Below are 57,671 nucleotides of genomic sequence, written 5' to 3'. Positions count from 1 at the left end.
GCTCGATTTTTCCGTTCCTGAAGCGGCCTTCACGGTGCTTCTCGGTCCCAATGGCTGCGGAAAATCGACCCTGTTGCGTGCCTTGGCTGGTCTTATCCGGCCACAGCACGGCAGCGTGCTGATGAACGGCCGTTCGATTTCGACGTTTGGGCGAAGGGAACTGGCGCAACGTGTCGGGCTTCTTTCCCAAAATCAGTCGGCACCAGAGGGCATGTCGGTGAAGGATCTGGTCAGGCAGGGCCGTTATCCGCATCGTAGCCATTTTGGCCGCTGGACGAAGGAGGACGACGAAGCCTGCGAAGAGGCGCTCGCGGTGACCGACACGGCACATCTGGCGGGCGAGACATTTGATACTCTCTCGGGCGGCCAGCGACAGCGCGCCTGGATTGCGATGACGCTGGCGCAACGAACCAGCGTTCTCTTGCTCGACGAACCCACCACGTTTCTCGACCTATCCCATCAGATCGATACGCTGCGTCTGGCGCAAAAGCTTGTTCGGGAACGCGGCGTGACCGTCGTTGCGGTCCTTCACGACCTCAACCAGGCGGCCCGCTACGCTGACAATCTCGTCCTTTTGAAACAGGGTGCAATCGTCGCCGGAGGTGCACCCGCCGATGTCCTGACACCAGAGACGGTCAAGCGCGTCTTCGATGTCGATGTGACGATCATGATCGAACCGCAGAGCAAGGCTCCGATCTGCGTTCCCGTGGATGACGTTACCCGGTAGAACGAAAAACCCGCCAAGCTGGACGGCCTGGCGGGTTTGAAGAAGCCTGAAGGGCTTGTCAGATTGTTCAGAAGGTAGCGTTTACGCGTATGCCGAATGATCGACCTTCGCCGACCGTGGCCGTTTGTCCATTGGTCGCAATCGAGGTCAGATACTCTTCATCCAGAAGGTTTTGCGCAAAGGCAGTGATCTTGAAGTTGTCTTTCTCGTAGCCAATGTTTGCGTTCAAGACAGTAAACGAATCGAGTGACCGCAGATTGTTGACGTCGCCTTTGCTGTAGTAGCCATCGGTGAAGGACACATCGCCGCCTGCGAAGAGACCGCTCTCATGCTTGTAAATGCCTCCGAAAGAGGCGGTGAGAGACGGTGCTTCGGGAAACTCGTTGCCTGCGAAGTCGCCCTTATCGAATTTTGTCTTCATCAGACCCAAGCCACCAAACAGCTCCAGACCATTATCGAAACTGTAGCGAATGTCGAGTTCCGCACCGTAGGAATGCGATTCCGCAGCATTGAGGCTGATTGTTTGGCCAGGGAAGCGAGGGTCGAATTCAAGCGGAACCTGTTGGTTCTTATAATCGTAGTAGAAGATGTTGCCATTAACCTGCAGCCTGTCTTCAAGCCACTTGGAACGGTAGGCAAGTTCATAGGCCCAGAGAGTTTCAGGGTCGACTTTGTTGACTGTCGTGGTGCCAATCACAAGCTCAGAGAAGCCCGGTCTGTAGCCTTTAGTGGCGGTCGCGGCCAGATTTTGATTCTCGTCCAATTCGAAGGCCAGGCCGATCTTCGGCAGGAACTCGGTGTTTGAAACCGAATTGTTTTCGGTAAGAGGGACGTACCCGAACGTGGAAATATCGAGAAGGCTCCCCGTGTAATTTGCCGAGACTTTGTCATGAACCAATCGTCCACCCGACAGCAACGTCCAGCGATCGACGAACTCGTAGCGGGTGTCCGCATAGAGCGCGACTGTCTCGCTTTCGTTCTTTGCCTGTAGCAGCTGAAATGGCAGGATGAACGGAATGGACGGGTCTGCAACCGCCTGAATGTTCGAATCGAGATCGAAGGTGGATCGGCCCGCAAAAACACCGAAGACACCCGAAAACTGCGAATCTTCCGATCCGTAGGTCAAGCGGATATCCTGGGAGAAATCACCGCCCTCACGCGTGTCGTCGCGGATGAATTGAAACGCCGTAAGCGTCGAAGTCCGAGGAGAGTTGATATCCACATCCGTGTCTACGAAGGAGGTAATCGACTGTATTTTCCAGTCTTCGTTAAATTCATAACTCAAGTCGGCGATGTAACGGTTGACGTATGTATCCCGCCGTTCTGCAGTCGTCGCATCGAAACGTCTAGCGAAGAAGTCGGGACCACTCACAGCCCCCCATGCTGGTTTGTCATGTGTGCGGCTGACTGTGAAAAGGCCCTTAAATCCGGCCCATTCGGCTGGTTCCCATAGCAGCTTGCCGCGAATTTCCTCGAATTCGTTTTCGCCTACATCTGAAATAGACGGATCGACATAGTCGATACCGTTTTCTCCACGGAAGACTTGTCCCGCGATACGAAATGCCAATTCGTCCTTGACGATCGGTGCCGAAACGGCAAAGGCGCCCGATCTGTACTTGTCAGTTCCAGTCACGCCTTCAAAACTTGCTTCCGGAGTATAGGTCGGATCTTTCGTCTTGATGACGACCGAGCCCGCGAGGGCATTGCGCCCCTGTGTGGTGGATTGCGGGCCACGCAGAACCTCGACTTGCTCGACATCCCAGACGCCTCGCGTTCCACGCCGCGTTGCCTCCACACCCTGTTCCGCACCGTCCACGACCACGGAAATGACCGGGTTCGAGCGGCTCGGAGCGGTTACACCCTCGGAGCTTAGACCGCGAATTACAATGTCAGAATTACCTTCGCCGCTCAAAAATGAGCGGATGTTGGGCGGGCTGTTCAGCGCATCATTGAGTGTCGGCCGGACGAGATCATGAAGCTCTCCGCCCGTAAAAACTTCGACACTTGTGAAGGTAGTAAACTGATCGCGTCCAAATTTTTCCCCGGTAACGACGATCGTTGGAAGTGTCGTTGTATCCTCTTCATTCGTCGCAGCATCCTGAGCCATCGCAATCGGCGTCCCCGGCCCGATAGAAACTGCCCCTGCCACTATGGCAATGGCCGTCGAGCCACGAAGTGACCGCAAATTATTAAAAAATGTCATTATCCCCTCACACCAGTAACCCTAGTGAAGGGTAACTAATCGATGAAAGATGAGTATTTCAATCACCTTATTGCAACTTGATCTTACAACATCCCGGCGTTGCAAATCTGCATCATATTACACGCCCCTGAAGAGCAGACTATTATCCCCGGGACCAGTAGGAGGCCATATGCATCTGCGTCTTGCGGAGACCTCGAGCAATGCGGAACAATGTCGACCATTCGAACTAAGCGCGTTTCACGCGAGAATGTGCAAGTGTCGAATTTCTGCAGTGGCTCACTGCTCTTCGAAAGACACATCTGTTGCGAGCGCGAGGCATAAACCAGCCATCCGGATACATGCTCTCTTGAGCGCATGGCAGAAGCTGCACCTCGGCAGACCTATCAGTTCGACCTTATCCTGAAGCAATCCTGCCCATCTGTGACGTCGGTTCTATGGCGTTTGCAAGATCGATTTTCCGATGGCGGCGACCAATCTCGCTCTGGATTTCGGGGCCTCTTGTGAGGACCAAATTATCTCAATGTGGAGACCCGATCGCCAGCGATTGATTAGAAGAGGTAATGTAATCACAAAAAAGTATTAACTTTTATTCGCGGATGACGGTGTCTAATGTTCGGGAAAGAGGATGCAGATGGTGGGCTTTCATCTCAAATTTCGGGCAACCATGCACCGAAGCATTCGGGTTCGATTTAGCTGACACGGCTAGATATACAATTGAAGGTTGGACATGACAATAACGCTACCAGACGACCCAGCCCGCGAAGATGTTCTGGCTTCGCGTCCCACGCTGTGGCTAAACACCGAGTACCGAAACGGGTCGATCAATGACGCTCACCTTCCTGTTCGGCCACAGCTCGTGGACGAGGCAAAGGCGAACTGGGAACGTCTTGCACCCTTGCTTCAGACCTGTTTTCCAGAGCTTGTGGCCAGCGGAGGCGCCATTCGTTCGGATCTCATTGAGTTGACGGCACTTCGCGAGGCACTTGGTTACGGCAGCGAGGCGTTCGGCAGGGTGCTGGTCAAAGCCGACAACGCCCTTCCCGTGGCGGGCTCGATAAAAGCGCGCGGCGGGGTGTATGAGGTGTTCTTGTTTGCGGAATCTCTTGCAATCCGTGAGGGAATCCTTGGAAAGAACGACGATATCCGCAAGCTTTCCGAAAAAGACGCGAAAGAACTCTTTTCCAAATACACCATCGCCGTTGGGAGTACCGGCAACCTCGGTCTTAGCGTTGGCGTTGCTGCACGCGCGCTTGGCTTCAGAGCTACCGTTCATATGTCGTCAGACGCAAAGTCGTGGAAAGTTGAACGGCTTACCAAGCTTGGCGTCGATGTCGTCCAGCATCAGGCCGACTACACGGTCGCTGTGGAGAACGCCCGGCTGGAGGCAGAACAGGATTCCTCGATTTATTTCGTGGACGATGAGCAATCTCAACAACTGTTTTTCGGTTACAGCGCTGCGGCATCGGAACTTGCCGAGCAACTCCAAGCTCTTGGGATCGTGGTGGATGCGCAACATCCGCTTTTCCTTTATTTGCCTTGCGGAATCGGCGGCGCGCCGGGCGGTGTGACATATGGCGCCAAAAAAGTATTTGGCGATAACGTACACTGCTTTTTCGTAGAACCCGTCGAGTCTCCCTGTGCCATGGTTCACATGATGAGCGGTTCGGAAGAACTCGTATCTGTCTATGACGTGGGATTGACGAACCGCACGGAAGCCGACGGAATGGCGGTTGCCAGAATGTCAGCCTTTGTCGCAAGGGTCATGCGCAACATGCTCGCGGGCGTATTCACGGTCAAAGACGCCGATCTTTTTCGCTGGTTACGCCTTTCCCACGAAACGCAGAACATTCGACTGGAGCCATCGGCGGCGGCGGCCTTTGCCGGACCTGATTTCATCGTCAATCATCGCTCCGGCCAAAGGTTTTGCCAACAGCAGGGCATAAGCGATATGCGAAAGGCGACCCATGTGGTCTGGACAACCGGCGGCCTGTTCGTGCCGCAGGACCAGTACGAATCCTTCCTTGAGAGGGCTGTGGCGGCCTGAAAGCTGTCTATTCAATCCGCCATTCAGGGCTTTGATTTCGCCATCATGTGATCGATGAAAATCTGTATCGCCTGGCTTCGTTTCTCTGATTTGCGGAACGCCAGGAAGATCTTGCGCCTTATCTCCGGCACGACCTTGCATACCCATACGTCTTCAAGGTCGTGGCTGGCGCGAAGGCCCGGCAGCATCGAGATGCCGTAGTTCTCGCGGATCATGGCAATGGTGACTTCAAAGCCCTTGCAGCGCGCAACAATGTTGGGCTTGAAGCCAACGGACCGGCACGCCTCCACCAGCATGCTGTTGTAGGTTTCCGAGGCCGTGTCGATTGCCCACCGTTCGTCACGGAGTGACTTCAGTTTTACGGTCGGCTGCTCGGCAAGCTTGTGGTCTTTGGATACCATCACGTTGAAGACATCTTCGGTCAGGTAGATGGTTTCTATGTTCGGGTCCAGCGCGCCTGTTGGCATGTTGAGGTCATCGATGATGGCTATGTCCGTATGCCAACTGCGAAGTGCCGCAACGCTTTCCTCAGGCTCCATTTCCTCGAACTGGATGGTCAGATGAGGGTGGATTTCCGAAAGCTGACGCACGACCTTCGGAATGAGTGCGGCCGCAACGGATGGAAATGCGGCTACGCGTAACTCGCCCGAGATCACGCTTTTCAGCTCGGAGATATCGACCTTGGCGGATTCGATTTCCGTCAGTATTTTTTCCGCACGCTCCACAAGCTTCTGGCCCGCCAGTGTCATGACAACCCCGCGTCCGCGCCGCTCTATCAGCTTTATGCCAACCTCTTCTTCCAGCAATGCAATTTGCTGGGACACCGCAGAAGGAGATACGTAAAGCGCTTCTGCCACAGCCGCCATTGTTTTTCGGATCGATAACTCTCTGAGCGCACGCAGTCGGCCAACGTCCATGATTTTTCTCCTTGTGACGGAAAATGATTAGCACAGCTTACGCTATAAGAAAATATTATTAACTTTTTCTGGATCGTTCTCCACTTTAGTTTCCCATCTCAAGGAAAACGGAACTTTTTGAGAGGGACCATGGACAACGTGGCAAAGGCTTTTTTCGCAACCAGTGTCGAGGAGCGTGATCCTCTCGTTGCAGGCGCGCTTGCAAATGAGCGAGACCGCCAGCAGAACCAGATCGAGCTTATCGCATCGGAAAACATTGTCAGCCGCGCGGTGCTCGACGCACTCGGCCATGAGATGACGAACAAGACGCTGGAAGGCTACCCCGGCAACCGCTTCCATGGCGGTGGCGAATTTGTCGATGTGGTGGAACAGGCTGCGATCGACCGCGCCAAGCAATTGTTCAACTGCGCTTATGCCAACGTCCAGCCTCACTCCGGCACCCAGGCCAATCTGGCCGTGTTCTTCCTCCTGATGAAGCCGGGCGAGAAGGTTCTTGCGCTCGATCTGGCTGCCGGTGGCCACCTGTCGCACGGCATGAAGGCCAACCTGTCCGGCCGCTGGTTCGAGGCCCACAACTACAATGTCAATCCGCAGAACGAAGTCATCGATTATGACGAGATGGAACGGATTGCCGAAGAAGTTCGTCCAAAGCTGCTGATTACGGGCGGCTCGGCCTATCCGCGCGAACTCGACTTCGAGCGCATGGCGAAGATCGCAAAGAAGGTCGGCGCCTACTTCATGGTCGATATGGCGCATATCGCCGGTCTCGTGGCGGGTGGTGCTCACCCATCGCCCTTCCCACATGCCGATATCGTGACCTGCACCACGACGAAGACGCTGCGCGGACCACGTGGTGGTCTTATTCTGACCAACAACGAAGAGTGGTTCAAGAAACTCCAGGCAGCCGTATTCCCAGGCGTTCAGGGCTCCCTGCACAGCAACGTTCTGGCCGCAAAGGCCGTCTGCCTCGGCGAAGCACTTCGCGACGATTTCAAGGTCTATGCCCATCAGGTCAAGGCGAATGCGCGGGTACTTGCCGACACGCTCATCGAGCGCGGCATCCGCATCGTATCAGGCGGAACGGATACGCATATCGTGCTGCTCGATCTTTCCAGCAAGGGCTTGAACGGCAAGCAGGTCGAGGTGGTTCTGGCGCGGGCCAACATCACATCGAACAAGAACCCGATCCCCGGCGACAGCCCACGTCCGGCTGAGTGGGTAGGCATGCGCCTGGGAACATCAGCCGCCACGACGCGTGGTCTTAAGGAAGACGAGTTCAAGGCATTGGGCAACGTCATCGCTGATTTGATCGATGCTGAAGCTGCAGGCAAGGCAGACGACGTGGTTGAAGGTGCCAAGGCAGTTGTTGCCGACCTGACCCGCCGTTTCCCCGTCTACGGCCACTGATACAAGATCTCATCGCCCGAACGCTTGATGTATGCCGCGCGGGCAGCCTGCACGCGCGGCATCTTCATACCTGCCTGATGCATCCACTCTTCGCTCTCAGGCCGCTCTTCGCTTTCAGGCCAATCTTCGCTCTCAGGAAAGACAACGACATGGGAATGGACAGACTTCAACAAGCAAACGTCATCGACGGCAAGGCTTTTGCAGCCGGTATGCTTGAGCACCTCAAGAGCGATGTCGCTGGCCTGCTGACCGAAACCGGCAAAATCCCTGGCCTGGCCGTCGTGCTCGTGGGCGATGATCCGGCAAGCGCGGTTTATGTGGGCTCCAAGCACCGCCAGACGGTCGCTGCCGGGATGAATTCCTTCGAACACCGGCTACCGGCCGAGACTTCACAGTCGGAGTTGATGTCCCTGATCGAACGGCTCAACACCGACCCGCAGGTTCACGGCATTCTCGTGCAGTTACCCTTGCCGAAGCATCTTGATCCGAACGCGGTCATCCAGGCCATCAATCCGGACAAGGATGTCGATGGCTTCCACATCGCCAATGCCGGCCGCCTTGCCACCGGTCAGCCCGCGCTCGTTCCCTGTACGCCGCTTGGCTGCATGATGCTGCTGAAGGACCGGCTCGGTGACAATCTGGCGGGATTGAACGCGGTCGTTATTGGCAAATCCAACATCGTCGGCAAGCCGATGGCACAGATGCTGCTCAACGCCAATTGCACGGTCACGATCGTGCATTCCAAGACCCGCAATACTCAGGAACTGTGCAGAGCCGCCGATATCCTCGTCGTTGCCGTAGGCCGTCCCGGCCTTGTGCGCGGCGACTGGATCAAGCCCGGCGCCGTGGTCATCGACGTCGGCATCAACCGGATCGTTGAGGGCGGTAAATCGCGGATCGTTGGCGATGTCGCCTATGATGAAGCGGGCCATGCCGGAGCCATCACTCCTGTTCCGGGCGGCGTGGGACCTATGACGATTGCCTGCCTGCTTTCCAACACACTCACAGCATTTCGCCGCCAGCATGGGCTGGCAGCCTAACTACAAACGGGAACCGAACCATGACCAGCAGTCAGTTTCGCTACGCCCTGCGCGTCGCCTGCCCTTCTATCCGCGGCGTTACCGCAGCCATCGCATCCTATCTGGCAGACAATGGATGCAATATCTCCGATAGCGCACAATTCGACGACGCCGATACCGGACGCTATTTTATGCGGATCAGCTTCAAGTCTGAAGAAGGCCGGACACTCGACCAACTGCGTGAAGGTTTCGGCGCCATTGCTGCGAAATACGAAGCCAACGCCGAATTCTCCGATGAAATGGAGAAGAAGAAGGTCATCCTCATGGTGTCGCGCTTCGGCCACTGCCTGAATGACCTTCTCTACCGTTGGCGGATCGGCGCGCTGCCGATCGATATCGTCGGCGTGATCTCCAACCACATGGATTATCAGCGCGTCGTCGTAAACCACGACATTCCCTTCCACTGCATCAAGGTGACCAAGGAAAACAAACCGGTTGCCGAAGCCGAGCAGATGCGCATCGTTGAAGAAAGCGGCGCGGAACTCATCGTTCTCGCCCGTTACATGCAAGTGCTGTCGGATGATATGTGCAGGAAGATGTCCGGCCGGATCATCAACATCCATCACTCCTTCCTGCCGAGCTTCAAGGGTGCGAACCCCTACAAGCAGGCCTTTGAGCGCGGCGTGAAACTCATCGGTGCGACCTCCCATTATGTAACGGCGGATCTGGACGAGGGCCCGATCATCGAGCAGGATATTGTCCGCGTGACGCACGCACAAAGCGCCGAAGATTATGTCAGCCTTGGCCGTGACGTGGAAAGTCAGGTTCTCGCCCGCGCCATCCACGCGCACATTCATGGCCGCGTCTTCATCAACGGCAACAAGACGGTGGTCTTCCCGCCATCGCCGGGTTCCTACGCGTCAGAACGCATGGGCTGAGTCTGAGCCTGGATAAACCAACCAAGGTGCGGCCGTCGAAACTTTTCGATGGGAAAAGGCGGCGGGCACGTGATGACCGCTGCCTTGCCCAGCGGCGAGGTTTCCAGGGCGAGCTTTTATCGGAGATAACAAATGCTGCAAGAAGTGCACACAGACAAAGCGCCAGCCGCCGTCGGCCCATTCTCGCAAGCGATCCGCACGGGCAATCTGCTTTTCGTATCCGGCGCCCTGCCGATCGACCCGGCAACCGGGGAATTCAACAGTGAGGACCCGGTTCCGCAGGCACAACAATGCTTGCGAAACATTGCAGCCATCGCTGAAGCCGGCGGGACCAGCCTTTCGAACACAGTTAAGACGACGGTTCTACTGACGGACCTCGGCGCCTTTGCCGATATCAATGCGGCTTATGCGACATTTTTCGAGAAGCCCTATCCGGCCCGCGCCTGCTATCAGGTCGCAGCCCTGCCCAAGGGCGCAAAGGTTGAAATCGAGGCCGTTATCGCTATCCCATGAGAGCGTGCACAGGCTGAAACCGAATTGGCGGCCTTCGGGTCGCCAATTTTTTTCATGGCGATACGACAAATTCCTGCCACGTCACATTGGCCTTCGGCTGAACCATTTGTGACCCCTTGAACGCAAAACACCCGGCACTTTTCAGTTGCCGGGTGTTTTACATGCGTAGACCAGAATTTATCAGGCGACGTAGCCGAAAGCGACAGCAGGCTGGGCAGCTGTTTCTACCCAGATGCTCTTGGTCTGCGTGTATGCCAGAAGCGCATCTTTACCGCTCGATCTGCCATAGCCGCTCTTCCCGAAGCCGCCAAATGGCGACATCACGCTGATCGTCTTGTAGCCGTTGATCCAGAAGGTTCCTGCACGCACCTGCGAAGCAACACGGTGTGCACGGCCGACATTCTGTGTCCAGACAGCGCCTGCAAGACCATAGGGGTTGTCGTTGGCGAGAGCGACGGCTTCCTCCTCAGTGTCGAAAGGCGTTACACCGACGACAGGGCCGAAGACTTCTTCCTTGGAAAGGGTTGCCTGCGGCGAGACATTGTCCAGAATTGTCGGCGCGTAGTAGAATCCGCCGGTCTCCTGAAGTTCAGTCGGCTTGCCGCCACCGGCGACGAGTGTCGCCCCCTCGCCGATGCCCTTCTGCACAAGCTCGTCGATTTTCGACCACTGGCGCAAGTTGTTGATTGGGCCGATCTGCGTCGTATCGAGAAGCGGGTTGCCGACCGGTATGCGCTTTGCGGCCTGCGCATATCTTTCAACAAATTTCTGATGCACGGAGCGGTGGACGAGAAGCCTTGATCCTGCCACGCAGCTTTGCCCGGCACCGCCGAAGATGGCGGCCTGTGCGCCCAGAATGGCCCGGTCGATGTCGGCATCTTCAAAAACGATATTGGCGGACTTGCCACCAAGTTCGAGAATGCACGGCACAACGCTCTTGGCGGCGGCAGATGCAATGAGGGAACCCGCATAGGCAGAGCCGACAAAGACAACCAGTCCCGTCTTGGAGTGCGTGACAGCCGCCTGTCCGGCGGTAACGCCCTGGCCCGCGATGACATTGACGAGCCCGCGCGGCGCACCGGCCTTTTCGCACAGAATGCCGAGCAGGATGGTGCTGAGCGGAGTGAGTTCAGATGGCTTGATGACGACGCCATTGCCTGCGCAAATCGCCGGTGCGATCTGCCAGCCGCCGGTAAACAGCGGGGCATTCCACGGCGTGATCTGGACAACGACACCAATAGGCTCATTGCGGGTATAGTTGAGGTGAGACGTGGGCACAGGAATGACCTCGCCATGGATCTTGTCGCACCAGCCCGCATAATATTCGAACATCTCGGCAACCTTGACCACCTCACCGCGAATATCGCGAATGGGGCGTCCTGCGGACCGGCTTTCGATCTCGGCGATCTGATCGGCATGAGCGCGGATTTCACGACCGATCTCAAACATGACGCGTCCGCGTGCGGAGGCCGTCAGCTTCATCCATTCCTTCTGCGCCTTAGCTGCGGCATCCATCGCTGCATCGATAACGCTCTGGTCGGCGTCCTTGAAGGTCGCAAAAACCTTGCCGCTGGACGGATCGGTCAGCGACAACTCATCGCCGCCGCCGTTGACCATCTGACCGTCAACAAAGCTGCCGATCTCAGTCGTACCCGCTACACTCTTCAAAATCTCGCCAATGCGGGCGCCCTGATCCTGCGCGGTGCTCATATCTGTCATCGTCATCTCCCTTTACTTCCCTGCGCTTTTGAAAGCGCCCATGCGGGTAAAGTCGTCTGTGTCGTTGAGTTCGGTGGAACCTGCCCAAAGCTTTGCCACCGCATCTGCCAGCGGAAGCTCTGCACCCGTGCGGGCGGCCAACTCGCTTGCCAGCCGCACGTCCTTGCGCATCAACCCCATTGAAAAGCCGCTATCAAAACGGTCGGACATGATCCAGGTCGGGAAATGGACCTCGCTGATCATGGAGCGGCCGGAAGCCGCATTCAGCACACGCAATGCAGCTTCCGGATCGATGCCGGCCGCAGCGGCCAGTTTCAGTCCTTCACTGGTCGTAACCATGTGCGCCGCAGCAAGAAGGTTGTTGACCAGCTTTGCAACATTGCCTGCGCCGCTTGGTCCCACATGCAGCGCCTTGGCACTCATGGCCTCGATAACCGGCCCCGCAACGGCCACATCTTCATCCGAGCCACCGATCATCATGGTCAGCTTGCCACTCGCCGCACCGGCTGGTCCGCCGCTGACCGGAGCATCGAGAAAGCCGTGTCCGAGCCCTGCCAGCTTGTCGGCAAGTTCCCTGCTCACATCCGGTTCGGAGGTGGAGGTATCGATGATGACGATCTTTTGCCCCTGACGGGCGTCGAGAACACCGATGTGGTTGTTGACGACACCGGCAACGTCCTTTGCCGTGGGTAGCGAAAAGACGAGAAATGCTGACTTTTCGAAAAGTTCGCTGATCGTTGAAACCGGCGTCACACCGCTTTTCGCTGCCAGCGCCCGACGCTCCTCCGACAGGTCGAATCCAAGCGTCTCGAATTGACTTGCTGCCAATGTCTGGGCCATTCCAAGGCCCATGCTGCCAAGGCCGACGACCCCGACTATTCCCTTATTATTCTTAGACATTCTGTAAACCTCTTCGCGTTGCCGCCCGAGCAATAAGGCGGTCAATCAAGAAGACAGGCTGTCATTATTCGTGTGATCCCGATAGCTGGTCGACAGGGAACAGCGCGTTGCTCGCCAAGCAACGCAACTTACTGCTGGAAAGCGGTCATTTCGAACGCCAGGAAACTGCCGAGACGCTCGACCGATATCGGCAGCCGACGACGCGCCTTGACCATGAGGTAGGCGCTTGCCTGAGCAAGCAGGGGATCGCTCAGCTCGACCACGCCGAGTGCGCTTCTAGTAATCTCGGTGGTGACGGCAAAGCGCGGCAGAAAGGTTATTCCCAGCCCCGCCATGACGAAACGCCGGAGCACATCGATAGATGGCGTTTCCAACATGGGCGCCACGGCTAAACCGACATCCGCAGCGGTGCGGCTCACAAGCTGGGTGACGCCATGCCCTTTGGTCAGAAGCGCGTAGGGCGACGCTTCAAGGCAGGCTTCCAGAGAGACCGACTGCTCGAGAAGCAGAGGATGCCCCGGTGCAGCAACCAGACACAGCGGCTGGCGGGAAATAGCCAGCGAACGAATGCGCGTATCTATGACCGGGTTGTAGGCAATACCGATATCGACATCGCCGTTTGCAACATCTTCCTGCACCTTGTCGGTACTGCCGAGCGTCAGATTGTAGCTGACGGAAGGATACACATTGGCGAAACTTTTAAGCCCGTGCTCGATGAGATCTCCCAGAAATCCTTCGCCGCAGCACACACGCACGCGCGCCTGCTGAACACCGCGCAACTGGTTCAGTTGTTCAGACAGCAGGCCGCTGTCTTCGATGACGCGCTGGGCATGGTCCAGAACCAAGCCCCCGGCATCCGTCAAACCGACGCCACGGCTGGTCCTGTTAAAGAGGGGTAGGCCGACATTCTTCTCGGTATCAGCGATCTGGCGACTGACGACGGAAGCAGCGACGCCGAGATGCTCAGCGGCGCTACGGATCGAACCACACCGCACGACGGCAATGAATATTCTTAAGGCTTTGGCATCCAGCGTTTCCATGGCAGCATATTTGCCATCAAGCAAATGCAGTCAATATGTCATGGACGCCAGCGTGATCTATCCGGCTTTAGGAAGCTGGCTATCGATGAGCGCCAGCCACATGCGCGCTCCCAACGGCAGCAATTGGTCGTTGAAATCGAAAAAGGACGAATGCAGGCCCGGATTTCTGCCCTCTTTCTTCGCACCAAGCCAGAAGTAGCATCCCGGCTTTTCACGCAACATGAAGGCAAAGTCCTCTGCGGCCATGCTCGGTTGCGCATCAACGATCTTGATCTCCGGCAGGCTGGCTGCCGACTGACGCACGATCCGTGCGCTTTCGGGATCGTTGATCGTCGCGGGATAGCGGGAGAGATAATCCAGGGACGCGCTACATTCAAAACTTGCAGCGACATTGTTGGCGATGACCGAGATGCGATCCTTGATCTTTGCACCGATGGTTTCTTCGAACCAGCGTGTCGTTCCCTTGATGACAACCTCTTCGGGAATGACGTTCCAGGCGTCGCCACCATGGATCTGGGTGACGGAGACAACAGCGGATTCGAGTGGCGACACATTGCGGCTGGCAATCGCCTGAAGCGCGGAGACGATCTGGGACGCCGCCACGATGGGGTCTGCCCCCTCATGCGGCATTGCGCCATGGGAGCCCCGACCGGTAACCTTGATCTCGAATGTTCCGAAAGCCGCCATCATCCGGTCATCGCGGGCCACCAGCTTTCCAAGCTCGAGCGCCGGCCAGTTGTGCAGACCGAAGATGCGGTCCATGGGAAGATCGCGAAACAGCCCATCCTCGACCATGGCTCTTCCGCCGCCTTCGTTTTCCTCGGCAGGCTGGAAGACGAAGTGGACGGTTCCGTCGAATTCGGACCGGCTTGCAGCACGCGCCGCCGCAAGCGCCATGGAGATATGGCCATCATGTCCACATGCGTGCATCTTGCCGGGTGTGCGCGAGGCATGGGAAACACCTGACTGTTCGGCAATCGGCAGGGCATCTATATCGGCACGGATGCCAATCGCCCGTTGCGAACTTCCCTTGGACAGAGTGCCCACAATGCCCGTTTTACCGTAGCCTGTGTGGATCTTGTATCCCCACTGCGCCAGACGTGTGGCGATGAATGCCGATGTCTCGTGTTCCTCGAAGCCGAGTTCAGGATGCTGGTGAAGATGGTGTCTCCAGCCAATCGCTTCTTCTATCTCTTCGCCCGAAATCGAAACCATCGCGTCACTCCCTTTCGTCGTGGGTGTGGTCGCCGAACATGGCGACCACACGTCATTCTTAGTTGCCACTCAGCCGTAATGAAAGATCAGCGATCACGACCGAGCCCATATAGGTCCCGAACATCACGCAGATCGCCACGATAACGATCTTCCAGCCGGACTTCCGCGCAATGTCGAACTCACCCTTTGTCAGGGCAAGGCCACCATAGGCCAGCGCCGGTGTGGCCAGCGCCAGAAAGTTCAGCGACTGAACCTGCGCAAGTGTCCAGGCGGAACCGGGAACACCGGGGATCGTCACCACAATGGCCAGCAAGGATGTCCACGCGACGGAGGGAAGAGACAAGGGGATGTAACGTGCCATCAGCAGCCCTGCGACGGAAAGGGCGTAAAGAACCACCATTCCCGGAAGGGCGACAATGGGATTGGTGCCTGTAGCGATCCAGTTGGAGACAAGGCCGATGGCACAGGCAACGATCAGAAGGCCGGAATAGCTGATGACGTTGATCTTGCGCTCGTCTTCACCATGCTGCGGAAGTTCGTGTTCCACGGGGGTGGCGTGAGGAATGCTCATACACGTGTCTCCTTCAGGGCAGAATTGGCAGGGTCGTTCGGGCGCGCCTTGCGGTAAAGCCATTCCGTGAGCGGCAGGGCAACGAACAGGCCGACATAGAGACCCGTCGCATATGTCAGAATGTTGCTGGCAGCAGCCAGAGCCAGAATGACGTCCTTGCTCTCGGGAATGATGGCAACCAGTCCACCCGCGCAGGCTGCAAGCATACTGCCCGAACCGACACCGCAGGACATGGCAAGAGCGCGGTAATCGAACCAGCCCAGGGAATGAATCAAAGGCGGCATGATGGCGAAAACAAACGTTCCGATGAGGGTGCCCGTCGCATAGACGCCCATGGCGCCCGCGCCTTCAGGGCTGTTCAGCCCGTAACGATCTGCAATGACGGCCAGGTTGGGCTCACGATCGATGGAATATGTCGCGCCGATAGACTCGCGACCCATGCGCAGCAGAAAGACGGCCACAGGAAACGCAATCAAAATCGTACCCAGATTGCCCAGTTCCTGAATGACCAGCGCCGGCCCCGCCTCGATGATGGCATCGATCTGCGGACCGACGGTCGTTCCAAATCGGGCAATAAAGGGCATGATCGCAATCGTGATCATCGTGCCCGATAACTTCACCGCTTTCGGTGGAATAAGTGCCGCTGTTTTCTTCAGGATATGGGGGTTGAGTGCGATACCGATGGCAAAGGCGTAAAGGATCGGTAGAAACACCACGGTGCCAATCCCGATAGGCAGCCGTCTGATGCCGATGACCTCCGCCACAATGACGATGGCCAGGACGATAAAATGCAGTCCCCAGCCATTGGCTGTGAATTTGTTCATTGATTTGTTCCTCTCGTCTCACCGCAGATGTTGTTTTTATAGCGGCTGGCGAAAGAGTATGGCGACAGAGTTCTTGATGGGTAGTGGCAGCTAAAGCAACGAAGCGTTCTGTTTTCAGCAACGCTTCGCTAATGGATCGTCATCTTTCTCATCCGGTCACACGTGGATGAAAGCCGCTACGCTGTCGCTTGCGTAGCGGCTTCCTATCAATTCCAGGACATGTCGTAAAAGCGTACGAGCTCGTCGGATGTGGCCTTGAAGTTCAGTTCCTGGGATGTTGCAACCGTCGAAGGATAGGTCCAAAGCGGAACCCAGTAGGCCCTGTCTGCAATGAGCTTGAAGGCGGCGGAATATTTCTCCTTGCGTTGCGCGACATCGATCGTGGAACCCGCGGCACTCAATAGTGCTGCAATTTCCTTGTCTCCCGCATAATCCTGTTTACCCAAGCCGAAAAATTCAGGCGTGATAGCCGAGACATCGGCGATCGAGCTGGAGCCATGCGTCAGATAAGCCAAAGGCATGGAGCCTTCCATTCGTCGTGCACCCAGGGCTGAATTCTGCATCATGTTGAAGTTGATCTTGATGCCGACCGCCGCCAAATCATTGATCATGGCTTCTGCCAGCAATCGATCGCGGTAGGCACCCATCTCGACCGTGAAGCCGTTGGGATAGCCGGCTTCCGCCAGCAATCTCTTTGCCTCTGCGGGATCATAATTATATTCGGTCACATCCGTCTCGCATCCGAACTGGATGGGAGAGCAGGCGCTGGCGATTTTTTTCGAACCCTCACCGACCAGACCAGCGACGATAGCATCTCGGTTGATCGCATGGTTCATTGCCTTTCGAACCCGGATGTCGGCCATCGGGCTTTTGGGACTTGAACGGTTCATGGCGTCAAGAACGAGGAAGCCGATCCGCATCGTCTCGACCGATTCGACCTTGAAATCGCCCGCCCTCTTCAGCTTTTGCGCTACCTCAGCGGGGAACTGCCACATAAAATCCAGATTGCCCGACATCAATTCGGAAAGCTGCGTATTGATGTCCCTGACGGTGCGGATTTCGACCTTGGAAATCTTCGCCGCAGGCTTCGGACTTGCGAAATATTCAGGGTTTTTCTGGAGCGTGATGCTCGATCCCGGCGTAACGGATACGACCTCATAGGGACCTGTGCCTACAGGCTTGGTGGACATTCCAGACGCACCCACCTTCTGATAGTACTCGTCGGGATAAATCGGCACCGACATGCTGAACAGCTCGAGAGCGGCGGGGTAAGCTGCCTGAAGGTGGACGCGGACGTTGTAATCGTCCAGCCGTTCAGCCGACTTTATCCATTTCACCTTGTCATAGACCACGATCTTGTTTGCGGGATCGACGATATAGTTGAGCGTGAAAACGACGTCGTCGGCATTGAAGCTTTCCCCGTTGGAGAATTTGACACCCGTGCCCAAGGCGTAGGCCAAGCCTTCTGCGAGCAGATTGCGTACGGCCATGGAGAGCCGCTCGCGTCCTACGATTTCAATTGTTCCGTAATGGCTACGGCGACTTAAGCAATGGGCGAGGCCGGAGCAATCATCAGCAAATTACCGCTTTTTTGCTCGATTTAATCCGGTCAAAAGAAGGGATATTTAATTGAATTTGCATATGCTGATTTAAGATAAAGATGGAGATGGTTTTTAATGTCGACGAAGTGCCAAGGCTGCCATGAGGGTGCGGCTCTCAATTTGCCGTTCTCGATGGCGTTCCAACCTATCGTGGATATCACGACAGGATCAATTTTCGGACATGAGGCTTTGGTGCGTGGTGCAGAGGGCCAAGGGGCTGGCTCCGTTCTGACGCAGGTCGACGAGAGCAATCGATATGCCTTCGACCAGCAATGCCGGGTGAAAGCAATCGAGCTTGCTGCAAAGCTGTACGACCCGGCCGACACCGCCAAGCTCTCCATCAATTTCATGCCCAACGCCGTTTACGAGCCACGTGCCTGTATTCGCCTGACGCTTGCCACTGCCATGAAGACCGGCTTCCCGCTGAATCGCATCATTTTCGAATTTACCGAGACAGAAAAGCTGGACACTGCGCACATCCTCAACATCCTGCGCACCTACCGGGAGATGGGTTTCCAGACGGCGATTGATGACTTCGGTGCTGGCCATTCGGGCCTTGGACTGCTCACACATTTTCAACCTGACATCGTCAAGTTGGACATGGATCTGATACGTGGCATCGACAAGGACCCCGTACGGCGAAAGATCGTCAAACACACGCTCGACATGCTGGCCGATCTCAATATCGTTCCTTTGTGCGAAGGGGTTGAGACCGGCGGAGAACTCGCAGCCCTGAGAGACCTCGGAGTGTCTCTGGTGCAAGGCTACCTCCTCTCCAAACCCTTGTTTGAGGCACTGGCGCTACCGCCGACCGATGAGATGCTGAGCAGTATCGCGGCCTAACAGGCAGAACTGCCATACCGACCTGCCGAATTGCTCCGTCTCTTCCGGCGCTACACCACAGACGTATATGAATTTTCGCGCCCGGCAATAAGACCGGGCGCGTTGCGTTTGTCGACGCCTCCACCACCTCGCCCGCGCCTTTGTCGCCTTCCTAAAATCCAGGAACGCGGTCAGTATGACGCGAAACTTTGCACTTAAAACAAATTAAGAGCAGCATCATTCATGTGTAAATTTTTAATTCAAAAATTTCATCTCCCGTCAGAAGGGAAAATTGATCAAAATCAAGAAATCGAAGGAAATAATTTATGTATTCACAAAATATTACTTGGTAAAACTATTTTTTTATATTTTATTTTCTCGGTCATATTAAAAATTAACTATGTTTAAATTATTTACTTCGTATATTCCACTCGCGTTACTGACAGAGACCAGTAATATCGTGACGAACGAGGCGTGCTGCTCTCATTTCATTTGAAAGACAAATCGGGTGCCTGGATGGGGCCGTCAAAGCCGCCATTCGACTGCGCCCAGTTCGGCCCGTTTCTGTGAGATCCGACGATCTAGGCACGGAGTAAACACCCATGCGTGCCGTGTGCCGCCCCCCAGTGGCTTTTGCGGCGTTATTTGTGAGTGGCATCAAAAAAATAACCCCCTCTAAGATGCAATCCAGGAGACAAAATGAAGCACGTCCCTATCGTCGGAAAATTTCTCGCGATCATGGCCACCTTCGGCCTTCTCGCAGTCGCCCTCGCAGTTTACCAGACCAATCAACTGCATAAAATTGATGAAAGTTATCAGTCTCTTATGGATGGTCACCAGACCGCAGCCTTGTCTCTGGCGCGCGCAAACCGCAGCCTGCAGGCATTTCGCGCAAGTGTTGGCGATCTGTTAATGGCCCGTACTGCGGAAAACAATGCCAGTGCCGCTGCTTCCATCAAGGATGCCGAGGACAGCTTCAAGAAATTCATCGACAAAGCAATCACCCTCTTGCCTGAGAACGGCGACATCAAACAGTTGAAGGCGGATGGCCTCAAGATCTTCAATGAGACCTGCTCGGCAACGATTGCAGCAGGACGGGCCGCAACGTCGGAGACGGATATTGCCAGTTCGCAGGCGATCTTTCTGAAAGAATGCCAACCGGCCTTCGCTAGCCTTTCACCGCGCTTTACAGCCGTAACGACAGCGGTCACGGAAGAAGCAAACGCCATGGGTGACGAGCAATCGGCCTTCGTCGACAGCACGGCGCTGAAAACGCTAAGCCTTGTGGCAGGCGTTATCCTCGCGGTACTCGTGCTTGGCTTTGTTGCAGTGCGAGCTTGGCTGGTCAAACCTATCGGCAACCTGTCGAACACGATGAGCGTGCTCGCCACTGGAAACTTCGATGTTGCTGTCGATGGCATTGATCGGCGTGACGAAGTCGGCTCTATGGCCAAGGCCGTGCAGGTATTCAAGGACAATGGACTGCGTGCCCTGGACCTCGAACGCTCCGCAGAGGCCACCCGCAGTGCAGGTGAAGCGGAGCGGCTGCGCAACGCCGAGGTCGAGCGTCAGCGTACGCAAGAGATGGCACAGGCTACATCCGGACTGGCAGAAGGTCTGCGGCAACTGTCGAACGGCAATCTTACTTTCCAGCTGGACGAACCTTTTGCAGGAGACTTTGAATCGCTGCGATCGGACTTCAACGCAGCCGTCAGACAGCTGTGCGACAGCTTGCGGGCAGTGGCGAGTGCTACCGGCTCCATTGATAACGGGGCTCGCGAAATCAGCCAAAGCGCCGAAGATCTCTCGAAGCGCACCGAACAGCAAGCCGCATCTCTGGAAGAAACTGCAGCGGCTCTGGACGAAATCACCACCAACGTTTCAAGCTCGTCAAAGCGGACAGAAGACGCTCGCCACGTGGCAATGGAAGCCAACAAGTCTGCGCGCCGGTCGGGTGAGGTTGTCTCCAACGCAGTATCCGCAATGCAGCGTATCGAGCAGTCTTCCAACCAGATTTCATCAATCATCGGCGTCATCGACGAAATCGCTTTCCAGACCAACCTTCTTGCTCTGAACGCCGGTGTCGAAGCGGCACGTGCTGGCGAGGCTGGAAAAGGCTTTGCTGTCGTTGCACAGGAGGTGCGCGAACTCGCTCAGCGCTCAGCGCAGGCGGCAAAGGAAATCAAGGATCTCATCCGCAATTCCGTCGACGAGGTCAGCACAGGCGTGCGGCTGGTTCAGGAAACGGGCGACGCACTAAAGGTCATCGAAGAGCAGGTTGTGGTCGTCAACTCACAACTCGATGCCATCGCCACGTCGGCTCGTGAACAGTCGGTCGGCCTCTCGGAAGTCAACACTGCGGTCAACCAGATGGACCAGGTCACGCAGCAAAACGCTGCTATGGTGGAGGAATCGACAGCCGCCAGTTCCACGCTGGCCGAAGAAGTCCGACGCCTGCGAGAGATCGTGTCCGAGTTCCGCATCGACTCTGTCGAGGCGGCAAGAAGCAAGCCAGTCGCCGTCAAAAGCGATCAAAAACCGGCGCCCTCCCCTGCGCGCCGCATGATTGCGAAGGTCGCGAGCGCCATGGGTAAAGGCGGCGGCAACACCGCTGCGGCACCGGATAGCTGGGAAGAGTTCTAAGCGCCCACCCGCAACCCAAAAACAGGCGGCCAAACCCGGCCGCCTGTTTTTCGTTTTGTCGCAAGTGTCGAAATCCACTTCACCTATTCCACCCCCCTAGGTTTGTCGGGCCTTAGCGTCTCGACGACCCGACGCTGATTTTCCTCCACTCCATCAGAGATCCAGTTTTAACCCGACGGCCTTCTGGAGGAGCACGTCCGTCGGCAGCAGCGCGGCTATTTCCCGTGTGTGATCGATTTTCCCAATCTGCGGTCACTCGTTGACCCTCTGAAAAACAAAACAGCTGTCAGATTAAAAAAGGTTGTACGTACGTCTATTTTTTCTAACCTTCGGATGCGCCGGGCTTCGGGCACGGTGGTGAGAGGAAAAATGGGGGGACCACTGCATCTGCAGTGACCGTATAATTGGGTGGAGAACCAATGAGAATTATCGACCTCAGCGTATCGCTGGAGGATGGAACGCCGTGCGATCCGCCTTCCATGTCGACGACGATAGACTATCGGGATCACAGACAAGGCGCAGAGCATATGCGGCAGTTCTTTCCTGTCGCGAAGGAATCCGACCTGCCAAAAGGACTGGGCTGGGCGATTGAATATGTCAGCCTGACCACACATAGCGGCACTCATCTTGATGCGCCCTGGCATTATCATCCGACCATGGATGGCGGGAAGCCAGCCCGCACGATCGACCAGGCACCGCTGGAATGGTGCTTCTCGGATGGAGTCGTACTCGATTTTTCCCAAAAGCCGAATGGCTACAAAGTGTTGGCAGCCGACATAGAGGCCGAGTTGAAGCGCATTGGCTATAGGCTGAAGCCGCTCGATATTGTCGTCATCCGTTCAGGCGCCGAGACAGCATGGGGCTCTGCCGATTACCTCTCCGCAGGATGCGGTATGAGCCGTGAGGCCACGCTCTACCTTCTCGAACAGGGCGTAAAGATTGTAGGTACGGATGCCTGGAGCTGGGACCGCCCACTCAGCCTGATTGCCGAGGAATTCGAAAAGACCAGAGATGCCTCGATCATCTGGGAGGGGCACTTCGCCGGCATCGAAAAAGAGTATTACCACATGGAGAAACTGACCAATCTCGGCCTTCTGCCGCCGTTCGGTTTCAAGCTCTCCTGCTTCCCGATCAAGATCAAAAACGCAAGCGCGGGCTGGTGTCGCGCTGTTGCGGTTCTTGACGCTTAAAGGGGGGATATGGCCATGAACAACTCAAATCAAATTTCTGAAAAACTTGATGTCAAATGGCATACGATGATCGGTGGTTTTGCCGGATACATGTTTGACGCCATGGATATCTTTCTTCTTGCCATGGCAATGCCAGCAATCATCACGGATCTGGCGATATCACCAGCGGATGGCGGATTGCTGGCGACCGCGACCATGGTCGGCATCGGCTTCAGCAGCATCGCGATTGGCTGGGCGGCGGACAATTTTGGTCGCCGCAAGGTTCTGTTCTGGAGCCTGACCTCCTTCGGCCTGCTGACGATGGCGATCTACTTGACAAATAGCTGGCACCAGATTCTCATTCTGCGTTTCCTCGCGGGTCTGGGTCTTGGCGGCGTCTGGAGCATCATTGTCTCCTATATCTCGGAAACATGGCCCTCGCACCAGCGAGGCAGAGCTGCGTCCTTCGTGTTGTCTTCCTTCCCGGTCGGTGCGGGGGTCGCCTCGTTTCTGGCTTACCTCATCATCCCGCAATTTGGTTGGCACGCATTGTTTCTAACCGGTGGCGGATCAATGCTTGCGGCGATCTACTACCTGCTATTCGTACCGGAATCGGAGGCATGGCAGCGGCAAAAGGCGAAGTCTGACGGCGCGATGACGTCGGTGAAGGATATTTTCGCTCCCGAGCTTGCTCGAAACACCATTCTTGCAACGCTCGTCGCAAGCTGCGGATTGATCGGATATTGGGGCGCCAGCACCTGGCTGCCAATGTTCATGATCAAGGAACGCGGACTTCCCGCCAATACTGCGTTCATGTTCTTCATCGTCCTCAACGTCGGCATGTTCATCGGATACAATGTCTTCGGATATCTCGCCGACCGTATCGGCAGAAAGAAAGCGGTCGTGATTTCCTTCCTGGGAACGGCGATCACATTGCCGATCTATATCTCGATGACGGATCCCACCGCGCTGCTCGTCATGGGACCGGTCTACGCATTCTTTACCGCCTTTGTCGGGTTGATGGGGTCATATCTGCCCGATCTTTTTCCAACCCGCATTCGCACCCTTGGCGCCGGTTTCTGCTTCAATATCGGGCGCGGCATCTCTGCCTTCGCACCGTTTGTCATGGGTTTCATCGCCCAGAAATACAGTTTTGCGACGGGCATTATGATTTGCGCCGGTTTCTTCCTGCTTGCAGGGCTGACGATGCTTACCCTGCCCAACATAGATGCCCAAAAGGCGTCTTCCGGCCCCAAGGACCTATGAGGTTAAGATGAACGAAAATACCATTATCACCGTCGCCACGACGGGTGCGTGGCCGACGAAGGAACATAACCCCGCCATTCCGTTAACACCGCGCGAGATCGCAGACGACGTCTTCGAATGCTGGCAGGCCGGTGCCGCTATTGCTCATCTCCACATGCGGGACGATGAGGGCAAAGGTACGATGGATATCGGGAAATTCCGCGAAACCGTCGGCCTCATCCGGGAACGGTGCGACATCGTGCTGAACCTCACCACGTCAGGAGACCTGAACGCCACCGACGAGACCCGTATGATGCATCTCGTGGAATTGAAGCCCGAAATGGCCTCCTATGATTGCGGTTCGATGAACTGGGCGCACTCCACGCTCTTCATCAATCACCCGCATTTTCTCGAAAAGCTCGGAAGGGTGATGATCGAAAACGGCGTAAAACCCGAGATCGAAATCTTCGACGCAGGAATGTACTATAACTCCGAGTATTATCTCAAACAGGGGGTCCTGAAGGCCCCCGCATACTATCAGTTCGTCCTGGGCGCACCGGGGGGAACGACGGCGACGGTCGAGAACCTCGTCTATCTGCGAGGCCTGCTTCCAAAGGACGCTCACTGGTCGGCAATCGACATCGGTCGCGGACATATGCCTATACTGATGACGGCAGTGGCCATGGGCGGAAACATCCGCGTGGGTATGGAGGATAACGTCCTCTACGCCAAGAACCGCCTTGCGGCATCAAATGCCGAGTTCGTTTACCGCGCCGGTCGCATCGTCAGTGAAGCCAACCGGCAGGTTGCGACACCTGCCGATGCCCGTGCAACGCTCGACTTGAGAACAGCTTGATGCATCTGCCGGGTCCCTCGTACAAAGGGGCCCGGTCAGCAAGCCCAATTGGCGACTGAGTGCCAGAACGGCTGGTGTCCTATGGCTGATGGCCACTCACTTCGCTGAAAGGGGTCAGAACTCCTGCCAGTCGTCCCGAACCGCGTTCGATCCAAACGAGCTGGCGACCTTTTTCAACATCGTTCTTGCGGGCGAAGAACGGGGCTTGTCGACGTCTGGCGAGGCAGAGGTTGGCCTAGCTGACGAATTGTCCGCCTTGAAGCGCGACACCAGCTCTCGCAGATTTCTTGCTTCATTTGCCAGCGTCGCACTGGCAGCGTTTGCCTCTTCCACCATTGCAGCGTTCTGCTGTGTGACCTGGTCCATCTGGTTGACGGCGGTATTGACCTCCGCAAGACCCACGGACTGTTCCCGAGCCGATGTTGCAATGGCGTCCATATGCTGGTTGATCGTGACAATATATTCTTCGATGGCCTTCAGCGCATCACCCGTCTGGCTCACCAGCGTCACGCCGCTTTCAACTTCGGCGCTTGAATTGCGGATGAGTTCCTTGATTTCCTTTGCAGCCTTTGCGGACCGTTGGGCCAGTTCGCGAACCTCCTGTGCAACGACAGCGAAGCCTTTTCCGGCCTCACCGGCGCGGGCCGCTTCTACACCGGCATTAAGGGCCAGCAGGTTCGTCTGGAATGCAATTTCATCGATAACGACGATGATGCTCGAAATCTGGCCCGAGGACTGTTCGATCTTGCCCATTGCGTGGACGGCAGAGGCCACCACTGCGCCAGACTGGCGCGCACTCTGGTTGGCCTGGATGGCGACGCTGCGCGCTTCGTCCGCACGCTTGGTGGAGTTGGCAACATTCGTCGTAATCTGGTCCAGCGCCGCCGCCGTCTGCTCAAGCGAAGCTGCCTGCTGCTCCGTACGGCGTGACAGGTCATCTGCACTCGAACTGATTTCTCGTGAGCCATTGTCGATTGCGGAGGTGGACTGCGCAACGGCGCTCAATGTCTCGCGAAGCTGGCTGACGGCTTGATTGAAATCAGAGCGAAGACTTTCGAAATCCGCAGAAAGCGGCTGTTTGATCTGATAGGTCAGATCGCCCAGAGAGAGTTTATGCAATCCGTCGGCAAGCAAACGGGTCGCTTCCGTCATCTCGATCGTCCGCTTGTGTTCGAGCTCACTCGCCCTCTGGCGTTCTTCTTCGGTCTGTTGACGGCTGGCTGTTGCCTCGTTCTCAAGCGAGCGCGCACGTACGGCATTTTCCTTGAAGACCTGAACGGCGGACGCCATCGCTCCTATCTCGTCGGGGCGTTCCTTGCCTTCGATCGTTACGTCGAGGTCATTTTCTGCCAGTCGTGACATGGTGTTTGTCAAATTGCCAATCACCTTCGAGAAAGACCGGGCAAACAGGAGGAAGCCGATCAGCGAGAGCAGTGACACGGCAACGCTTCCGGCAACCGTTGTCCAGAGCGATCGGGAGCTTGCCGCGAGAATTTGCGTAGCGTCCGCTCCGACCTCGAAGACGCCAAGCGGTTCGCCCGAGAAATTCGTAAAGGGTACAGCCTGAACGACGATATCCCTTCCCTCCGACAGTATCGTCTCGGACACAGGCTTGCCTTCAAAAGCCGCCTTGACCTGCTCTGGCGTCAGCATGGACTTTCCGTCCAGTGTTGATGCCTGAAGTTGAAGTTTTCCGTCGGCCACCACATTGACGGCGATCTCGCCGCCGATTCGATCGGCAATGGGGCCGAAATAGGGGTTCGACAGTTCAGTACCGACATCGATGAGGCCAACGAGCTTGCCGTCAGCGATAACCGGTGCTGACGCATACATGCCGATGCTGGCGCGGCCGGTCTCGATGCCTGCGGCGACCTTGCCCGTGGCAAGAGCTTTGACAACCATCTTGCGACGGCCAGTCATGTCATCACCAGACTTGTCAGGGGCATGAAGGCGCACAACTGCGACGCCCTTCGCATCGATGAAGGTCACAAATTGCAGGCCACCTTCCTTGGAGATGGCAGGAAGGCCGGACCCGTATTTGGCCAGGATAGCGTCCTTTTCTTTTCCAAGAATGAGTTTTGCGGTGTCGGGATCGCTGGCGATCGCCAAGGCGACTGCCGCCGCCGCTCTCTGCGTCGCACCCATATCCGTCTGAATAAGAGAAAGGTCGCTTTTTGCCTTGCTGCGAAGTGCGTCTTCATTCGCAATGGACTGGCCATACCATGCCTGCCCTCCGATAGTCGCACTCGCAAACAAAACGGCTCCAAAGCCGTAAGCCGTCATTTTCACCCAAATAGGTTTACGAACCCGATTGCCCATTTGTCCCCCCGACAATGAATTCATCTGAAAAAAAGCTTATCCGAAAAAGCTCAAGAGTTGCTTAAGCGCTTTTCTGGGCAAAGGTCGTCGTCAATGTCCTTCATCCTCCGTCTTATCGGCCTGAAGGCGAACCGGGTTTGCCGGGGACTTGAAGTTCGTCATCACCCGAAGTGTCAAAAAGGTAACGATCGAAAGGACAATGGCAGTATCATAGGAGCCTAGCCCAACCGCGGCACCGATGGCGCCCGTAGCCCAGATGCTGGCCGCTGTCGCTGTGCCCCGCGTTCCCATTTTACCGACGAGGATCGCGCCACCCCCGATGAAACCGACGCCATTGATGAGACCTTCCACGACACGGGCTGTTGCCTCAGCATTGCCAAGAGTTATCGTCTCTGCGGCCTGTATGAAGCCGCAGGCTGCAATCGCGACCAAGGGAAATGTCCGCAATCCCGCACTTCGCTCATTCTGCTCTCTGTCCCAACCAATTGGGAGCGCCAGAACATATGCCACCAACAATGCAATCAGATGCGGGAAGAAGTTTAGTTCAACGCCAACTGATAAGAGCCAATCATTCAAATGAATCCCTCCGCTTCAACCGATTCCGGACGTAATAGATAGTCGTTGCATTCAACTCGGTCCGAAAAGGCGGGTTCCGAATTTGGGGTGGATTTTTCTTAGCCGGATTATTGAGTGGCCACGACACTTCACTGCGACGAGGTCGCTACGGCTTGGCGCTTATCGGCTGACAGGAAAATGCCTTCGAGCGGCTTGCTAAGGACCGCCGAAGGCATAGGCTCGTCAGTGGGGCATTTCTGCAGTGTTAGTGCTTGGCGCTGGCCATCTTCACGTGCGACAGATGCGTTTCAAGGCTGGGTAGAGTTTCTTTCGCGAACCCAACGACGGTCTGGTCGTCACCGGACCCTGCATAGGTTCGAAACAGCGCAATCGCCTCCATGTGTGCTTGCACCTGCATGTCGAGGTAAAGCGTGTCGAAGTCCTTGCCTTTGGCAGCCTGCAATTGATCCATCATCTTCTGTTGCTTGGGTGCAAGGACGATCGGGGATGGCAATGGCTCTCCCTTTTTATCCAAGATACCCTTGAGCTTAGCACCCGCCTTCTGGTGGTCGGCGATGATCATCTTTGCCGCGTCCTTGAGATCGCCGGACTCCGCATTCTGCAAAGCCAGTTCGCTGGACTTGATCTCGAACTCGTTGGAGCTCGAGACGACGCTGACGAAGGTTGGCCGGTCCATGACCATCATGGGTGCGGCATCGCCAGCAGGTTTTGGCTTCTGTTCCTGCGCCATGAGCGGCTGGCTCAAAAGGGCAGCGGATAATGCGAGGTAGGATAGATTTGAAAATTTCATAGTTATGGTCCTTTGTGACGCGATCACTTCGTTTTGGAAAATGCTTTCGTGAGGTCGGCATTGGCAGCATCGACAGCGTCCTTCGCCTTATTCACCACCTTGGCCATTCCGAAGAATTCGTGGGTCACGCCCTCGTAATTCAGCGCATTTACCATCACGCCCGCTGCCTTCAACTTATCGGCATAGGCCTGTCCTTCAGAACGCAACGGGTCGATCTGCGCAGTGATGACGGTTGCAGATGGCAGTCCCTCAAGGTCATTGCGACCGACGAGATTGATCCGCGGATCGGCGGTCTCATCCTTGGACGCGAAGACATGCGAAACGAACCACTCCATATCGGCCTTGCCGAGCGGTGCCGCGTTGGCATTTTCCTGATAGGACGGCGTGTTCATGTCGTTGCCAGCGATTGGATAGACCAGCAACTGGTGCACCGGCATCGTTGTCTTCTTTTCCTTCGCCATCAGAGCAACATTGGCGGCCAGATTGGCGCCGGCACTTTCACCCGCAACAGCAATCCGCTTGGCGTCACCATTCAAAGTATGAATGTTTTCAACGGTCCACGCGTAGGCAGCCCAGGCATCGTCATGCTGCGCCGGGAACTTGCTCTCTGGCGCATGGTGATAATCTGCAGAAACAACGATGGCTTTCGAACCAAGTGCAAGCGCTCTTGGCGTCGCATCATAGGTATTGATATCAGCCACGACCCAGCCACCGCCGTGGAAGTACAGCACGACAGGGAATGGCCCCTTGCCTTCGGGAACATAGACACGGGCTGGCAACGCGCCGCCGGCACTCGGAATGGCAATATCCTTTGTCGCAACACCCGCCTCTGGCATCGGCGATATCTTTTTGTCCCGCTGCACCGTGCGCGCGGCATCGGCGGCACTTGCCTGCGTGCGGGCCTGCGGCACGGTCAGGCCAGAAAAGGGTTTGGCATCCAGCCCCTTCAGCGCGTCCAGGACAGCCTGCATCTGGGCATCGGGCTTCGCCTGTTCAGTCGGCTGCGTCTGCTGAGCCGGTTGGGCTGGCGCCGGGGCGGGCTGCTGGGCCCATACGGATGCCGAAGAAGAAAGCAAGAGGACCGCAAGGCTCGCGGCGCCGATGGAAGTACGTGAGATAGGCATAAGATTTCCTTTGAAACTACGGTGTGACATTTTGTTATTGCTTGGGTGGTTCGATCTTCTGCTGATAAGTCCCGACGACCTCACCCTTTCCGATGACATGGCCAGACATGGCAGCCAAAAGCGCATCGCGGTCGGACGTCGGTGGCAGATCAATCATGGAATCGAGTGCGATGACCTGGATATGGTAGTGATGAGGCTTGTCACCCGCAGGTGGCTTTGGTCCGAAATAACCGTGTGTTCCAGATGTGTTGCGACCCTGCAAAACACCCTCCGGCTCCACGAGGCGAAGCTGTTCCTGCAAGCCTTCTGGAAGCATCGTCACTGTCGCGGGGATGTTCCACGCCAACCAATGGACAAAGGGCTTGAGCGGCGAAGCGTCAGGATCTTCCATGATGATGGCGTAAGACGCAGCCTTTGGCACAGCGCTCCAGCGAAGCGCAGGCGAAACGCCATCAGCATATTCACTGTATCTCGTGGGCATTGCTGCATTGTTCGAGAAAGCATCTGTGGAGACGGTGATCTTTCCCTCGGACTCCGTCTCGGGCCGCTTCAAAGCCAATGGCACATCTGCGCTTTTTTTCGCCTGTGCTTCCATAACATCGGCGGGGGCCGTGGGTGCGGTCTCTGCTTTTTTGGCTTCGCCCGTATAGGCAATCCGGTAAATGACGCCGTTGGCATCATCCGCCATCAACAACGAGCCGTCTTTAGCGACGGCAAGGCCGACCGGACGGGCGAAATGCGTCCTGCCGCCATCCGTCAGGAAGCCGGTCAGGAACGGCTCGATGGTTTTGGGCTGACCGTTTTCGAAGTGAACCCGGACAATTTCGTAACCTGATGCCGGGTTTCGGTTCCATGATCCCCGCATGGTAGCGAAAGCATCTCCCGCAAATTCCGCTGGAAAGGCCGTTCCCTTATAGAACTTCATCTGCATGGGCGCCGCGTGCGCCGTGTAACCGATCACCATCGGCTGGCTCTGATCGCGCCATTGCTCTTTTGTCACACCGCCAACTGGCGTGGACTGTGGATATATGTCACCCGCGCCATAGACATGCGGCCAGCCATATTGCTTGCCCTGCTCGATCTTGTTGAGTTCCTCGGCCTGAACCTCGTCGCCCATCAGGTCGATGCCATGATCCAGGCCCCAGAGTTCGCCAGTCTGCGGCTGCCAATCGTAACCAATCGTGTTGCGCAGGCCTGACGCGAAAATCGTTCTGCTCTTGCCATCCGGCGTCGCGCGAATGATCGTTGCGTTTTCAGGATTGCTTTCGTTGCAGGAATTGCAGGTAGAGCCGACGCTGATGTACAGCATTCCGTCAGGGCCGAATGAAAGAACACGGTTTGGATGCTGGCCGGAATCCGGCAGATCGCCGATGATCATCTCAAGTTCGCTAAGCGTTCCATCGGCCTTGATGTCGGCAACGAAGACCTCTTTCACGGTGACAAGGTAGAGTTTGTCATCCTTGATTGCCAGCCCATGCGCCTGTGCGCGGGACACGACCTGGACAGGCGCGCCATCGGACTTGCCATCGTTATTCTCGTCCTTGAGGAGCAGCACATCGCCCTCTTCCCGACGGCTGACATAGATGAATCCCTTGTCGGAGACCTCGATAATGCGACTATTGCCAAGGCCCTGGGCGAATGGCTTCACGGAGAAGCCGTCGGGCACCTTCAACTCACCAATCCGCTCACTCGTCGCAGCGACCTTATTGGGCTTGAAAACGTTTGTAGTGATCTGGACTTCAGTTCCATCGCCCTGCTGGGCGTAAGACGCACTGCAGCCAAGAAGTGCTGCGAAAATTGACGCAGCGCCGGTAACACGACGTATCATTAGGTATTCCTCCAAAGACTTCACATGCCGAACATGCGAGACTCTTCAAAGTTCCTGTAATTTATGCTGGCCAATGACAGACGTACGCTGCCTCCCGAACAGCTACAATGCCCATGGTGTGAAGAGCACTTGCGATGTGGTCTTCAAACGTCGCTGAAGGCTGACACGAAAAGCTTCGACCCGTAAGACTGACGACTATCGCGTCATGCTAATGAAGGACTTTTCAATATCTCTGCCACCTGATAGTTCTTACTTTGTTCGCAAGGCAATTTTGAAGCGTCACTCTCGATTTAAGAGGATTCTTCCATGCCGAATTCAAAGTAGGCACACATCAAGGAAAACGGGATGGCGGTTGCCTATCTGGAAAAACTGAACGAGCAGCAGCGCAAGGCCGTCGAGCATGGCGTTGGGCTGGCTGAGGGCAACGCAGCGGGGCCATTGTTGATCATCGCTGGGGCGGGCTCCGGCAAGACGAATACACTGGCGCATCGTGTGGCGCACCTTATCGTCAATGGTGCCGACCCGCGCCGTATTCTGCTCATGACCTTTTCGCGCAGGGCCGCCTCGGAAATGGCCCGCCGCGTCGAGCGTATCTGCCGCAATGTTCTGGGTGCCAATGCTGCCGTCCTGACTGACGCGCTTGCGTGGTCGGGTACGTTTCATGGGATCGGTGCCAGACTGCTGCGGATGTATGCCGAGCAGATCGGTCTCAATCTCGACTTCACAATCCACGACCGGGAAGACAGCGCCGACCTGATGAACCTCGTGCGCCACGAGCTTGGATTTTCCAAAACCGAAAGCCGTTTCCCGACCAAGGGCACCTGTCTCTCGATCTACTCGCGCGCCGTTAACTCGGAGACACCGCTAAACGAGATTCTTCGCCAGCACTATCCATGGGTCGCCTCTTGGGAGGAACAGTTGAAGGAACTGTTCGGAGCTTATGTCGAGGCAAAGCAGGCGCAGAACGTGCTCGATTACGATGATCTGCTGCTCTACTGGGCGCAGATGGTGAGCGATCCCGAACTCGCCGACGATATCGGCAGTCGTTTCGACCATGTGATGGTGGATGAGTATCAGGACACGAACAAGCTGCAGGCGTCTGTCCTGATGGCGCTCAAGCCCGGCGGACGGGGATTGACCGTCGTAGGTGATGATGCACAATCAATCTATTCGTTTCGGGCAGCAACAGTTCGCAACATTCTCGACTTCCCGGCATCGTTCAGTCCGGCAGCGGACGTCATCACGCTCGATCGCAATTACCGTTCGACCCAGCCCATTCTGGCAGCAGCCAACGGCGTGATCGAGCTTGCGCGCGAGCGTTTCACCAAGAACCTGTGGACGGAACGGGAGTCGCTGGAGCGACCGAAACTCGTGACCGTCAAGGACGAAACCGAACAGGCGAATTTCATCGTTGAGCAGGTGCTGGCAAACCGCGAGGTCGGGATGACGCTGAAGCAGCAGGCGGTGCTGTTTCGCACTTCCAGCCACAGCGGCACGCTTGAAGTAGAACTCACCCGCCGCAACATTCCTTTCGTCAAATTCGGCGGCCTGAAGTTCCTCGACAGTGCCCATGTGAAGGACATGCTGGCAGTCCTGCGTTTCGCCCAGAACCCCCGTGACCGGGTGGCCGGTTTCCGTCTTCTGCAGATGCTGCCTGGAATTGGTCCCAAGAAAGCTGGCACCATTCTCGACACGATCGCATCCGACCCCGAACCGCTCTTGGCGCTGGCTGAAATTCCGCCGCCACCCAAGACGGGGGAGGACTGGACGTCCTTCGTTCAACTGTTGGGCGGCCTTCGGAAAACCCATGAAGGCTGGCCATCGGATATCGCGCAGGCCCGTCTCTGGTACGAACCGCATCTTGATCGCATCCATGAAGATGCCGACACCCGCAAGGCCGACCTTCTGCAACTCGAGCAGATCGCCAGCGGCTACCCTTCCCGAGAGCGTTTCCTGACTGAACTGACGCTTGATCCGCCGGATGCGACCAGCGATCAGGCGGGTGTCCCGCTGCTCGACGAAGACTACCTCATTCTGTCGACCATCCATTCGGCCAAGGGGCAGGAATGGCGCTCCGTTTTCATGCTCAATGTCGTCGATGGCTGCATACCGTCGGACCTCGGCACCGGAACCACGCAGGAACTCGAAGAAGAGCGACGACTGCTTTATGTCGGCATGACGCGTGCCAAGGACAGCCTGTCGCTGATTACGCCGCAGCGGTTTTTCACTCACGGTCAGAACTCGCAGGGTGATCGGCATGTTTACGCTGCCAGAAGCCGGTTCATCCCGGCGACCCTGTTGCAGTATTTCGAACCGATGGCCTGGCCGAAAGTTTCACCCGCAGCGTCTGAACGCAGTGCCCAGCAAATCCGCATCGATGTCGGCGCACGCATGCGCGGCATGTGGAAATAGGGGCGGCCAACACGTCGCCTCCAAACCACGCCCGACTGCCGCACGTCAACGCAGGCTCGACGACGACCCGGTGCTTCATACCGTCGAAATTCTGGCATCGCATTATAGCTGGCAGGCGGTTAGGAAAAGGCAGCGATGCCTGGTAGACTTATTGCTGCTCGATGACCGCGGAAGACAATTGGTCAATTCCCGTGAGACCAAGCAGGCCAATGTTGCGATGAAGCTCATCCATAAGGATAGCGGCAGCCTTTGCCACACCGGCTTGGCCACCAACCGTCGCAGCGTATAGAAACGGTCTGCCGACGAAAACAAACTTTGCACCGAGGGCCAACGCTTTTACGATGTCCGTGCCTCTGCGAAATCCCCCATCGATCATGACAACTGTCCCAGGCCCCACCTTATCTACTATTGCCGGAAGTGCTTTCAGTGGCGCGATGGCACCGTCCAGCTGCCTGCCGCCATGGTTGGAGACGATGATACCGTCTGCTCCGCGGTGTACGGCAATGGCCGCATCTTCGGGGTGAAGAATGCCTTTCACGATCAGATTTCCAGCCCATCTCTCCCTGATCCGGCTGAGATGGTCCCAGCTCAAATGATCCTTCTTACCAAAGTCGCGCATCACGTTGGACGCAAGGATAGGCGCACCGCGCGTGGCATAGGAGTTTTCAAAATGGGGAATGCCATGCTTGAGGATCGTGCGACCGAAGGTGCCGATGCTCCATGCCGGGTGGCTCAATCCCTGCCAGGCAAGACGAGCGCTTGGTCGTAGCGGTGTTGAGAAACCTGCTCGGATGTTGTTCTCGCGATTTGCCAGGACGGCGGTATCGACGGTCAGCACGAGTGTTTTATACCCTGCCGAGGCGACGCGGTCGATCAGCGCATCGATCCGATCCGGCTCACCGGGAAGATAGGCTTGGAACCATGATCGGGGCGCCGCCTCGACGATCTCCTCAAGCCGGATCAGGGACGAACCGCTCATGATCATGGGGATACCGGAATCCTGCGCTGCTCTCGCCAAGACGAGATCTCCCCGATAGGCCATCAAGGCACTGATGCCCATGGGCGCGATGCCGAAGGGGGCGTTCCACTCCTCGCCCAACAGGGTGGTCTTTGTGTTTCTGCCCGAGACATTTCGCAGCACCCTCGGCAGCAAAGCGATGTCCTGAAACGCAGCAGCATTCTGTCGCAGCGAGGCATTGGTCTCGCTGGCCCCGGCAATATACCCAAATAGCGGCTTTGGCAGATGACCTCGCGCCACGCTCTCGAAATCGTCCAGAGACAGCACGCCGCGCAGACGGCGAGCGTAGGAAAAGCCGGGAATAGGTAATCTCATGGATAGCTCACAGATAGCATCATGCCGACGCAGGTCAATTTCTTCTCCCTACCGAAGCGAAAAGGGCGCCTCGCGGCGCCCCTCTGTCAGTCTTCGCTCGCTTCGAAGGCGGCTTTTCTGTTCTTGCGGATGGTTGGCAGGATCAGGGTCAGCAGCATCAGCGCTGTCACGGCCAGAAGCACCGCGCTGATGGGACGCTCGAAGAAGACCAGCCAGTCACCCTGCGACAGAAGCATGGCGCGGCGCAGGTTGGTTTCCAGAAGCGGACCTAGAACGAAGCCCAGCAGAAGCGGACCCGGTTCGCATTTCGCCTTGCGCAGGACATAGCCCAAGATGCCAAACAGGATAACCAAAGCCACATCGAAACCACGATTGCTGACGCTGTACACACCGACGCAGCAGAACAGCAGAATGGCAGGATACATCAGGCGATAAGGGATTTGCAGCAGCTTTACCCAAAGACCGATGAGCGGCAGGTTGATGACCAGCAGCATGGCGTTGCCGAGCCACATCGAGGCGACGAGACCCCAGAACAATTCCGGCTGGTTCTGGATGACCGACGGGCCGGGCGTAATGCCGTGAATGGTCATGGCACCCAGCATCATGGCCATGATGGAGTTGGACGGAATGCCAAGTGTCAGAAGCGGTATGAACGAAGACTGCGCACCCGCATTATTCGCAGCTTCCGGCCCGGCAACACCTGCAATAGCGCCGTGACCGAATTTCTCCGGGGTCTTGGAAATACGTTTTTCGACCGAATAGGCACTGAACGCGCTCAAGGTTGCGCCACCACCCGGCAGAACGCCCAGGATGGTGCCGACACCGGTTCCGCGCAACACGGCCGCCCAGCTGTCCCTGAATTCTTCGCGAGTCGGCCAAAGCCTGCCGATCTTGCTTTGCAAGACACCGCGAACCTCCTTGGATTCTAGGTTTGTGGCGATTTCCGCAATGCCGAACAGACCAACCGCGATAACGACGAAATCGATACCGTCGTAAAGATCGGTCGATCCGAATGTCATGCGGGCTGACCCGCTGTTGACGTCGATGCCGACCATGCCCAGCACGAGGCCGAGGCAGACCATGCCAATGGCCTTGACCACCGAACCATGGGCCAGAATGGTGGCGGCGAGCAGACCGAAGATACACAGCGCCACATATTCGGCCGGGCCGAAGGACAGGGCGAAGGAAGACAGCGTCGGGCCGGCAATCGCCAGTGCGATGGTTGCCACAGTACCGGCAAAGAAAGATCCGAGTGCCGCGATGGCAAGGGCGGCGCCCGCCCTGCCCTTTCTCGCCATTTGATAACCGTCGATCGCAGTCACAACCGCCGAGGCCTCGCCGGGAAGATTGACCAGAATAGCCGTTGTCGATCCGCCATACTGAGCCCCGTAGAAAATGCCCGCGAGCATGATCAAGGCGCCGAGCGGCGGCAGGAAGAAAGTAACCGGCAGCAGAATTGCCACGGTTGCAGTTGGTCCGATGCCGGGCAACACGCCAATCAGCGTTCCCAGCAGCGCGCCGAGGAAACAGAACATCAGGTTGGTGGGTGTCAGGGCCTCCGAGAAGCCAAGCATGAGTACGTCGAAAAATGCCATCGAAATGATCCGATCAAGTCAGGACAGGCAATCAGAAGGGCCAGATGGGCATCTGAACGCCAAGTCCGTAAACGAAGAGGAGCGCGCCAAGAGAGGTGAGCACGGCGGTCGAGATGAAAATCTCTTTCCAGCGCGACTCCGGGTCGGCAAGGCTTCCGACGACCAGCAACCAGATGGTCGCCGGGACGAAGCCGAAACGCTCTGCTGCAAAGGCGAACCCTGCAATGGCGACGACCAGAATGATGAGCGGCTTGGGGTTGATCGCGTCCAACGCCTCCTGGGGTTTGGACAAACCCTTGATGAGAACGACCGCACCAATCAGCGCAATGATGGCGCACAGCGACTTCGGGAGAAACCCGGGGCCCATCATTGCCGGAGTGCCGTATGTCAGGTCGCGCGCGGCCCAAAGGCCAAGCGCTCCCAGAAATATCATCACGCCGCCCGCCAGCATATCGGGATGGTCCCGACCTTTGACTGCAGGCTCCGTGCTCATTGCTGCACCCAAGGTGTTGTATCCCAGATTTTCTGGAAACGGGCGAGACGTGTCGGCATTTCCTTTTCCCAATCAGGTCCGCTGAGATAGGCCAGTGGCAAGGCCATCTGCTTGGCCTGTTTCTGGAATTCCGGATTGTCGAGCGTTGCCTTGATGGCCGCAGCGAAACGATCTGTGATTTCAGCCGGAACCTCACGTGGAGCGGCGATACCACGCTCTGATGTCATCTCGACATTGAAACCGGACTCAATGGCGGTCGGTACGTCTGGAAGCTGCGGCGAGCGCTCTTTTCCAAATGTGTTGATCATACGCAGACCCGACGTATCGTTTCCGCCGAACTCGCTGACATTGAGACCCCCACCGGTAACCTGTGCACCGAGGATGGCCGTGCGTGTTTCACCAGCGCCGTTGAACGGGATGTGGGTGATCGTCGTGCCGGATTCCGATCCCAGAATGATGATTGCGAGGTGATCGTCCGTGCCGATGCCCGATGAGCCGAAGGAAACCGCACCGGGCTTTGCCTTTGCGGCCGCGACGAAATCCGCCAGCGTTTTGATGTCCGATGCTGCGGGAACGACGATAGCTGCCGGATCATCGACGATGCGCGCAACCGGCTTGATGGTCTTCGGATCGTAACCCAGCTTTCTCTGCACCTGCATGGACAAGAAGCCTGGCGTGTTGATGAAGGAGAAGGTGTAGCCGTCCGGCTTGGCCTTTGCCAAAGCGGTATAGGCGATTTCGCCCGACGCACCCGGACGGTTTTCGATCACAATGTCTGCGCCGAGTTCTTTTTCGAGATAGGGCTGCATGGCACGCGCCATAACGTCGGTGCTACCGCCCGGTGCAAAGGCGACGATCATCTGAATTGGCCGATCTTTAGGCCATTCAGCCTGTGCAGAACCGATTGTCGCCAGCAAGGTACCGGCTGCCAAAGCTGCAATCCTCATCATATTCATCGATATGCTCCTCCCAAGGAACGCTGTGCAGGCCCGGCGCCCGCTCGAATACTAGCCGGGATTTCCTCCAAGCGCGGTGCTCAGCTTGCGAGCGGCAACGCGGAGAATTTCGAGATTTTTGGATATGGCCTCATCGCCAAAACGCGATGGCGGACCGGTCAAGGCCAGAGAGCCGAACAGGGCCTGACCTTCACGGTAGATGGGTACGGCGATGCTGGCGACCTGCGGATCGCGCTCACCGATGGTGACGTGAAAGCCCTGGGCGCGAATGTCATCGTAGATTTTTCCGGAAACACCGGTGAACGCCAGAATGACGCGACCCGGTGCACCGCGATCCAGCGGCATCGTATCGCCCACACGGGCCGAATGGCGGATCGACTGCGTTGAATCATGGCGATGAAGGCAAACGCGCACATCGCCTTCCTTGATATAGACGGCAGCGCTCTCGCCGCTTTCATCGCTGATTTGAGCAAGCAAAGGCTCAACAACGGCGGAAGATTTGAATGTCGATTGATACAGCCCGCCCAGACGCACCAGCTTGGGGCCGAGCCGCCAGCTGGCATCTTCATTGCGGACGAGCATGGAGGATTTGGCGAGCGAACGCGCAATGCGAAGGACCGTGGATTTGTCGAGTTCAGTGCGACGCGCAAGCTCACCCAGCGTCAACGCATAGTCGACATCCGTGAAAGCTTCCAGCATCGAAACAGCCCGTTCAACAGCTGCAACACCTGAAGAATTGCCTGGCATTGGTCTTAACCTCCCGTAAAAAAGCGTTGTACTAGGTACAACACCTTTTCATTTAGTACAATACCCGATAATGAGGATTCGTCAACCGTCGCTCCCATGCGCAGCGACGCACCGAAATTCGGGAGGTTTTAGTGAGCAAAATCAATAGGGTGTCGGCGACCGCAAACCCGTCCGCGGCGGCTGCCACAGGTCACAAGGTTCTCGTCACAGGCGCGCAACTGGCGCCCGAAGCTACAGAACTTCTCCAAAAAAATGGAATCGAGACGATTTACGCCGATGGCTACAGCGGTTCTGAAAATCTTGCCGACATCGCAAGGACCAACGCAGTCGATGCCATCCTCGTACGCCAGGGGCAGATAAACGATCTGGTCATCGGATCGTCGCCGCGTCTTCGCGTGATCGCGAAACACGGTAGCGGCGTAGACAATATCGATCTGGATGCCGCAACGTCCCGTAACATCCCCGTGCTGCGCGCGCTTGCTGCCAATGCCCAATCGGTCGCGGAACTGGCGATTACCCTCTCTGTAACGCTGATGAAAGATATCGGCATTCTGAGCGACACGGTCAAAGGCGGTGCCTGGCCAAAGACAAAATATGTCGGTCGCGACCTTGCTGGTGCAAAGTTCGGCATTATCGGCTTTGGTGAAATCGGCCGCAGAACCGCCAGGCTCGCCCAAGGGCTTGGCATGGAAACCATCGCCTACGATCCATTTGCAGAGGACGCGGACGGTACACGCGTGAGCCGTGACTTGCTGGAGGTTCTGGCAGAAAGCGACATCGTCAGCCTGCACTGCCCTCTATCGCCGCAGACGCATCATCTCATCAATGCCGAGCGATTGAAGCTGATGAAGCCAACCGCCTTCATCGTCAACACATCACGTGGCGCCGTGATTGACGAAGCTGCTTTGCTAGCGGCCCTGAAAGACGGAAGCATCGCAGGGGCCGCGCTCGACAGCTTCGAACAGGAGCCACCGGCACAGGACCATCCGTTCTGGGCGCTGCCAAACCTTATCGCCACCCCGCATGTGGGCGGCGCGAGCCGTTCGGCGCTGCGCAACATGGCCGTGCAGAGCGCACAGCACATTGTCGATGTGCTCACCGGCGTGCCGTTCGACCGGCGCGCACTGGCCAACCAGAACCTCGAACAGAACTAACCTACCCAACACGATACGGAGGAATTGAAATGTTAGGTTTCAGAGTCTGCAAGCGTAAGCAGAGTGTCAGCGCAGACTGGGTCGACAAATTTAGAACGCTCCCGGTCGCCAATGTCAGCGATGTCATGTCGCGCATGACGGCTGGTGGCGCGCCGCTGCGTCCTTTCTACACCGGCCCGCGCATGGTCGGCGCAGCCGTGACGGTCAAAGCCCGCCCCGGCGACAATCTGATGGTTCACAAGGCCCTCGACATCGCCGAGCCGGGCGACATCGTCGTCGTTGATGCCGGTGGTGATCTTAGCAATGCAATCATCGGCGAATTGATGGTTGCGCACGCGGCCCAACGCGGCCTCGGCGGCATCGTCATCTTCGGCGCCATTCGGGACAGCGAAGAACTGCTGGCAGGATCCTTCCCCGTCTTTGCCGCAGGCGTAACCCATCGCGGCCCTTACAAGGATGGCCCCGGCGAAGTGAATGTACCCATCGCTATCAACGGCATGGTCATCGAACCCGGCGACCTCATTTGCGGCGATGCCGACGGTCTTCTATCCGTCCCGCTTGCCTCAGTCGAAACCGTCTTCGAAGCCGCTTCGAAAAAGCATGCGGCCGAAACGAAGCAAATGGAAAACATCAAACTGGGCAAAAATGATCGTGCTTGGGTCGATGCCTCTCTGGCCCGGCTCGGCTGCTTCATCGAAGTTTAAAAAGCTCGAGGCGTGGAAATATCCACGCCTCAGCCACTCATGCTCCTAGCCCTTGAAAGGGCTCAAACCGCAGCCCCCCCACTTCAATTTCTTTGGCGAAGCAAAGAATCCTTCTTCGGAGTAACAATTGTCTACTTCGCCCATTTGGCTTGGCTGCTCAGCGGCAGTTCAAGAATTGCAGCTGTGCTGCTTCCATAGCCTTTCGCCCAAAATCTCCAATTCACAGAGATTCTTCACGGCCTTGCACTCGCGGCTGTCATTCGGCCGATACCGCCTCTCTCAACCCTTCCGCACTCCGTTGGACTGCCTTGCCGACTGCAATGATCTGATCCCACTGACCCTTGCAAGGCACCAAACGTCTTGGAGTAAGACGAACTGGGCGCCCACATTAATGCAATTTCTACTTTAGTAAAATATATTAATTATCTTGGGATATAACCGTCACAGCAATTCCCTCACTCCAGGCGCGCTCCATGATGAACATTTTTGCTTCCAACTCCAATCTGGTCCTCTCTGCACTCGATCTCTCCTTCGCCATCATCGAATTTGAGACGGACGGCACTATCCTCAGAGCGAATAAGAATTTTTGCGATTTGATGGGCTACACCGAGAAAGAAATCATCGGACAGCATCATCGCATCTTTGTCGATAAAGAATATGCTGGTTCTTCTGAATATACCGCATTCTGGCGAAAGCTTCAGGGCGGCACATTTGAATGCAGCGAGTTCAAGCGCATCGCAAAGAACGGCGACGAAATCTGGATTCGAGGGAACTATAACCCAGTGAAAAGCGCCAGTGGAAAAGTGCTTAAAATCATCAAGTTCGCAAACGACATCACACAGACCAAGATGGATGGCCTGGACAGTGGTTCAAAGCTGGCTGCGGTCGCACGCGCCCAGGCGACAATCGAATTCACGCCCGAAGGCAAGATTATCACCGCCAACGAAAACTTCTTGAAGGCGCTGGGATATTCGCTGAACGAAATAGTCGGTCAACACCACCGCATGTTTGTGGAGCCTACGGAGGCAAACTCCCAACGATATCTGGAATTTTGGACCCGATTGCGCATGGGTGAGTTCGTCGCAGACGAATTTCTGCGCATTGGCAAGGGTGGACGTCATGTCCATATCCAGGCGTCCTATAATCCGGTGTTCGACCCCAGCGGGAAGATCATCAAAGTCGTCAAGTTTGCCACCGACATCACGGGCCGCGTTCAAAATGTCGAGCAGCTGGCGCTAGGATTGACAAGGTTTGCGGACGGAGATCTCTCCCTGCAGATCGAGCAACCATTCATCCCCTCCCTGGAGAGGCTTAGAACGGACTTCAATTCGGCATCCCAGAAACTAAAGCTCGCGCTCGCTGCGGTTGCAGAGAACGCCCAGGCGATCACCGCTGGCTCTAACGAAATCCGTATTTCTGCCGACGATCTGGCAAAGCGGACAGAACAGCAGGCGGCCTCTGTTGAAGAAACGGCTGCCGCCCTGGAACAGATTACGACCACCGTGAAAGATTCCAGCCAGCGTGCTGAGGAAGCTGGTCGTCTTGTTGCTCGCACCAAGGACCATGCCAATCACTCGGGCAATGTCGTTCGTGAAGCGATCAGCGCCATGGATCAGATCGACGCATCGTCGAAGGCAATTTCCAACATCATCGGCGTGATCGATGAAATCGCGTTTCAAACCAATTTGCTGGCACTGAATGCCGGCGTTGAAGCGGCGCGCGCGGGTGAGGCTGGCAAAGGATTTGCCGTGGTTGCTCAAGAGGTGCGTGAACTTGCACAGCGCTCAGCGACAGCGGCTAAGGAGATCAAGACCCTCATCACCGCATCCGGCTCCTACGTCAGCAATGGTGTGGCGCTGGTAACGAAGGCGGGGACGGCTCTGCAGGAGATCGCGTCACATGTCGAGAACATCAATGGCGATATTACAGCGATCGTGGAGGCCTCCCGTGAGCAGTCGACTGCACTGAGCGAAATCAACCGGGCCATCAATTCAGTTGACCAGGGCACGCAGCAGAACGCTGCCATGGTGGAAGAACAAACAGCGGCCAGCCACGAACTCGCCAACGAAGCTGCCTCGCTGTTCGAATTGCTCGATCAGTTCCGTTTTGAAGCTGTGAAACACTCGCAAACAGCAAAGCCTGTCGAGATCAAGCGGCAGGCAACGACAAAAAGCGCACCATCGGCAGGTTACCACGCGGCAGCGCAACGCCCATCCGTAGCTGTGGCCCCTCGTCGGGCGGCGAGTGCCTCAGCTACCGCAGCGGCACAAGCAAGCTGGGAAGAGTTCTAGGAAAATCGCAGATAAAATGTCCGCTCAAATTTCTTTGCGAAGATGATCGGACACTGCGACGGCTACAATAAACGAATAGCTTGGATTATGGGCGGCCAGCGTGGGTCGCCCATATCTGTTTGCACTGATGTCATTTTTTACTTCAGTTAGAACCACTTTGAATTTATTTAGAACTCATAAAGCCTAATCGCACGGTTTGATGTACTGGCTCAAATTCTCGTCTTGGAATCACTCTGCATTAAGCTTTTTCGCTTTTGCTCATTTGTGATATAAATCCAGCGAGCGATTGTGATGAGCCTTTACCCGATTCCCAATGATGACGAAAAACGAATCGAGGTTCTGGATAGCTTCGCGCTGATGGATACGGCGCCCGAGCGGGAATACGACCATATCATACAGATGGCGTCACGAATCTTCGATGTCCCGACCGTTCTGATTTCTCTGGTGCATCGTGATCGGCAATTTTTTAAAGCTCGTATCGGCCTGGATGTGTGCGAAACCGGACGAGATGTTTCGTTTTGTACCTTCGCGCTCATGGAATCCAGAGTCTTTGTCATACCGGATGCATCCAAAGATGAGCGCTTCCGAACGAATGCGTTGGTTACAGGCTATCCGAACATTCGCTTCTATGCTGGCGCACCACTCATCACGGCTGAAGGACATGCGCTTGGAAGCCTGTGTTTGATCGATCCGAAACCGAGGATGACGTTCTCGGATCGTGACCAGCGAGTCCTTCAGGATCTGGCAGCCATGGTCCTTGAAAGAATGGAACTGCGCCGGTTGGAGCGGGAAAGCGAGACCAGCCGTAACAAATTCATCAACATTACATCCACATCTCCGGACGCCATCATCTGCGCAAACGGCAAAAACCAGATCACGTCATGGAATGCTTCTGCAGAAGAGATTTTTGGGTATTCCAAGGAAGAAGCGCTTGGCAAACCTCTCGACATCATCATGCCGGACGCGATGCGTGCCAGGCACGGGGCGGGTCTCGCCAGAGTGGCATCCGGCGGTCCCGCTCGCATCATAGGAACCTCCATCAATTTGACGGCGAAGCGTCGTGACGGCTCCGAAGTTCCGATAGAGCTCTCCCTTTCCCAATGGAACGAGGCGGGCGAGCCGCAATTCGGGGCCATTATCCGGGATATAACCAGCCGTCTGGAAGCTGTTAAACAGCTAAAACATGCTGCGGAATACGACGATCTGACCGGCCTTGCAAACAGGTCGAGTTTGAAGCGGCGTATTCGTCAGGCCTGCGAAGACGATGAGCCTTTGGCGCTCCTCCTTCTTGATTTGGACGGCTTCAAGGACGTGAACGATACACTGGGGCATTCTGCGGGGGATTTTGTCCTCAAGATTGTTGCACGCCGTTTGAGAGAAAGCGTTCCTGACCACCATATGGTGGCACGGCTGGGTGGGGACGAGTTTGTCATCGTGATGTCGGAAACGATCGACCCTATAAAAACCAGCCAGCTTGCTTCGACCCTCATCTCCGTTATCGAGGAACCGATAGAATTCGAGAACGAGCCCATCCACATCGGCGCCAGTATCGGCATTTCTCTGAAATCGGGGCCGGAAGACGACAGTGAGCGGATGCTGGGGAACGCAGATCTGGCCCTGTATCAGGCCAAGGCAGACGGTCGCCACCTCGTGCGCATCTTCACACCTGAGCTTCGCCAAACGGCTTTGAAGAAGGGGGCCATGAGTTCCTCAATCCGCCAAGCCTGGGAAAATCAGGAGTTTGAACTTTATTACCAGCCTCAGATCAAACTCAGCGATGGCAGCCTGTCCGGGGCGGAAGCGCTGATAAGGTGGAACCACCCACAGCTTGGTGTTGTCTCGCCTGCCGCCTTTTTGCCTGTACTGGAAGCAAGCCTTCTTGCTGTTCCCGTGGGCGAATGGATATTGCGCACGGCATGTGCGCAGGCAGCGCACTGGCGGCAGGCCGGTTGCCAGCATTTCAGGATCGGCGTCAATCTGTTTGCAGCACAATTCAGGACCCGGGATTTTGCGAAATCCGTCGAGGCAGCGCTGGCGGACAGCCATTTACCGGCAACGGCGCTGGAATTGGAAATAACGGAAAATATCATTCTGCGAAATGAACAGCGAATTATGGAGCCCCTTCATTACCTTCGCTCGCTCGGCGTGGGAATTGCGTTCGATGACTTCGGAACCGGCTTCGCATCGCTGAGCCTTTTGAAGGACTATCCTGTCACCCGGCTAAAGATCGATCGATCGTTTGTCAGCGGCAGCGAGCGCAACAAGAAAGATGAGGCAATCGTTGAAGCGGTCGCCAAACTCGCAGCGGGATTTGACCTCGAAGTGATTGCTGAGGGCATTGAGACAATCGAACAGGAACACCTGATGCAGCACTATGCGTGCGACGAAGGACAGGGCTATCTCTACGGGCGCCCGATGAAGGCGAGCGAGTTCACACGCCTTTACCTGACAAGTGACGCGAACCAGACTGCAGTGGTCGTCTGAGATAGCACCTCAAGAACATTAGCTCTCGTTGCGGTGCTGAGAAATTACGACGGCTGGAGGCGAGGATCGCAACTATTGACGAGACAGGAACCGTCGGCATCCGCTGCGATCCCGTAGGCCTGCGAACGGGACGTCATTCGCGAGCCTCTCTCTGAACTTCGCATCCCAGACGGCGTGTGATCATAGGGGCCATGACGTTGACAATCGTCTGACTATCACAGGTTTCCAGGAGAACTCGCGTCCCATCGGCGGTCTACGGTTTTCAACATAAGAAATCGATGCCTGGACATCAGCACACTCTCGCTAGCAGCGGCGTCATATTGCATGGAGCGAGGATCGTTTTATTACCGCTGTGCCATTTGTTGCAGGGATTTCGGGTAAATAGCGTCGTGATCCGCGTTGCGGCGAGTGCGCTATAAGCAGACGTCGACGACAACCGCGGCAAAGGTGAGCACAGGGCACCGCAATAACAGAAACTTTTTATTGACCATAATCGCGGCTCTAGAGGCAGACTCCGCTAATTCATTAAAATTTGATAATCAAAATGCACATAAATTTGAGGGGGCAAGCTTTAGCAAGTCAGCCAATCGCAACTTTGGCACGCCCCCATGTTAGAAGCACTCTTTCCACCAAAATCGACTCCGACGAACACCGGCTCCAACACGCAAACGTCGGGCACACAAACCACAACTGGCTCGTCGGGCACGACGACAAGTGATGCGTCTCCTCCTCCGTCCAGCCAGAACTCCACTGCGCCTGCAAGCTCGACCCAGCCTGTAGCCAGTACCCCTGCCCCTGCTGATGACGAAGATACAGATACAGACGACGGCACTTACTCGCCATCGCCGTCGCCGTCTTCAGGATCTGAACCAGTAGGCGAAACATCTGACGCCCCGGAAAGCAGCAATGCGCCATCGGCGAGCGATGGTGCGTCTACGGAGACAAGCGCGGAACAGTCCAATCCATCACCAGCGGAATCTGCCGGTGGTGGAGAAGAACAACCGACGTCCTCTGCTCCGCCCGAAGATGGCTCATCCGTCAGCGGCGAAGACCAGTCAACCGTTTCCCCACCAGAAAATGCCAACGAAGAGTCGCCTTCGGCAGGCCCAGACACAGACACTACCCCCACAACAGCAGACTCATCGGAAGAACCTGTAGGGGAGCCGGCACCTGAGCCGACTGGCGCACAGGAGCAGCCGCAATCAACTGATGCCGAACCTGTTGCCGATGAACCAAACGCAAACAGCAGCGAATCCGAGACCGGGGCATCCGTCGAAGAGGATAATACCGTTTGGCCAGCGCCGGTGCAGGGCAATAACGGGTCTACGCCCCAGTCGGCCTCGCCGTCCAAGCCCGGCACGACAGAGCATGTAGGTATTCACCAGCCGGCATCAACACATGTTTCTGCCCGTACCGAGCAGACCTTCAGATTTGACGCTATTGAAGCAAGATTGTCCTCGCGTCGTTTTGCTGATGAAGAAAAAACCGCAGCGGAAGCTGCCCGCAGCCGGGCTGAAGAGGTGCAGAAAGAACGCTTACTTCGCGGGCTTCTCGACGCTATCGTCCATAAGGACCCATCGGTCGCCAAAAACACATTGCTCAGTGAAACCGAAAGCGATGAGCCGAAGGCAAGCCTCGTTGAGACCTACTACGCAGAAGCGTGATTGTGTCGCCTGAATGAAATTGTTGCTGAAACCTCTTTTGCTAGCGCAAGAGAGGTTTCTTCTTTTGATTAACACGCATGACCGCCCCAACGGTTAGCAGCAAGCACAGACCTCGCCTAGAAGTTCAGGCGTGCTGTCAACGTAGCATTGAACGGCTCTCCGATCTGGTTTCCAAAGGCCGTGCTTCCGATAGAAGAGGTGTAATAGGTTCGATCGAAAATGTTTTTAAGATTGAGCTGAACGGTGATCGGTCGTTCTGATGCAAAAGTATATGCTGCGAAAGCGTCGACAACGGCGTATCCGGGCAGATCGTAAGAGTTGTCATTAATGCCCGCCCTGTCGCCAACCGCGCGGATGCCCGCGCCAATTTTTAACCTGTTGCCGGCTGGACCAACTTCACCCATGTCGTAGGCGAGAGACAATGAACCAGTGTGGCGGGCGACATTGACGGGCCGCTTGCCCGCGTTTTCTCCCTCTTTGACTTCAGCATCCGTATAAGCATAGCTGGCGATGATATCGAGGTCAGACGTGAGTGAACCGGCGATATCCATCTCCACACCCCGTGCGCGAACAAGCCCCGCCGCCCTGACAACAGTGACCCCGCTTTCAACCGCGCTGTAGGCAACGTTTTCCTTGTCCGACGTATAGAAAGCGACATTTGCCGTCAGCCCGGAAGGAAGCTCGAATTTCGAGCCGATCTCATAGGAAATCCCCTCTTCCGGTTTCAGAGAGCCATACAGGCTGGCAATGGAAGATTGCGGGCGGAACGTCTTGGCGGCATTCACGTAGAAGGCAACGTCTGGGGTGAGTTTGTAGACGATCCCCGCATTGGGAACGAGGGCGTCACCAAAACTATCGGTGTTGTTCTTGAACGGACGCCCCTTGCCTGCGAGCAGGTCATAATACTGATATCGCAAACCACCGACGACAATCCATTGGTCACTGAGATGAACCGAATCCTGCATATAGACAGATGCCGTCGAAAGCTTTTCAGTCTGGTCGCTATCGGATGCGGAGACAGTCGAGCATTCGGGTAGATTGCCGTAAACGGGGTTGTACATATTGAAACTGGTAGAGTTTCCACAACGCAGCATATCCGTGCGAAGCGTGTCGCTGTAATCGTAGGACGCCCCGATCAGGAGGTCATGCTGCATTCCTCCGACATCGACCTCTCCGGTAAGATCTGTGCGCAGGGCGTGATTATAAATCGTGGAATAATCCGTCGCGTCCGCTCTTCTCGTCAGGACGCCAGTCGTTGCATTATAGCCTAATACGCGTGCCTGGTTGTCTGAATAGACATTGCGGCTGTAGCTGTAATCGATACCAAGATTCCAGTTATCATTGAGCCGGTGGTCAATCTCGACCTGGAAGAGGTCGGACTTTCCGTCAGTGATGTTATAGGGTTCGTCAAAACGGATCTTGCGATCCACATTCACGGCACGGCCCGTGGTCGTGTCGAAGATCGTGCCCCGATCAAAGGGCACGCTATAATCCTCATGCATATAGGTCGCGGTAATTTCGGTATCTTCACCGGTCCATTTCAGAGATGGAGATACCAGCCAATGCTTGCTTTCACCGAAGTTGCGCCAGTATTCAACATCCTTGTATTCGCCGATCAGGCGATAGGAGAGGTCGGTGCCTTCGATCGGGCCGGTAACATCGACGCCCGTCGTGCCACCTCCGAAGCTTGAAAGGTTGCCGTAGACTTCGCCTGAAAACGTCTCTTCCGGCTTCTTCGTCACGACATTGACCATGCCGCCAGGATCGAGAATGCCATAAAGGGTGGAGGACGGACCTTTGAGCACTTCAACACGATCCGTCATGGCATTGAACGAACGCGGGATGGCTGTTTTTAATCCGTTGGTAAGAATAGATCCGTCTCTGTTGTCACCGAACCCACGGCGAATAATGGAATCTTGCGTCCCGCCCAGCGTGTTGGTCTGGGTAACGCCGCTGATATTGCCGAGTGCCTCATCGAGATTGGTGGCGTTCTGGTCTTCCAGAACCGAATGACTGACGACATTGACCGCCTGGGGAATATCGATCAGCGGGGTGTCGGAGCGCGTGGCTGTACTGGTCGATCTTGGCTGATAACCATTCGTAGCGCCCGAACCGTCGACAACGATGGGCGTGAGAACGGTAGAATTTTCCGTCTTGATACTTTGACCCTGCTCGGACTGACGGGCCGACTTCTTGATGGTAGCGATCTCCTGCGCCATCGCCGGCGGGGCGCTCAGGCTTCCCGCCACCGAAAGCACGATCAATGCTGCCTGCATCTCGCATCTGTCGAATCCCATGTTCATTCAGTCCCCATGAATGCAAAATCAATCTCTCAAGAGGGCTTCATGATTTTCATGAATGTAGTAGTCAACTTTAAAATCTGGAAAACGGACGGCCTCCAATCGAAATCGTGGGGCCGAAGGGGAGCATAACAGGCTCTAAACAACGCCTGCTGCCTGATTTTAGCTGGGTACCTGCAGGCCACATCCGTTGATTATTGTTGACTACTACATTCATATAATAGACACGACGTGTATATTTTTTTGGACGAAATGGCTGAGTGAATGCGAACTGATGGCGATTGCAACGCGCTTGATGTCGCGCTTGTAACTGCGGGTTACCAGCGCTCGACGGTGCTTTCGGATGTTTCGCTGGTCATTCCCAAGGGTAAGTTCACCGCATTGGCTGGACCGAACGGATCAGGCAAATCGACCCTGCTCTCCGTTCTCTGCCGCATCCTGAAGCCCTCGGGCGGCACCGTGCATCTGGACGGAAACGATATCAGCAAGCTGCCCACAAAAGACGTCGCGCGCAAGCTTTCGCTCCTGCCGCAAGCCCCGCTTACACCTGAAGGCCTCAAGGTTTACGACTTGGTGTCGCGTGGACGGTACCCCCATAGCGGGATCCTCAAGTCATGGGATGAGGCCGACGAGGACGCGGTAAACCGCGCCCTGGAGATGACTGGCATTGCAGAGCTGTCGTCGCGAACGGTTGATAGCCTGTCTGGAGGCCAGCGGCAGCGCTGCTTCATCGCACTGGCCCTTGCACAGGACACAGCGACAATTCTCTTTGATGAGCCGACGACATTTCTCGATCTTCGCTATCAAGTCGAGGTCATGGAGCTTCTATCGAGCCTGACACGCACGGCCAACAAGACCATCGTTGCCGTGCTGCACGACCTTAATGCCGCCCTTCAATATGCGGATCGACTAGTCCTCATGAAGGGTGGCGCGATCCATCACGTCGTTGAAACGGTTGAGCAATGCACAGTGGAACATATTGAAACCGTCTTTGATACGAAGGTTACATCCGTCTGGCACCCAACAACTGGCAAGCCGATCTTTTTGCCTGATCCTCACCCCAGGACACAGGTCGCGTGAGCCTGACTGCGACGATGAAAAGTACCGGCAACGGATTTCGGTCGCTATGGCTGCCATGTGGCCTGGTCATGATCGTGATGCTCGGCCTCCTTCATCTCGGCGTCGGCGCGCGGCCAATGTCGGCACAGTTCATTGTCGATACGATTTTTGCCCGCGACCATGGGAGCTTTGAACAGCAGATACTTTTGAAGCTCCGCCTGCCGCGGCTCCTTGCCGCCATCGTCTGCGGCGCATCTCTAGGGATTGCAGGTCGTCTCATGCAGTCGATCTTGCGAAACCCCTTGGCGGAACCTCATATCCTAGGCCTCAATGCTGGAGCCAGTCTCGCCATCGTCGCCGTGACTGCCCTGCCCGCGAACATGCTGGCGCTTTCGATGAGCCGCCAGCTGGCGGCGACCATGGGAAGCGGTGTGCTCTTCGCGATCATCCTTGCATTATCCTCCGCGGGACGCACGGGCATGACCATCTCGAAGGTCACCTTTTGTGGCATCGCGCTTTCGGCTCTGGCCTCGGCCTGCGTCTCGGCAATACTCATCCTCGACCAGGAAACGCTGGAGCAGATGCGGTTCTGGCTGGCCGGGGACCTCTCAGGCATTTCGCTTGCCAACATCTCCAGCGCGCTGCCGCTGCTTATGATTGCTCTCGGTCTGACGGTATGGATCGCGCTTCGGCTCGATGTCCTGGCTCTGGGAGATGCGACGGCAGCGGGGCTTGGCTTGCCCGTAAGGCAAACGAAACTCATCGGTCTTGCCGCCACTGCCCTTTTCTGCGGCTCATCCGTCGCGCTGGCAGGGCCAATCGGTTTCGTTGGCCTTATCGTTGCGGGTGTTGCCCACCGCTTAGCGGATGGGCGGCATATGATGTCGCTCCCACTCTCAGCATTGCTCGGCGCCAATCTCATGATTGCCGCTGATATAGCGGCCAGGACAATCGCCGCGCCGCACGATCTGGCGACGGGGCTGATGACTGCCTTTGTGGGGGCACCCGTCTTCATTATCGTCGTCGCGAGGGTCCTGCGATGACGGTGAAAAAGCTCGGCAATGGCTATTGGCTCCTGCGATGTCACGCAGTTGGTCTCAGACTTCATCCCCGGCGCATGTTCGTGGTGACATTGCTCGTTATCGGTCTCCTCTCTGTCAGCTTACTGGCGCTGGTCTCCGGAAGCGGGCAAGCGGGCTGGAACGAGCTTTTGGCGTTGGCCAGCAACCCGGCAGACGCCACCGGCCTATCCATCATCGGCGATCTGAGGCTCCCGCGTACGATCATAGCTTCGAGCTGCGGTGCCATGCTAGGGCTTTCAGGTGCGGCACTCCAGTCGCTGACGCGAAACGGACTTGCCGACCCGGGCTTGCTGGGAGTGCGCGAAGGAGCGGTTTTGGTCATTGTCCTCGCGATCATCGCTTTTCCGCATACGCCCATGGGGCTTCGGCCTTTCCTCGGAATGGCCGGAGGCTTTGCGGTCGCGGCGGCAGTCGCTCTCATTGCCGGGTCACTGTCACGCCTGCGCTTCGTGCTGATCGGCATCGGTTTTTCCTGGCTGCTTTCCGCTGCCATCTCGCTGCTGATCACCGTTTCGGATATTGACCGCGTTCAGATTGCATTGACATGGCTGGCGGGAAGCCTCGCAACCGTGACGCCGGACATGGTGCCGTTAGCGCTGACGGGCCTGCTCACCGGTTGCATCCTGATGTTCGCCACCGCCCGCTGGGCAGATGTCTGGCTTCTGGGAGACAGCGCAACCGTCGGCCTGGGTGTGCCGACGAAGACGCTTGCCATCATCCACCTCTGCGCGCCTGTTTTGATGACGGCGACCGCCGTGTCCTGCGTTGGCAGCATCGGCTTTGTCGGCCTCATCGCGCCGCATACGGCCCGGATGTTTATCGGTGGCGGGCAAAAATCGCTTCTTGCAGGCAGCTTCTTGATTGGTGCTACACTTCTTGTGGTATCGGACACGGTTGGCCGCACGGCCTTTGCACCCCTGCAAATTCCAGCAGGCATCGTTCTGGCCCTTATCGGTGTTCCCGTTCTTCTTCTCCTTCTGTGGCGTCGCCGCGATCAACTTTGAAAGGCAACATCATGCGCCTGCTTCTTATCGCATGTTTTTTTCTGTCGATTTTCAACCCACTTGCAGCAGAAGAGATGCGCACCTTCATCGATGATGCAGGCCGTAGCGTCCAACTCCCTGACAGGACCCTGCGCATTGCCTCGCTGCACGATATCGATGTCACTATTCCCTTGATCGAACTCGGCATATTGCCCATCGCTAGCCATGGCAGGATCGATACCGACGGCAAGCCTTACCTACGTTCGAGTGCAATACTGACCGGGGTCGATTTCAGCAATTCTGACATGGCATTCCTCGGCGCGGTCGATATCGATCTTGAAGCGCTGGCTGAACAGAAACCGGATGTGATCATAACCGCTACCGGACGTCCCACCCCGGTTTCCACGCTTGAAAAAATCGCGCCAACCATCGTCCTCGACCCCACAAGCCTTGGGACCGCGCATGCGTATCAAAAGCTTGCGGAACTGACAAAGACGCAAGACAGGCTCGCCATTCTCGACCAACGATATCGCGCAGGCATTGCGGAACTGAAGACCGCAGTCGATACGGGTAACACTACAGTTTCGGTCATTCAGCCGCTGAATGGCAAGATCAGCATTTACCACACCTACCGCGCGCTGGGTCAGGTGCTCAGAGATGCGGGCTTTCGCTTTCCAAAGATCATTGACGATATTCCCGAGGGCGGACGCATAGAAGTAAGCGGCGAGCGACTTGCGGATGTCGATGCCGATTTCATCTTCGATCCCTATCGCTCGGATACTGGAGCAACCTCGAAGGAGGAAATCGCGGCCATGGAAAAAGTCGTGCCTGAGTTTTGCAGCTTTCTCAAAGCCTGCATGGAAGGGCGTTACATCATGGTGTCCCGGGAAGAGGCCATATCCAACAGCTATGCGGGGATGGCTTTAATGACTGCGGTTGTCAAATCCGCGATGGCGCTGCGCCCGGTGGTTCGATGAAGCTTTCGGCTTTGCAAAAGCTGCCATGTGCGGGCACTGTGCGACAATTGCTGATTTTGACGTCAAGACCAAGGTATCGATGCGCAATTCCGTATTAAAAAGAAGACACACAGACCTCTTTGGCGAGCGACTGAAGAAGAAACGGGCTACGCTTTCTCCTGGTCTGCTCGCGGTAGCTGATTACATCGACAAGCACAGGCATACGGTTCTGGCGCAATCCGCTCTGGAGATCGGACGTGAACTCGGAACCTCGGATGCAACCGTCATCCGGGCCATCCAGGCATTGGGCTTCGAGGGATTGGTCGACCTCAAGGAAACGCTGGAAAGCCATCTTGGCGCAACCGATTCACCGTCTGAAAAAATGGCGGCGACTGCGGAAGAGCTTTCGGACGATGCAAATTCGGCTGTCGATTTTGTGGTAGCGGATATGGGACATGCCATGCAGGCCATGTCGTCGGAAGAAAATCGCCGATCAATCGCAACAGCCGTCAACCTGCTGAGCGAGGCCCGGAAAATCGGCGTCTTCGGCATCGGCGCATCCGGCATCATAGCGACCTATGCGTCGCGCAATTTCATAAGATCCGGCTTTCAGTCTTACGAGTTGAACCGAACTGGCATCATGCTGGCCGAACAGATCGTCCAGATGGAAGAAGGCGACGTCCTGCTTATCCTCGCCCACGGCCGCCCGCACCGGGAAGTAATGACGACAATTGCCGAGGCGCAACGGCTTTCGGTTCCGATCATCGCATTGGTCGGTAAAGAGGAAACGGCTTTGGCGCAACATACGAAAGCAACCATCGTGTTGCCTCGCGCCAAAAAGGAAAAGGTCGCGATGCACAGCGCTTCACTCGTTTTCGTCGAGGCCTTGACATTGGCATTGGCAGGCAAGAACCGCAACAAAACACTGCAAACACTGGACCGACTGGTGGAACTGCGTCATCAGATCAGGCCAAACAAGCGCTGAGGGATGAGGCTGGCAGAAATGAATGCTCGTGATGGGGATCGAGCCGGCGACGCGAAAGATTGGGAGCGGCAATTTCTCCGCTGATGGTCCGCAATCATTTAACTAGGAAAATTTGCGACAGGCCCCTGAAAAACCTTGCTGCAACAAACGAACATAGTCCTCTTGAAGCCTCGCCCTCAAAACATCTCTTCCAAGTCACGGTAGCGCAAATACTGGCCAACCGCCCGTAAATCAGCCATTTCTCAAAATACCTTCCTTTGAAGTCATCCTTTGGAGTGGCACTTCAGTTTCTCGACGAGAGCATTCAAGATCATGGGTTCGCTCCGCAACATTCGGAGCCGCAAATTCCTGCTGCCATCCATAAGCCAACCCACAAAGGAAGAAGGGCAAACGTCGCCAGGGCAACCCTGACGCCGGACAACCTTACGCTCACCAAATAGAATTATTATCTGGCAAACCTGAACACGGATCTGCCCAGGGCCGACACACAAGTCGATCCATTCGATATCGACCGCCCGAAAGCAATGCCGCAGAGCGCCGTTGCTCTATCGGAATTGTTGAACGCCGCTATTGGCGATCTGTCTGAACAGGCTGACTTTTTGGTCGGCGTTCGGAGCTGCTGGATCAGGTCTGGAGGTATGTCGAGAGCCTCATTTCCTTTCACCGCATCCACGACAATGGACGATCAACCAATACACTTGGCGCAAGACGCTGCTCCCCCGGCTTGGCAAGTGGGTGCAAGGGGCCGGAAGGAGCTGGGATGGAGAGGATGCCTTAGAACCTCACACGCAGATTTGCCAGGACGCTGTTCTGCCACGCATGTGACGCAAACTGGCCCTTGTAGGAAAGGGAGAAATCCGCATCGTCCCGCAGAGGCACATTCAGCCCGGCTTCCAGAAGCGCTGTGTCGCCAGCACTGGGGACGCCCGTCACGGTAAACGCATCAGACCCGTCAAAGGCGTGTGTTGCCGAAGAGGTGGTATCGCCTTCCGCGTGGCGCCAGCCCAATCCTGCATGCAACCGGCCGGTCTTGTCACCGAGTTGCAGGGGCGTATCCATTCGGGCACCAAGGGTGCTGTAGATCACCTGCTGGTTGCTTCTTTCTCCATGAAGCCCGGCGGTTCCATTCTCATCATAGGCGTCCGTATGAAGGTTCACGTAAGCCAGCCCGACATAAGGTTCGTACGTGGTGGTCCCATCCGTAATGGAATAAGCCGCTTCGCCAAAGGCCTGCGTAGCTCGGGCGTCGTAGGCTGCCCTGTTGTTCTCCTCAAAGCCTGAGAAGCTGGAATTGCGACTGGTGTCGATTGTGTGCCAGCTATTGCTGAGGCCCATGCGCAGGGCAAGCTTGCCTGCCTGTGTGCCGGCATAGGTTCCAACGGTGTAGCTATCCATGTCGGCGCTTGAGGCGCGATCATCAAGTGTGTCACGGGACTTTCCATAGGCTGCCGCGATGCCGACGCGCCAGTCGCCGGGCAGCGATGCATCACCACCGATAATCAATCCGCCTGTCGAAGTTTGAAGTCTGGCCGCGTTCGGGCTGTCGCCACCTGTTTTGCCCCAGGCGCCGTAGCCGGACGACCAGAAGCCTTCGTCCCAGTCATTCCTAGCCCCACGCAGGCGCGCGGTCATGGCATCCCGCACATAACTGCTGTATTCCAATATCGCCGTTTTCAGGCTGGCATGGATTTCGCCGCTCAGCATGTCGAAAGCGCTCGCGGCCTCATTATCCGACAGCATCAACAGTTTGTTGTAGAGTGCAAGCGAAGAGCCAGACTGCGTCAGCGTTTCGAGGGCCTGTCCCGTCGCCCGCTGATTTGGCGTATAGCCGACGTCTGCGAAGCTTCCGACCTTGGTGATTATCAGCTCGACCCCCGTTGCCGTGTAATCGAGCTGTAGCTGGAGAAAGCTAGAACTGGTCGTCACGCCATCAAAGGTGCCTGTCAGATTCGTGTCGGACGAAAGGATCGTATAGGTCTGACCCGAGACATAGCTGCTCTTGGAATCCAGTGTAGTGACGACGACGGTGCCGTCGACACTCACGTCTCCGGTTGCGGTTACCAGATCGCTGGTGCCGTTGCCTGCGATATCCACGAGGAAGCTGGAGCCATCATCTAGCTGGAGCGTGCCGTCAACCGTGAGCGTACCGGCACTGTTGCCGCCTGCCGAAAGTATGCCGCCGGAGTTGATGACGGTACTGCCGACTGTCCCGGCGCCTGAAAGCGTGGCGCCACTTCTGACCGTTGTGTTTCCACCAATAATGCCGTCAATTTGGAAGACGCCGCTGTCGATAAAGATATTGCCGCTATAGCCTGCGCTGTTGCCGGTCAGCACAGTCGTGCCGGTGCCTGACTGCGTAAAGGTCCCGTTTCCGCTCATGGAGTTGCCGAGCGTCAGCCTACCGCTTCTGTTGACGACAAGCGCGCTGTTGTTAACCAAATTGCCCGCGCCGAGCGTGCCTGTCGCGCCGCCATTTCCGATCTGCAGCGTACCGGAAGAGATGGTCGTGGTGCCCGCATAGCTGTTGCCGCCGGTTAGAATGGTGGTGCCGGTGCCAGCCTGGGTGAGCGTGCCCGAGCCGCTGATCGAGCTACCAATAGTTAGACTGTCGCTGCGATTGATGACGAGGGCGCTGTTATTGACCACATCGCCATTGCCGAGCGTGCCCGAGGTGCCGCCATTGCCGACTTGCAGTGTTCCGGAGGAAATAGTTGTCGTGCCGGTATAGCTGTTGTTCCCCCTCAAAACGGTGGTGCCGGTGCCAGCCTGGGTCAGGTTACCGGTTCCGCTCATATTATTGTTCATTGAGACCGTGTTGCTTCTATTGACGACCAGTGTGCCGTCATTGACGACATTGCCAGTGCCGAGGCTGCCTGTCGTGCCGCCATTGCCGAGCTGCAATGTGGCGCCAGAAGAAATCGCGGTGGTTCCCGTGTAACTATTGTTAGCGCTGAAAACGATTGCGGATGTGCCGCCGTTGACGGCCACTGTTCCTGAACCGGAGATGATGCCGGATGCCTCAAGCCCTTGTCCCGTGCTGGTGTCGAAGGTCAGCGCAGAGGCGTTCCCCAGCACGATTGCGTTGGATAAATTCATACCGCTGCTGAGCGCAGCGATGGTGCCGCCGCTGCTGTTGGCAAATTCAATATTGCCCGTAATGGCCGAGCCCGTGAGCAATTCAAGCCGATTTCCAGTACTGTTGAACAGGATGGCGTTGGCGCGCGTCGCGCCATTGCCGGACATGCCGCCCGAAATGCTACCGCTATTGGTGATCGTATCGTCGCCATAGGTGATGATGCCCACACCGCCAGCCATGCTGCTGAAGCTGCTTAATCCGCCGGTGCCGCCGCTTATGTTGCCGCTGTTTATAATTGTGTTGTTGCCCCCCATCAGGTCGATACCGGCACCACCAGTGCCGCTATAGCCAGCCCGGCTGCCATCCGGCGTGCCGCTTGAGCCACCT

43 protein-coding genes (2 of these 43 running past the window's edge) are annotated in these 57,671 nt (G+C 56.4%); 22 read left to right on the top strand and 21 right to left on the bottom strand.

Annotated elements, in window-relative coordinates; all coding sequences use genetic code 11:
- Positions 1 to 727: the 3' portion of an ABC transporter ATP-binding protein gene (locus tag ASF69_RS20410; protein WP_062590111.1), read on the top strand. Its footprint begins 80 nt before the window's first position; the window shows 727 of its 807 coding nt (coding positions 81-807); its start codon lies beyond the left edge, outside the window; its stop codon occupies positions 725 to 727.
- A 67-nt stretch (positions 728 to 794) separates the two neighbouring features.
- On the opposite strand, the gene ASF69_RS20405 is transcribed toward ASF69_RS20410, so the two are convergent.
- Positions 795 to 2,930 carry a TonB-dependent receptor gene (locus tag ASF69_RS20405; RefSeq protein WP_062590110.1) on the bottom strand — a complete coding sequence of 712 codons (2,136 nt, stop codon included), beginning with the start codon at positions 2,928 to 2,930 and terminating at the stop codon, positions 795 to 797.
- A gap of 727 nt (positions 2,931 to 3,657) precedes the next feature.
- Here ASF69_RS20405 and ASF69_RS20400 point away from each other — a divergent pair.
- Positions 3,658 to 4,974 carry a D-serine ammonia-lyase gene (locus tag ASF69_RS20400; protein WP_062590109.1) on the top strand — a complete coding sequence of 439 codons (1,317 nt, stop codon included), beginning with the start codon at positions 3,658 to 3,660 and terminating at the stop codon, positions 4,972 to 4,974.
- A 23-nt stretch (positions 4,975 to 4,997) separates the two neighbouring features.
- Here ASF69_RS20400 and ASF69_RS20395 read toward each other — a convergent pair whose 3' ends face one another.
- Positions 4,998 to 5,891, bottom strand: coding sequence for a LysR substrate-binding domain-containing protein (locus tag ASF69_RS20395; RefSeq protein WP_062590108.1), 894 nt, complete (start codon positions 5,889 to 5,891; stop codon positions 4,998 to 5,000).
- 129 nt (positions 5,892 to 6,020) lie between these two features.
- Here ASF69_RS20395 and glyA point away from each other — a divergent pair, with 129 nt between their 5' ends.
- The 4 genes from glyA to ASF69_RS20370 all read left to right on the top strand — a co-directional run bounded on the left by glyA (position 6,021) and on the right by ASF69_RS20370 (position 9,768).
- Entirely contained in the window at positions 6,021 to 7,298 is a 1,278-nt protein-coding gene (gene glyA / locus ASF69_RS20390) for a serine hydroxymethyltransferase (RefSeq protein ID WP_062590107.1), read from the top strand.
- A 149-nt stretch (positions 7,299 to 7,447) separates the two neighbouring features.
- On the top strand, positions 7,448 to 8,338 hold the full coding sequence (folD, locus tag ASF69_RS20380; protein WP_062590105.1) for a bifunctional methylenetetrahydrofolate dehydrogenase/methenyltetrahydrofolate cyclohydrolase FolD: 891 nt from the start codon (positions 7,448 to 7,450) through the stop codon (positions 8,336 to 8,338).
- A gap of 20 nt (positions 8,339 to 8,358) precedes the next feature.
- Positions 8,359 to 9,255 (top strand): formyltetrahydrofolate deformylase, encoded by an 897-nt coding sequence (gene purU / locus ASF69_RS20375; protein WP_062590104.1) that lies wholly within the window; start codon positions 8,359 to 8,361, stop codon positions 9,253 to 9,255.
- A 132-nt stretch (positions 9,256 to 9,387) separates the two neighbouring features.
- Positions 9,388 to 9,768, top strand: a complete 381-nt coding sequence (locus ASF69_RS20370; protein ID WP_062590103.1) for a RidA family protein — start codon at positions 9,388 to 9,390, stop codon at positions 9,766 to 9,768.
- A 180-nt stretch (positions 9,769 to 9,948) separates the two neighbouring features.
- Here the strand turns inward: ASF69_RS20370 and ASF69_RS20365 are convergent, their stop codons facing one another.
- From ASF69_RS20365 to ASF69_RS20335, 7 genes are all read right to left on the bottom strand, one after another.
- Entirely contained in the window at positions 9,949 to 11,487 is a 1,539-nt protein-coding gene (locus ASF69_RS20365) for an aldehyde dehydrogenase family protein (protein WP_062590204.1), read from the bottom strand.
- Positions 11,488 to 11,499: 12 nt separating this feature from the next.
- Positions 11,500 to 12,387 (bottom strand): NAD(P)-dependent oxidoreductase, encoded by an 888-nt coding sequence (locus tag ASF69_RS20360; RefSeq protein ID WP_062590102.1) that lies wholly within the window; start codon positions 12,385 to 12,387, stop codon positions 11,500 to 11,502.
- A 128-nt stretch (positions 12,388 to 12,515) separates the two neighbouring features.
- Entirely contained in the window at positions 12,516 to 13,451 is a 936-nt protein-coding gene (locus ASF69_RS20355) for a LysR family transcriptional regulator (RefSeq protein ID WP_244475535.1), read from the bottom strand.
- Positions 13,452 to 13,484: 33 nt separating this feature from the next.
- Entirely contained in the window at positions 13,485 to 14,642 is a 1,158-nt protein-coding gene (locus ASF69_RS20350) for a M20 aminoacylase family protein (RefSeq protein WP_062590100.1), read from the bottom strand.
- 58 nt (positions 14,643 to 14,700) lie between these two features.
- A complete protein-coding gene (locus ASF69_RS20345; RefSeq protein ID WP_062590099.1) occupies positions 14,701 to 15,213 on the bottom strand; it encodes a hypothetical protein in 513 nt (170 codons plus the stop codon).
- Complete coding sequence (locus ASF69_RS20340) at positions 15,210 to 16,037, bottom strand: DUF3100 domain-containing protein (RefSeq protein ID WP_062590098.1); 828 nt, start codon at positions 16,035 to 16,037, stop codon at positions 15,210 to 15,212. The genes ASF69_RS20345 and ASF69_RS20340 overlap by 4 nt, the downstream gene beginning before the upstream one ends.
- Positions 16,038 to 16,243: 206 nt before the next feature.
- Positions 16,244 to 17,527 carry an ABC transporter substrate-binding protein gene (locus ASF69_RS20335; protein ID WP_062590097.1) on the bottom strand — a complete coding sequence of 428 codons (1,284 nt, stop codon included), beginning with the start codon at positions 17,525 to 17,527 and terminating at the stop codon, positions 16,244 to 16,246.
- A gap of 186 nt (positions 17,528 to 17,713) precedes the next feature.
- Between ASF69_RS20335 and ASF69_RS20330 the strand changes: the two genes are divergently transcribed.
- The 5 genes from ASF69_RS20330 (at position 17,714) to ASF69_RS20310 (ending at position 24,373) form a co-directional block, all read left to right on the top strand.
- Positions 17,714 to 18,481, top strand: a complete 768-nt coding sequence (locus ASF69_RS20330) for an EAL domain-containing protein (RefSeq protein ID WP_062590096.1) — start codon at positions 17,714 to 17,716, stop codon at positions 18,479 to 18,481.
- A gap of 678 nt (positions 18,482 to 19,159) precedes the next feature.
- On the top strand, positions 19,160 to 21,103 hold the full coding sequence (locus ASF69_RS20325) for a methyl-accepting chemotaxis protein (RefSeq protein ID WP_062590095.1): 1,944 nt from the start codon (positions 19,160 to 19,162) through the stop codon (positions 21,101 to 21,103).
- Between the two features lie 419 nt (positions 21,104 to 21,522).
- The gene (locus ASF69_RS20320; protein ID WP_062590094.1) at positions 21,523 to 22,293 is read left to right on the top strand and encodes a cyclase family protein; all 771 of its coding nucleotides are present in this window, start codon (positions 21,523 to 21,525) and stop codon (positions 22,291 to 22,293) included.
- 15 nt (positions 22,294 to 22,308) lie between these two features.
- Positions 22,309 to 23,538 carry an MFS transporter gene (locus tag ASF69_RS20315; RefSeq protein ID WP_113170697.1) on the top strand — a complete coding sequence of 410 codons (1,230 nt, stop codon included), beginning with the start codon at positions 22,309 to 22,311 and terminating at the stop codon, positions 23,536 to 23,538.
- A 7-nt stretch (positions 23,539 to 23,545) separates the two neighbouring features.
- On the top strand, positions 23,546 to 24,373 hold the full coding sequence (locus ASF69_RS20310; RefSeq protein ID WP_062590092.1) for a 3-keto-5-aminohexanoate cleavage protein: 828 nt from the start codon (positions 23,546 to 23,548) through the stop codon (positions 24,371 to 24,373).
- Positions 24,374 to 24,487: 114 nt separating this feature from the next.
- Here the strand turns inward: ASF69_RS20310 and ASF69_RS20305 are convergent, their stop codons facing one another.
- The 5 genes from ASF69_RS20305 to ASF69_RS20285 form a co-directional block, all read right to left on the bottom strand.
- Positions 24,488 to 26,692 carry a methyl-accepting chemotaxis protein gene (locus ASF69_RS20305; RefSeq protein ID WP_062590091.1) on the bottom strand — a complete coding sequence of 735 codons (2,205 nt, stop codon included), beginning with the start codon at positions 26,690 to 26,692 and terminating at the stop codon, positions 24,488 to 24,490.
- A 90-nt stretch (positions 26,693 to 26,782) separates the two neighbouring features.
- On the bottom strand, positions 26,783 to 27,268 hold the full coding sequence (locus ASF69_RS20300) for an MgtC/SapB family protein (protein WP_062590090.1): 486 nt from the start codon (positions 27,266 to 27,268) through the stop codon (positions 26,783 to 26,785).
- A 244-nt stretch (positions 27,269 to 27,512) separates the two neighbouring features.
- Positions 27,513 to 28,058: a DUF4142 domain-containing protein gene (locus ASF69_RS20295; protein WP_062590089.1), complete on the bottom strand. Its 546-nt coding sequence runs from the start codon at positions 28,056 to 28,058 to the stop codon at positions 27,513 to 27,515.
- Between the two features lie 23 nt (positions 28,059 to 28,081).
- Entirely contained in the window at positions 28,082 to 29,182 is a 1,101-nt protein-coding gene (locus ASF69_RS20290; protein ID WP_062590088.1) for an alpha/beta hydrolase, read from the bottom strand.
- Positions 29,183 to 29,216: 34 nt separating this feature from the next.
- A complete protein-coding gene (locus tag ASF69_RS20285; RefSeq protein ID WP_062590087.1) occupies positions 29,217 to 31,010 on the bottom strand; it encodes a YbhB/YbcL family Raf kinase inhibitor-like protein in 1,794 nt (597 codons plus the stop codon).
- 345 nt (positions 31,011 to 31,355) lie between these two features.
- Here ASF69_RS20285 and ASF69_RS20280 point away from each other — a divergent pair, with 345 nt between their 5' ends.
- A complete protein-coding gene (locus tag ASF69_RS20280; RefSeq protein ID WP_062590086.1) occupies positions 31,356 to 33,422 on the top strand; it encodes an ATP-dependent helicase in 2,067 nt (688 codons plus the stop codon).
- 148 nt (positions 33,423 to 33,570) lie between these two features.
- Here ASF69_RS20280 and ASF69_RS20275 read toward each other — a convergent pair whose 3' ends face one another.
- From ASF69_RS20275 to ASF69_RS20255, 5 genes are all read right to left on the bottom strand, one after another.
- Entirely contained in the window at positions 33,571 to 34,755 is a 1,185-nt protein-coding gene (locus tag ASF69_RS20275) for an alpha-hydroxy acid oxidase (protein ID WP_062590085.1), read from the bottom strand.
- A gap of 86 nt (positions 34,756 to 34,841) precedes the next feature.
- Positions 34,842 to 36,350 carry a tripartite tricarboxylate transporter permease gene (locus ASF69_RS20270; protein ID WP_062590084.1) on the bottom strand — a complete coding sequence of 503 codons (1,509 nt, stop codon included), beginning with the start codon at positions 36,348 to 36,350 and terminating at the stop codon, positions 34,842 to 34,844.
- A gap of 31 nt (positions 36,351 to 36,381) precedes the next feature.
- Positions 36,382 to 36,843: a tripartite tricarboxylate transporter TctB family protein gene (locus tag ASF69_RS20265; protein ID WP_062590083.1), complete on the bottom strand. Its 462-nt coding sequence runs from the start codon at positions 36,841 to 36,843 to the stop codon at positions 36,382 to 36,384.
- The gene (locus ASF69_RS20260) at positions 36,840 to 37,799 is read right to left on the bottom strand and encodes a tripartite tricarboxylate transporter substrate binding protein (protein ID WP_062590082.1); all 960 of its coding nucleotides are present in this window, start codon (positions 37,797 to 37,799) and stop codon (positions 36,840 to 36,842) included. Before ASF69_RS20260 ends, ASF69_RS20265 begins: the two co-directional genes overlap by 4 nt.
- A 51-nt stretch (positions 37,800 to 37,850) precedes the next feature.
- A complete protein-coding gene (locus tag ASF69_RS20255; RefSeq protein ID WP_062590081.1) occupies positions 37,851 to 38,546 on the bottom strand; it encodes an IclR family transcriptional regulator in 696 nt (231 codons plus the stop codon).
- 131 nt (positions 38,547 to 38,677) lie between these two features.
- Between ASF69_RS20255 and ASF69_RS20250 the strand changes: the two genes are divergently transcribed.
- The 5 genes from ASF69_RS20250 to ASF69_RS20230 all read left to right on the top strand — a co-directional run bounded on the left by ASF69_RS20250 (position 38,678) and on the right by ASF69_RS20230 (position 46,843).
- Positions 38,678 to 39,700, top strand: a complete 1,023-nt coding sequence (locus ASF69_RS20250; protein ID WP_244475534.1) for a hydroxyacid dehydrogenase — start codon at positions 38,678 to 38,680, stop codon at positions 39,698 to 39,700.
- Between the two features lie 29 nt (positions 39,701 to 39,729).
- Positions 39,730 to 40,404, top strand: a complete 675-nt coding sequence (locus ASF69_RS20245) for an RraA family protein (protein ID WP_062590079.1) — start codon at positions 39,730 to 39,732, stop codon at positions 40,402 to 40,404.
- A 476-nt stretch (positions 40,405 to 40,880) separates the two neighbouring features.
- On the top strand, positions 40,881 to 42,695 hold the full coding sequence (locus ASF69_RS20240; RefSeq protein WP_062590203.1) for a PAS domain-containing methyl-accepting chemotaxis protein: 1,815 nt from the start codon (positions 40,881 to 40,883) through the stop codon (positions 42,693 to 42,695).
- Between the two features lie 291 nt (positions 42,696 to 42,986).
- Positions 42,987 to 45,179, top strand: a complete 2,193-nt coding sequence (locus tag ASF69_RS20235) for an EAL domain-containing protein (protein WP_062590078.1) — start codon at positions 42,987 to 42,989, stop codon at positions 45,177 to 45,179.
- Positions 45,180 to 45,787: 608 nt separating this feature from the next.
- On the top strand, positions 45,788 to 46,843 hold the full coding sequence (locus ASF69_RS20230; protein ID WP_062590077.1) for a hypothetical protein: 1,056 nt from the start codon (positions 45,788 to 45,790) through the stop codon (positions 46,841 to 46,843).
- A 116-nt stretch (positions 46,844 to 46,959) separates the two neighbouring features.
- On the opposite strand, the gene ASF69_RS20225 is transcribed toward ASF69_RS20230, so the two are convergent.
- Positions 46,960 to 49,140 carry a TonB-dependent siderophore receptor gene (locus tag ASF69_RS20225; protein ID WP_244475533.1) on the bottom strand — a complete coding sequence of 727 codons (2,181 nt, stop codon included), beginning with the start codon at positions 49,138 to 49,140 and terminating at the stop codon, positions 46,960 to 46,962.
- 267 nt (positions 49,141 to 49,407) lie between these two features.
- Between ASF69_RS20225 and ASF69_RS20220 the strand changes: the two genes are divergently transcribed.
- From ASF69_RS20220 to ASF69_RS20200, 5 genes are all read left to right on the top strand, one after another.
- Entirely contained in the window at positions 49,408 to 50,223 is an 816-nt protein-coding gene (locus ASF69_RS20220) for an ABC transporter ATP-binding protein (RefSeq protein ID WP_062590075.1), read from the top strand.
- Positions 50,220 to 51,245 carry an iron ABC transporter permease gene (locus tag ASF69_RS20215; protein WP_244475532.1) on the top strand — a complete coding sequence of 342 codons (1,026 nt, stop codon included), beginning with the start codon at positions 50,220 to 50,222 and terminating at the stop codon, positions 51,243 to 51,245. The genes ASF69_RS20220 and ASF69_RS20215 overlap by 4 nt, the downstream gene beginning before the upstream one ends.
- Positions 51,242 to 52,288: an iron ABC transporter permease gene (locus tag ASF69_RS20210; protein ID WP_062590073.1), complete on the top strand. Its 1,047-nt coding sequence runs from the start codon at positions 51,242 to 51,244 to the stop codon at positions 52,286 to 52,288. Before ASF69_RS20215 ends, ASF69_RS20210 begins: the two co-directional genes overlap by 4 nt.
- 11 nt (positions 52,289 to 52,299) lie before the next feature.
- Complete coding sequence (locus tag ASF69_RS20205; RefSeq protein ID WP_062590072.1) at positions 52,300 to 53,244, top strand: ABC transporter substrate-binding protein; 945 nt, start codon at positions 52,300 to 52,302, stop codon at positions 53,242 to 53,244.
- A 79-nt stretch (positions 53,245 to 53,323) separates the two neighbouring features.
- Positions 53,324 to 54,208 carry a MurR/RpiR family transcriptional regulator gene (locus ASF69_RS20200; protein ID WP_062590201.1) on the top strand — a complete coding sequence of 295 codons (885 nt, stop codon included), beginning with the start codon at positions 53,324 to 53,326 and terminating at the stop codon, positions 54,206 to 54,208.
- Positions 54,209 to 54,982: 774 nt separating this feature from the next.
- Here ASF69_RS20200 and ASF69_RS23780 read toward each other — a convergent pair.
- Positions 54,983 to 57,671 carry the 3' portion of an autotransporter domain-containing protein gene (locus ASF69_RS23780; RefSeq protein WP_062590071.1) on the bottom strand. The gene runs 800 nt beyond the window's last position, so 2,689 of the gene's 3,489 nt are visible here — the last part of the coding sequence; its start codon lies off the right edge, out of view; its stop codon occupies positions 54,983 to 54,985.

The sequence above is a fragment of the Rhizobium sp. Leaf311 genome, from assembly GCF_001423445.1.
Lineage (GTDB): Bacteria > Pseudomonadota > Alphaproteobacteria > Rhizobiales > Rhizobiaceae > Agrobacterium.
This window is presented reverse-complemented; position numbering and strand designations above follow the sequence as displayed.

Coding starts and splice junctions, on each gene's coding strand:
- ASF69_RS20210 (WP_062590073.1), top strand. CDS start 51,242: ATGACGGTGAAAAAGCTCGGCAATGGCTATTGGCTCCTGCGATGTCAC.
- ASF69_RS20245 (WP_062590079.1), top strand. CDS start 39,730: ATGTTAGGTTTCAGAGTCTGCAAGCGTAAGCAGAGTGTCAGCGCAGAC.
- ASF69_RS20280 (WP_062590086.1), top strand. CDS start 31,356: ATGGCGGTTGCCTATCTGGAAAAACTGAACGAGCAGCAGCGCAAGGCC.
- purU (WP_062590104.1), top strand. CDS start 8,359: ATGACCAGCAGTCAGTTTCGCTACGCCCTGCGCGTCGCCTGCCCTTCT.
- ASF69_RS20290 (WP_062590088.1), bottom strand. CDS start 29,182: ATGCCTATCTCACGTACTTCCATCGGCGCCGCGAGCCTTGCGGTCCTC.
- ASF69_RS20345 (WP_062590099.1), bottom strand. CDS start 15,213: ATGAGCATTCCTCACGCCACCCCCGTGGAACACGAACTTCCGCAGCAT.
- ASF69_RS20225 (WP_244475533.1), bottom strand. CDS start 49,140: ATGGGATTCGACAGATGCGAGATGCAGGCAGCATTGATCGTGCTTTCG.
- ASF69_RS20405 (WP_062590110.1), bottom strand. CDS start 2,930: ATGACATTTTTTAATAATTTGCGGTCACTTCGTGGCTCGACGGCCATT.
- ASF69_RS20270 (WP_062590084.1), bottom strand. CDS start 36,350: ATGGCATTTTTCGACGTACTCATGCTTGGCTTCTCGGAGGCCCTGACA.
- ASF69_RS20340 (WP_062590098.1), bottom strand. CDS start 16,037: ATGAACAAATTCACAGCCAATGGCTGGGGACTGCATTTTATCGTCCTG.
- ASF69_RS20370 (WP_062590103.1), top strand. CDS start 9,388: ATGCTGCAAGAAGTGCACACAGACAAAGCGCCAGCCGCCGTCGGCCCA.
- ASF69_RS20240 (WP_062590203.1), top strand. CDS start 40,881: ATGAACATTTTTGCTTCCAACTCCAATCTGGTCCTCTCTGCACTCGAT.
- ASF69_RS20260 (WP_062590082.1), bottom strand. CDS start 37,799: ATGAATATGATGAGGATTGCAGCTTTGGCAGCCGGTACCTTGCTGGCG.
- folD (WP_062590105.1), top strand. CDS start 7,448: ATGGGAATGGACAGACTTCAACAAGCAAACGTCATCGACGGCAAGGCT.
- ASF69_RS20400 (WP_062590109.1), top strand. CDS start 3,658: ATGACAATAACGCTACCAGACGACCCAGCCCGCGAAGATGTTCTGGCT.
- ASF69_RS20315 (WP_113170697.1), top strand. CDS start 22,309: ATGAACAACTCAAATCAAATTTCTGAAAAACTTGATGTCAAATGGCAT.
- ASF69_RS20305 (WP_062590091.1), bottom strand. CDS start 26,692: ATGGGCAATCGGGTTCGTAAACCTATTTGGGTGAAAATGACGGCTTAC.
- ASF69_RS20200 (WP_062590201.1), top strand. CDS start 53,324: ATGCGCAATTCCGTATTAAAAAGAAGACACACAGACCTCTTTGGCGAG.
- ASF69_RS20230 (WP_062590077.1), top strand. CDS start 45,788: ATGTTAGAAGCACTCTTTCCACCAAAATCGACTCCGACGAACACCGGC.
- ASF69_RS20330 (WP_062590096.1), top strand. CDS start 17,714: ATGTCGACGAAGTGCCAAGGCTGCCATGAGGGTGCGGCTCTCAATTTG.
- ASF69_RS20295 (WP_062590089.1), bottom strand. CDS start 28,058: ATGAAATTTTCAAATCTATCCTACCTCGCATTATCCGCTGCCCTTTTG.
- glyA (WP_062590107.1), top strand. CDS start 6,021: ATGGACAACGTGGCAAAGGCTTTTTTCGCAACCAGTGTCGAGGAGCGT.
- ASF69_RS20365 (WP_062590204.1), bottom strand. CDS start 11,487: ATGACAGATATGAGCACCGCGCAGGATCAGGGCGCCCGCATTGGCGAG.
- ASF69_RS20310 (WP_062590092.1), top strand. CDS start 23,546: ATGAACGAAAATACCATTATCACCGTCGCCACGACGGGTGCGTGGCCG.
- ASF69_RS20320 (WP_062590094.1), top strand. CDS start 21,523: ATGAGAATTATCGACCTCAGCGTATCGCTGGAGGATGGAACGCCGTGC.
- ASF69_RS20235 (WP_062590078.1), top strand. CDS start 42,987: ATGAGCCTTTACCCGATTCCCAATGATGACGAAAAACGAATCGAGGTT.
- ASF69_RS20265 (WP_062590083.1), bottom strand. CDS start 36,843: ATGAGCACGGAGCCTGCAGTCAAAGGTCGGGACCATCCCGATATGCTG.
- ASF69_RS20360 (WP_062590102.1), bottom strand. CDS start 12,387: ATGTCTAAGAATAATAAGGGAATAGTCGGGGTCGTCGGCCTTGGCAGC.
- ASF69_RS20220 (WP_062590075.1), top strand. CDS start 49,408: ATGCGAACTGATGGCGATTGCAACGCGCTTGATGTCGCGCTTGTAACT.
- ASF69_RS20395 (WP_062590108.1), bottom strand. CDS start 5,891: ATGGACGTTGGCCGACTGCGTGCGCTCAGAGAGTTATCGATCCGAAAA.
- ASF69_RS20255 (WP_062590081.1), bottom strand. CDS start 38,546: ATGCCAGGCAATTCTTCAGGTGTTGCAGCTGTTGAACGGGCTGTTTCG.
- ASF69_RS20325 (WP_062590095.1), top strand. CDS start 19,160: ATGAAGCACGTCCCTATCGTCGGAAAATTTCTCGCGATCATGGCCACC.
- ASF69_RS20350 (WP_062590100.1), bottom strand. CDS start 14,642: ATGGTTTCGATTTCGGGCGAAGAGATAGAAGAAGCGATTGGCTGGAGA.
- ASF69_RS20275 (WP_062590085.1), bottom strand. CDS start 34,755: ATGAGATTACCTATTCCCGGCTTTTCCTACGCTCGCCGTCTGCGCGGC.
- ASF69_RS20335 (WP_062590097.1), bottom strand. CDS start 17,527: ATGGCCGTACGCAATCTGCTCGCAGAAGGCTTGGCCTACGCCTTGGGC.
- ASF69_RS20285 (WP_062590087.1), bottom strand. CDS start 31,010: ATGATACGTCGTGTTACCGGCGCTGCGTCAATTTTCGCAGCACTTCTT.
- ASF69_RS20205 (WP_062590072.1), top strand. CDS start 52,300: ATGCGCCTGCTTCTTATCGCATGTTTTTTTCTGTCGATTTTCAACCCA.